This window comes from Mesorhizobium sp. M0040, assembly GCF_040323505.1.
GTDB lineage: Bacteria > Pseudomonadota > Alphaproteobacteria > Rhizobiales > Rhizobiaceae > Mesorhizobium.
Window position 1 is genome coordinate 1 of the sequence record NZ_JAMYVA010000051.1, and the last position, 40,533, is coordinate 40,533.

Consider the following 40,533-nt stretch of genomic DNA (forward strand, 5'->3'; position numbering starts at 1 on the left):
CGGCAAACGCGATTGCCGGTGAAAAGCCCGATTGCCTTATCACCATCGACAGTCCGGATTTCTCGCTGCGCGTCGCCAAGAAGGTGCGTGCCGCCGATCCGACTATCCCGATTATCCATTATGTCTGCCCGAGCGTGTGGGCTTGGCGGCCGGGCAGGGCGGCGGCGATGAAGCCATATGTCGATCACATTCTTTGCATCCTGCCGTTCGAGGTGAAGGAACTCGCTCGCCTGGGCGGGCCGCCCGGCACCTATGTCGGGCATCGTCTTGCACACGATCCGGGCATAATCAGTGCCGCCAGGGCGCAGGCGCAGCCGCGTGACCTGTCCGCAGATCACGTCAAAACGTTGCTTGTACTGCCTGGTTCGCGTCGTGGTGAGGTGCGGCGCATGGTCGGGCCGTTCGGCGAGACGGTGTCGATCCTGCGGGCGCGCGGGCACCGCTTGCGCCTGCTGTTGCCGACGGTGCCGCACGTCGCCGATCTGGTCAGAACCTCGGTCGCGAGCTGGGACGAGAAGCCGGAGATCATACTCGATGCCGAACGCAAATGGCAGGCCTTCGGCAAGGCCGATGCGGCGCTGATCGCATCGGGGACAGTATCGCTGGAACTGGCACTGGCGAGTGTGCCGATGATCTCCTGCTACCGGCTCGATCCGGTCATGCGCATGGCGCAGCCGCTGATCAAAGTATGGAGCGCAGCCTTGCCCAATCTCATTGCCGACCGGCCGGTCGTGCCGGAACACTACAATCAATATGTGCGGCCGCATTATCTGGCGCGGCAGTTGGAAGCGCTGTTCTCCGATACCGCCTACCGCACCTGGCAGAAGCACGGTTTTGCCGACATTGCCGGGCGTATGGCAACCGCCAAGCCGTCAGGCGAGATTGCCGCGGGGGTGGTGATGGGGATGGTGAGGAAGTGAGTGAATTGTGAATAGTGAATTGTGAATAGTGGTTTCTATGGACAGGGAGCGACGCTTCGCTACTCCCATTCACCATTCACCATTCACCATTCACCATTCACCACCTTCACCGCTTCGCGATTGGCACGTAGTCCCGTTCCGGCGCGCCGGTATAGAGCTGGCGCGGGCGACCGATCTTCTGGTGCGGGTCCTCGATCATCTCCTTCCACTGCGCGATCCAGCCGACGGTGCGGGCGACCGCGAACAGCACGGTGAACATGGTGGTGGGAAAGCCCAGCGCCTTCAGCGTGATGCCGGAATAGAAATCGACGTTCGGATAGAGCTTCTTCTCGATGAAATAGGAATCGGTCAGTGCGATCCTTTCCAGCTCCATGGCGATGTCGAGCAGTGGATCGTCCTTGATGCCGAGCTCGCCCAGGACCTCGTGCGCGGTCTTCTGCATGATCTTGGCGCGCGGATCGTAATTCTTGTAAACGCGGTGGCCAAATCCCATCAATCGGAACGGATCGTTCTTATCCTTGGCTCGCGCAATGAATTCCGGGATGTGATCGACATGACCGATCTCGCCCAGCATGTTCAGGGCTGCCTCGTTGGCGCCGCCATGTGCGGGACCCCACAGGCAGGCGATGCCGGCAGCGATACAGGCAAAAGGATTGGCGCCCGACGAGCCGGCCAGGCGGACGGTCGAAGTCGAGGCGTTCTGTTCGTGATCGGCGTGCAGGATGAAGATGCGCTCCATCGCGCGGGCCAGCACCGGATTGATCTTGTATTCCTCGCAAGGCACGGCGAAGCACATATGCAGGAAATTGGCTGCGAAATTCAGCTCGTTCTTCGGGTAAATGAATGGCTGGCCGATGTGGTATTTGTAGGCCATCGCCGCGATCGTCGGCATCTTGGCGATCAGCCGCATTGACGCGACCATGCGTTGGTAGGGGTCCGAGATATCGGTGGAATCGTGATAGAAGGCCGACAGCGCGCCGACCACGCCGCACATCACCGCCATCGGATGCGCATCACGGCGGAAGCCGGTGAAAAAGCGCGACATCTGCTCATGCACCATGGTGTGGCGCGTCACCCGGTAGTCGAAATCGTCCTTCTGCGCCTTGGTCGGGAGTTCACCATAAAGCAAGAGATAGCAGACTTCGAGGAAGTCGCCGTGCTCGGCCAATTGGTCGATCGGGTAGCCGCGGTGCAAAAGAATGCCGGCATCGCCATCGATGAAGGTGATTTCCGATTCGCAGCTCGCCGTCGACGTAAAACCGGGATCGTAGGTAAAGACGCCGGCGGTGTTGTAGAGCGAACCGATGTCGATGACGTCAGGTCCTACCGAACCACTTCGTATCTTGAATTCATGGGTTTTGCCGCCGAGTTCCAGCTTGGCCGTCGATGCCTGGGTTTTGCCGCCAAATTCCATTTTTGTCGCAGGTTCGGTCATAGCAAACTCCTTTTTGTTTCCTCAGGCCGGCAAAGGCAAAATATCTGAACCCAACACGTCAAAAGCATCGGAAAACGCACATTTGCGCCCGCAATTGAATCTGCGCGGCAGATTAGGCCAAGACCCAATGTTGCACTGCGAAACACACCTTTCAATGCCAATCTTCTTGGGCCAGTTTGCTAATCGATTTGATCAGCGATCCGCGCCAGGCTTTCCTCGCGGCCAAGCACGGCCAGCACATCGAAGACACCTGGCGAGGTACTTTTGCCGGTGAGCGCGGCGCGCAAAGGTTGGGCCACGGCGCCGAGTTTATGGCCGGCGGCCTGCGCATAGTCGCGGATCGCGGCTTCGGCTGAGGCGGCAGACCACTCCGAAACCGTGGCTAGTGCCGCATGAGCGCCCCGCAGGATCGCGCGCGCCTCACCGCTGAGCAGCGCCGCCGCCTTCTCGTCGACCGGCAGCGGCCGCTCGACGAAAAGGAATGCAGCCCCTTCAACAAGTTCGACCAGCGTCTTGGCGCGCTCCTTCAGGCCCGGCAATGCGGCAAGCAGTTGCGCCCTGCGTCTGTCGTCGAGGCGCGCCGCGATTGCCGGGCCGCCTTCAAGATAGGGCAGAGTGGCGATGAAGATGTCGAGCAGCGCCGCGTCGTTCATCCGGCGCATATGCACGCCGTTAAGCGCCTCGAGCTTGGCGAAATCGAAACGGGCGGCGCCCTTGTTGACGTCGCCAATGTCGAACCATGCAATCATGTCGGCGATCGACATGATCTCATCGTCGCCGTGGCTCCAGCCAAGCCTCGCCAGATAGTTGAGCAGCGCCACCGGCAGGTAGCCCATGGCGCGATAGGCTTCGACGCCAAGCGCGCCGTGCCGCTTCGACAGCTTGGCGCCGTCGGCACCGTGGATCAGCGGGATATGCGACATCGACGGCACCTCCCAGCCCATGGCCTGATAGATTACGGTCTGGCGTGCGGCGTTGGTCAAATGATCGTCGCCGCGGATGATGTGGGTGATGCCCATGTCGTGATCGTCGACGACGACGGCATGCATGTAGGTGGGATTGCCGTCCGAGCGCAGAATAATGAAATCGTCGAGATCCTTGTTGGGAAAGCGCACGTCGCCCTGGACGCGGTCATGCACCACCGTCTCGCCGTCTGTCGGCGCCTTGATGCGGATCGCCCCCTTGGCGCCGGGCGGCGCCTCCGACGGGTCGCGGTCGCGCCAGCGTCCATCATAGCGGGGAGGCAGCCCCTTGGCCCGTGCGCTCTCGCGCATTGCCTCTAGCTCGGCAGGCGTCGCATGACAATAATAGGCCTTGCCCATACGAACGAGCTCCTCGGCCACCTCGCGATGGCGCGGCGCGCGCTCGAACTGCGAGACAGGCGCGCCGTCCCAGGTGAGTCCGAGCCAGGAAAGTCCGTCGAGAATGGCTGCCGTCGCCGCATCCGTCGACCGCTCACGGTCGGTATCCTCTATACGCAGCAGCATCGTGCCGCCCGTATGCTTGGCGTACAGCCAGTTGAACAGCGCCGTGCGCGCGCCGCCAATGTGCAGATAGCCGGTGGGCGAGGGGGCAAAACGGGTGACGACCTTATCGGGCATGGAACTCTCAGGCGGGCGAAGGAAGTGGGTTTGCGGACTTTCGCGCGTTGCGCGTTCATGTAGCATAGGAGGTCGAGGGCGCAAGGGGCAGACCCGATGGCTGTGCGAGGCCGAGGTGCGGGCGAGGGCGAGGACGCGGTCAACGGCGTCAGCGAACGCTTGCTGTTTGCTGCTCCCCCGCCTGTCCTGCCGGCACCGGCATTGCTACCCGCTCCGCGCTTCGATGCTCCGTCGCTGCCGGCCAGCGACCCAGCAACGGTTCTCGTGCCCGCGGGCGAGCCCATCGTACGCCTGCCCAGGCGTTTCCGCCTCCCGTCACCGTCCCGTATCCGCAACAGCGTAACCTCGGCAGCCGGCCTGGAACTCGACCGCGGCATCGCCTTCCTGCTGGTGCCGGTGTTCCTCGCATGCGGGGTGGTCGTATATTTCGGGCTGTCGGTGGAGCCGGCCTTTCCACAGCCGATCGCAATCGCGCTCCTCGCGGCCCTTTGTGCCGTCGTCTCGCGGTCATGGCCCAGGACGCGCCTGTGCTTCATGGTGGCGCTGCTCTGCGCGCTTGGCGTACTTGCCGCCAAGTTCGAGACATGGCGTGTCGGAACGCATATGCTCGGTTCCGAAATCTCGACGCGGCTGACGGGTCGCGTCGTATCGTACGAGCCCATGGCGAGCGGCCGCATCAGGCTGACAATCGATGTGATCTCAACCGCCAGGCCGACACTGCGCTACATGCCGGAACGGGTCCGCGTTTCGGCGATGAAGATACCGGCTGCGCTGACCGCCGGTTCCGAGATCACCGGCTATGTGCGGCTGCTGCCGCCGACCGGCCCGGTGCGGCCCGACAGCTATGATTTCTCCTTCGACAGCTATTTCGCCGGTATCGGCGGCAGCGGCTTTTTTCTCGGCAATCCGAAAGTCGTGTCGTCGGGCAGCATGCCGCTTGCCGCGCAGCTTTCTTCCGCGATCGAAGACGCGCGCGAATCCATCGCCGACCATATCCGCAGCCGCATCGGCGGCGCCGAGGGCGAGATTGCTGCTGCGCTGATCGTTGGCGTGCGCGCCGGCATTCCCGAGGAGATCAACGAAGCGATGCGGCGCACCGGCATCTACCACATCATCTCCATCTCGGGGCTGCATATGGCGTTGGTCGCCGGCACCATCATGGCGCTGCTACGGGGTGCCTTTGCGCTGTTTCCCGATTTCTCATCGCGACGGCCGGTCAAGAAATATGCCGCGGCCGCCGCGCTTTTTTCGATTGCGGCCTACCTCGTCTTTTCCGGCATTGTCGTGGCGGCCGAACGCAGCTTCATCATGCTGGCGGTGATGCTTATCGCCGTGCTGTTCGACCGGGCCGCGCTCACCATGCGCAACCTGGCGATCTCGGCCATCGCGGTCATCCTGGTGTCGCCGCACGAGGTGGTCGGTCCGAGTTTCCAGATGTCCTTCGCCGCGACGGCGGCCCTTGTCGGCGCCTATGCAGGCTGGTCCGATTACCGCGCCGGCAGGGCCACCACGCCGCCGCCGCGGCGGTCGCCGCTACGCTTTGCCACTCGAAAGGTCCTGCTGGGCATGTGCGGTCTGGCGATGACCTCGATCATTGCAGGGAGCGCCACGGCGCTTTTCGCCATATGGCATTTCCAGCGCGTGGCGCCGCTCAGCCTGTTCGCCAATCTGGCCATCATGCCCATCGTCTCACTGGTCGTCATGCCTTTCGCCGTGCTCAGTGCGCTGGCGATGCCGTTCGGCGCGGATGGCCCTTTCCTCTATGTCATGGGCAAGGGGCTGACGGCGATGATCGCCCTGTCCGGGTGGATCTCGGAGCGCTCGCCGATCGATGCGGTCGGGCTGATTTCGCTGAGATCCGTCCTTCTGGTGACGATCGCCCTCGTCATTGCCAGCATGGCGACGACCCGGTTGCGGCTGGCGGCACTTCCTTTTGCGCTCGCCGGCTTGCTGACGACAACGCAGACACGCATACCCGACGTATTGGTCTCGGAGGACGCACGGCTGGTCGCGCTGCCGATCGGCAGCGGTGAACTCGCGGTCAACCGGGCACGCCCGAATGAGTTCACCATCGACAACTGGAAACGCGCGCTCACATCAGAGGCTATCGTCGCGCCGGAAACACCTGGAAAGAACGACCCGCAATTCGACATTGCCGATCCGGCCGACCTACCGCCGGGCATGCCGTTCATTTGCACGGACGGCCTCTGCCTTGCCAGGCATCCATCCGGCGCGATCATCGCGCAAGCCAAGGACCGCGATACTGCGCGGCCAGCCTGCGCCTTTGCCAGCTTGATCGTCATCGACGACGCCACCGCCCATAACCCCTGCTACTACGACCGGCTGGTCCTCGTCGTCACCAAACGGCAACTGGCGCGCGCGGGAAGTGCCGCCGTCTACTTCGATCCACAAGCGGCAACGCGCGCCGAAATCCGTTTCGCGGTCGAAAAATCATACCGGCCCTGGCACGTGCAGCGGAAATTTTCACGCGCGACGCGCGGCCTGCCCCCATACCGCAGGGCCGACAATCCAAAAGCCGGCGCCAAGGGCGCAACTCAGTAGCGGCGGATCAGCCCAACGAGCTTGCCCTGCACCTTGACCCTGTCTGGTCCGAAGATGCGCGTCTCGTAGGCTGGATTGGCGGCTTCCAGGGCGATCGAGGCGCCCTTGCGGCGGAACCGCTTCAGCGTCGCTTCCTCCTCGTCGACCAGTGCCACCACGATCTCACCGGGGCTCGCCGTATCGGCATTGCGGATGATCACCGTGTCGCCGTCGAAAATGCCGGCCTCGATCATCGAGTCGCCTTTGACCTCGAGCGCATAATGCTCGCCGCCCATGATCATATCCGGCGGCACCGAAATCGAATGCGTCTGGTGCTGGATGGCGTCGATCGGCACACCGGCGGCGATGCGGCCCATCACCGGGATCGAAACGGCGGCGACGACATCGTCGTCATTTCCGGCTGCGGGCACGCGCGACGATGTCGGCTTGCCTTGCCGAGGACCGCCTTGCCCAAGACTGCCCTGGATGACACTCGGCGAGAACTTGCGTGCCGCATTGAGGCCGGGGGCGATCGAGTCAGGCAGGCGCAGCACCTCCAGCGCACGGGCCCGGTTGGGCAAACGGCGAATGAAGCCGCGCTCCTCCAGCGCCGTAATCAGCCGGTGGATTCCGGATTTGGAAGCCAGGTCGAGCGCTTCCTTCATCTCGTCGAAGGAAGGCGGGATACCGCTTTCCTTCAACCTTTCGTGGATGAACATAAGCAGTTCGTGTTGTTTGCGTGTCAGCATAGCGACCCCCAACAGAATCAGAAAAACAAACCCAGAACAAACACTATCTGTTCCAGTTGTGTTCCGCAACTGTTTAAAGTTTAATGAATGCGTTAAGGCTCGGGAAACAAACGACGTGCCCTACCGGCGTACCGCATTTTCATCGCCGCGAGCCTCATCGCCTTGATTCTGCTTTCGTTTGCGCCCTTCTGGCCTCCTAGAAGGCGGCACTGGCATCGGCCGTCGGTTGGTAAAAGGCACGGAATTGAACCGTATCGACTGTGCGGTTTGGTCAATGCACCGTGAACGAAACGAACTCAAAACGCCAACCTCGGGTTAAGTCCCGGTTTCCATCGCCTGGTCAGGCTGCTTCTCGCCGCTGGAGCCTTGCTGCGCGCAACCAGGTAATGGAAGAACAGTCGACGCGTGTCCGGCCTTGCGTTGGATCTTGGGGGAGCAGACAAATCATGACAGGAATTCCCGATCTCGTGGCCATAAAGGCGATGGATGCCGCGGATCCGCTGCGCGCGATGCGCGACCGCTTTGTGTTGCCGCAAGGAGTGATCTATCTCGACGGCAATTCGCTAGGAGCTGCTTCACGTGCCGCTTTCGATGAACTGCACAAGGCCGCGACCGAAGAATGGTCGCATGATCTCATCCGCGCATGGAACACGGCCGGCTGGTTCAACATGCCGCTTGAACTTGGCGACCAGCTCGGGCGCCTGATCGGTGCCGCGGCCGGCCAGACGGTGGTCTGCGACACGACATCGGTCAACATCTACAAGCTGCTGCACGCCGCCATGGCCATGCGACCGGAGCGGCAGGTCATCGTCGCCGAGGGCGATAGTTTTCCGACGGACCTCTACATGGCTGAGGGTGTGGTTTCGACGCGAAAAGATACGCTGCTGCGCCTCTCGGGGGTCGACGCGCCGACCATCGAAGAGCTGATCGACGAACGCACCGCCGTGGTGCTGGTCAACCACGTCAACTACAAGTCGGGCGAACTGCGCGACATGCCGGCGCTGACGCGCAGGGCTCAGGAAGCCGGGGCGATGATCGTCTGGGATCTCTGCCACACCGCCGGCGCGATGCCAGTCGAGCTCGACAAGGCAAACGCCGATTTTGCCGTTGGCTGCACCTACAAATATCTGAATGGCGGCCCGGGCGCGCCTGCCTTCATCTATGCGGCTGAGCGGCATCTTTCCGACATCCAGCAGCCGCTCACCGGCTGGTGGGGCCATGCACGGCCCTTCGCCTTCGAGCCAGGCTATGCGGCCGGCACCGGCATCCGCCGGTTTCTGTGCGGCACGCAGCCGGTCCTGTCGATGCGCACGCTGAAGGGCGCGCTCGACATCTGGAACGATGTCGACATGACGGCGGTGCGCAAGAAGAGCATCGCGCTGGCGGATCTGTTCATCGAGCTTGTCGAGGCAAAGTGCGGCACTTACGGGCTCACGCTCGAAAGCACGCGCGATGGGGAAAAACGCGGCAGCCAGATTTCATTCATGCATGAGCATGGCTACCAGGTCATGCGCGCGCTGATCGAACGTGGCGTGATCGGCGATTTTCGCGCGCCATCGACCATGCGCTTCGGCTTCACCCCGCTCTATGTCGGCTATGCCGATGTCTGGCAGGCCGTCAAAGTGCTTGAGGACATCCTGCGCACCCGTGCGTGGAAGGATGCGCGCTTCGCCATCAAAGCAGCTGTCACTTGAGATTGATGCGAGAGCTGGAATCGTGAGGCTGGCGACGATGCGCCGCGCGATGCTCACGGCTACGTTGCAAGGCCATATGCCAGGGAGGGCGCAGGGTGTTCGAACGTCACATTGCCGATTGGGACAACGCCTATGCCAACGGCGCCAACATAGCCGGCAGCGATCGCTGGCCGGCGGCCTGGATCGAGCCCGCGCGGGTTTTCCGCGACGTGCTTTCGACCGAGGGCAGGGCGCGGCTCGACATGGCCTATGGCGACAACCCACGCAACCGGCTCGATCTTTTCCTGCCGGCCATCAAGCCCAAGGGACTCGTGGTGTTCGTTCATGGCGGCTACTGGATGGAATTCGACAAAAATTTCTGGTCGCATCTTGCCACTGGCCCTGTTGATCGCGGCTATGCGGTGGCGATGCCGTCCTACACGCTCTGTCCGCAGATACGCATTGGCGGCATCGTCAAGGAAGTCGGCGCGGCGATCGGCAAGGCGGCGGCGATGGTCCCAGGGCCGCTGATGCTGACCGGACACTCGGCCGGCGGCCATCTTGTTAGCCGGATGGTTACGGCGACGACGCCGCTGGCGCCCGAAGTGGTCCGGCGCGTTCGTCACGTGGTGTCGATCTCGGGGGTGCATGATTTGCGCCCCATCATGCGCACCGGCATGAACGAGACGATCGCGATCGATGAGGCCGAGGCGCAGGCCGAAAGCCCGGTGCTGCTGCGCCCGATGGACAAGGCCCGCCTGACCTGCTGGGCCGGCGGCGGCGAGCGCGCCGAATTCCTGCGTCAGAGCGCGTTGCTGGCCAACATCTGGATCGGCCTGGGTACCGCGACCAGCTCGGTGGTCGAGCCTGACCGGCATCATTTCAACATCATCGACGGTTTGGCCGATCCAGACCATCCGCTGACCCGGACCTTGATCTCGGAGTGAGGCAGGTTCAGCGTAACATCAGCACGTCGCAGGGGGAGCCCGCCGCTGCAGCAGGTGCGAACGGCGCGCGAACGATCAGCCCGTTGGCATCGGCCAGCATTTTCAGCATCGAGGAGTCCTGGATGCCGAACGGCGTCGCCACGAGCGTACCGGCGTCATCTATGACAACAGCCCGCACATAATCTTGCCTGAGATCGTTGGCCGGCATGGCAGCACCGAGCCGTGCCCGACGTATATCCTGCTGAAAGGCGCGGCCGCCGAGCCGCGCCAGCAGCGGCTTCAGGAAGAGCTGAGTGCAGACCAGGCTTGCCACCGGATTGCCGGGCAGGCCGATGCAGCGAATGTCTCCCAGCCGCCCGAACATCAGTGGCTTGCCCGGCCGCATGGCGATCTTCCAGAAATCGAGCGTCATGCCTTGCCCGGTCAGCACGTCATGGACGAAGTCGTGGTCACCGACCGAGGCACCGCCCAGCGTGACGATGACGTTCGCGCCAGCCTTCACGGCCTTTTCAACCAGCGCAGCGATCGCCTCCCTGCGGTCCGGCGCGATGCCAAGGTCGAGCGCGCGCGCACCGACCGACTGTGCGGCAGCGGCGACACCATAGGCGTTGGAGGAGATGATCTGGTCGGGGCCAAGATCGCTGCCCGGCGGCAGCAATTCGTCGCCGGTGGCGATGATGGCGACCAGCGGCCGTTTGACCACGCGCACCTCGGGGTGATTGGCCGATGCCGCCAGCGACAAGGCTGCCGGGTCGAGCAGGCGGCCTTTGGGCAGCAGGACATCGCCCTTGGCGAAATCGAGCCCGAGGCGGCGGATGTTGCGCCCCTGCACCGTCGGTTCCGTCACTTCGACGCTGCCGCCACCGAGATCGCGGACGTTCTCCTGGATGACGATAGTGTCGGCGCCTTCGGGAAGCGGCGCGCCGGTAAAGATGCGCACGGCCTGCCGCTGCTGCACCGTTCCGGCAAAGCCGCGTCCGGCCGGCGCCATGCCGACCACCGAAAGCCTTGCCGGTACGGACGCGATATCGGCCGCCCGCACGGCATAGCCGTCCATGGCGGAGGCGTTGAACGGCGGCTGGGTGCGGAGCGCCACAACCGGCTCCGCCAGCACGCGGTCGGCGGCATCCAGCAGTGCGACGCGTTCGCCCGGCAGCGCTGCTGCGCCGTCCAGCAGGCGCTCGAGCGCCTCGGCAACTGGGACCAGCGCCATTAGCGGCCTGCCTCGGTGGCCCCGTCTCCGGTGATCTTGTAGTCGCCGGATTTGCCGCCGGTCTTTTCAACCAGCCTGATGCCGGAGATGACCATGGCGCGGTCGACCGCCTTGGCCATGTCGTAGATGGTCAGGCAAGCGACCGAGACGGCACTCAGAGCCTCCATCTCAACGCCGGTCTTGCCGGTGACGCGGGTCAATGCTGTCACCTTCAGGCCGGGCAGCGCGGCGTCCGCCTCGATATCGACAGATATCCTGGTCAGCAGCAGCGGATGGCAAAGCGGGATCAGTTCATGCGTCTTCTTGGCCGCCATGATGCCGGCAATGCGCGCGGTGCCCAGCACGTCACCCTTCTTGGCGTCGCCGGCGAGGATCATGTCCAGCGTCTCGGGCCGCATCGCGACAAAACCTTCTGCGACTGCAGTGCGCACCGTCTCAGCCTTGTCGCCGACATCGACCATGTTGGCTTCGCCCTGCGCTCCAAGATGGGTGAGGGCGGCCGCCATCCTCAAACGGCCTCTGCCGGCGCCTTGCCCGTCAACAGCAGGCGCGTTGCCGCGGCCACGTCCTGCTGGCGCATCAGGCTCTCGCCGACCAGGAAAGTCGCAATGCCGCTCTGCTCCAGCCGGCGGCAATCGTCGTGCGAAAAGATACCGCTCTCGCTGACCAGATGGCGGTCGGCCGGCACCATCGCTACCAGCCGCTCCGAGGTCTGTAGGCTGGTTTCGAAGGTCCGGAGATTGCGGTTGTTGATTCCGATCAGCCGCGACGACAGCTGCAGCGCGCGTTCCATTTCAGCCTCGTCATGCACTTCGACCAGCGCGTCCATGCCGAGCCCGAACGCTGTCGCTTCGAGTTCTCTTGCCAACGCGTCGTCGACGCTGGCCATGATGATCAGGATGGCATCGGCGCCCCATGCCCTGGCCTCGTAGACCTGATAGGGGTCGAACAGGAAATCCTTGCGCAGTGCAGGCAGCTCGACGGCAGCGCGCGCAGTGGTGAGGAATTCGGGCGCGCCTTGGAAGGAGGGTGCGTCGGTCAGCACCGAAAGGCAGGCGGCACCGCCCTTCGCATAGGCCCTGGCCAGCGTCGGCGGATCGAAATCGGCGCGGATCAGGCCTTTGGATGGGCTAGCCTTCTTGATTTCGGCAATCAGCGCGAACCTGCCGGATTTGCGCTTTGCTTCAAGAACGGAAAGAAAGCCGCGCGGCGCGTCGCCATCCGTCGCCCGTGCCTTGATCTCGGCCAATGACACGCGTGCCTTGGCCGCCGCGATCTCGTCGCGCTTGTAAGCCTCGATCTTGCGCAGGATGTCGGACATGGTGTTAACCGTTCGAAATCTCGATCAGCCTATCGAGCACTTTCAGCGAGCGGCCGCTGTCGATGGCCTGCGCCGCCGTTACCATGCCGTCGGCAAGCGTCGTCGCTTTGCTGGCCACTACCAGCCCGGCGCCGGCATTCATCAGCACCGTATCGCGAAAGGCGCCGGCTGCGCCGCCCAGCATGTCGCGCAGTGCCTGGGCGTTGTGGGGGGCGTCGCCGCCGCGCAACTCGTCCTTGGTGTGCCGCTTCAGTCCGACGGCTTCCGGGGTCAGCGTAAAGCTGCGGATCTCGCCGCCGGCCAGTTCGGCGACAAGTGTCTCGCCGGTGGTGGTGATCTCGTCATAGCCGTCGCCATGGACGATCCAGGCATGGTCGGCGCCAAGCTCCTTCAACGTTTCTGCCACCGGCATGATCCATTCGGGCAGGAACACGCCGACCATCTGCCGTCTGACACTCGCCGGATTGGAAAGCGGGCCCAGCAGGTTGAAGATGGTGCGGGTGCCGAGCTCGACCCGGGTCGGGCCGACATGCTTCATCGCCGGGTGATGCGCCGGCGCGAACATGAAGCCAACGCCGGCCTCGTGGATGCAGCGGCCGATCGTCTCCGGAGGGATGTCGATCTTGACGCCCAATGCGATCAGCACATCGGCGGCGCCGGTCAGCGAGGACAGTCCGCGATTGCCGTGCTTGGCGACGGGCACGCCGCTGCCGGCGATGACGAAAGCGGATGCGGTCGAAATGTTGACGCTGTGCGAATTGTCGCCGCCGGTGCCGACAATGTCGATGGCGCCCTCGGGGGCTTCGACACGCAGCATCTTGGCGCGCATGGTGGCGACGGCGCCGGCGATCTCGCTGACGGTCTCACCGCGCACGCGCAATGCCATCAAGAAGCCGCCGATCTGGCCGGGGGTAGCATCGCCGGACATGATGATATCGAAGGCCTCGCGCGCCTCCTCGAAGGAAAGAGCGCTGCCGGCGGCGACCTTGGCGATGTGGATCTTCAGCGCGCTCATCTGGCCAGGGCTTGGGTTACGGCCGTCTGATCGATGCGGACGTCATATTGCGTCTGCAACTGCGCTACCAACTGGTCGAGCAGGTCGTCGGACATGCCGGATGTGAAGGACTTCTGTGCGTCCTCGGGTACTGAACTGGCGTCGGCCCCGGCGGGCTCGAATACCTCGGCAACCTTGAACAGGATCTGTCCGTCGCCCGTAGGTGAGGGGATCAGCCCGGTGCCGCCTTCGCCGACGCCGAACATCGCGGCGGCCCCTTCCTTGCCGAAATCGACGTCGTCAGCATCGCGCTTGACGCCGCGCTTGGTCTGCTTTTCGAGCTTGAGCTCACCGGCGATCACCTCGAGCGTGGCGCCGGCCTTGAGACGCTTCTCGAGCTCTTGTGCTTTTGCGGTGAGCCGTTTGGTGGTCTCCGCCGCGGTCCAGTCGGCCACGACCTTCTGGCGGACTTCGTCCAATGTGCGGTCGCGGGCAGGCGTGATCGCGCTCACGTCGTAGAAGACGAAGCCGTTATCGGCGGTGGTGAGGCCTTCATTGTCGGTTCCGGGTTCGGATTCGAACACCGCCTTGATGAGTGCCGGCGATTCCGGCAGGTCTTTGACGATGCTTCCATCCGGCCGTTGGCCGGTGCGATCGATGGCATCGATGGTGACGACCTTCAGCTTCAATTTGGCGGCTGCCTCGGCGAGCGAACTGCCCGAGGCGCGCGTATCCTCGTAATTGTCGTGCACGTCCAGCAAGATGCGGCTTGCCTCGCCCAGTGCCAGGTCCTTGCGGATCTGCTCGGATACTTCGGCCAGCGGCTTCACCACTTCCGGCTTGATTTCGGTGACGCGCAGCAGAACGGGACCAAATGCGCCTTGTACGACCGGGCTGACCTCATTGACGTTGAGCTTGAAGGCAGCGTCGGCGACCGCCTTGTCGGCGATCTTGTCCTTGGCCAGCGTGCCGAGCAGCGTGTCGGCCGGCGTCTTGCCTTCGGCAGCGACGATCTTGTCGAAGGTCGCGCCGGTCCTGAGCGAATCGAGCGCCGCCTTTGCGGCATCAGGTGTCTTGAACACAAGCTGCTCGATGGTGCGCATCTCCGGCGTGGTGTAGCGCGCCTTGTTCTTATTGTAGTCGTCGCTGACCTGTTGGTCGGTCACCGCGCTCAAATCCATGATGTCTTCCGGTTCGAGCCTGACATAGGAGAACTTACGGTATTCGGGCGCGGCGTAGGTTTTCTTGTTTTCCTCGAAATAGGCCGAAAGCGCGCTGTCGGACGGCGCTTCTATCGGCTCGACAAGCGATTTCGGCAAGGTCAGGTAGTCGATGGTGCGATCTTCGCCGCGATAGAGCGCGACCGCCTTGAAGAATGTATCCGGGGCCTTGAGGCCGTCCGAAACCGCCTCGACGATCTGCTGGCGGACCGCGACCTGGGCGCGGTTCTTCAAATAGTCTTCCGGCCGCATGCCGATCTGCCGAAGCAGGTACTCGAAGGTTCTCCTGTCGAAGGTTCCGGCAGGCCCTTTGAACGCCGGGTCTTCACGCGTCAGTTCGGCGAGCCGGTCCTTGGACAGGCCGAGGCCGAGCTTGCGGGCCTGCTCGTCGAGGACGGCACCCGACACGAGTTGCGCCAGCACCTGGTTGTCGATGCCGAGCGCCGTCGCTTGCTCACGGCTGATGCGCTGGCCGAATTGCTGCGACATGACGCTGAGCTGGCGATCATAAGCGAGGCGGTATTCGTTGATCGAGACCTTGGTGCCTCCGGCCGTAATCACGGCGTCATGGCCGGCAAGACCGCCCATCAGGCGGCCCGAGATGCCCCAGACGGCGAAGCTCAACACCAACAATGACAGCAGCAGTTTAGCGACCCAGGTCCCCGCCGCGCTTCTCAACATACCAAGCATGAGTACTTCCGATTTTTGCGCATTTCGCATGCGCCGACTCTGAAACAAGCGCAATAGCGCCCTTCCTGCCCACTGTCGATTGCTTTGTGGCCTGATTTTGATAGTGAGGGCCAGCTGGAAATTGCCCGGAGAAACAAATCCCATGACGCCTGGAATCCGCCCGCTCGTCGCCGGCAACTGGAAAATGAACGGCACTAGCGCCTCGCTCAACGAGCTCAGGATGATCGGCAACGGCTTCATGAGTGGGCTCGACGCCGAGACCGAAGCGGTGGTCTGCGTGCCGGCGACCTTGCTTGCGCACGCCGCCGAGATTCTGTCGCGCACGCCGGTGCGGGCCGGCGGAGAGGATTGCCACACCGAGGAAAGCGGCGCCTATACCGGCTGCATTTCGGCCGAGATGCTGAAGGATGCAGGTGCCAGCCATGTCATCGTCGGCCATTCCGAATGCCGCGCCGATCGCAAGGAGGACGATGCCTTGGTCCAGGCCAAGGCCTCCGCCGCATGGCGCGCCGGGCTGGTGGCCATCATCTGCATTGGTGAGACAAGAGCCGAACGAGAAGCAGGAGCCACGCTCGACGTGCTGTCGCGCCAGGTCGCTGGCTCGGTCCCGCCAAACGCCACGGGTTCCAACACCGTCATTGCCTATGAGCCAATATGGGCGATTGGGACCGGCTTGACCCCGACCGCCGCCGACGTCGCCGAGGCACATGCGCATATCCGCGAAGAACTGGCACGGAAGCTCGGCAATACGGCGGCCAAGATGCGCATTCTCTACGGCGGCTCGGTCAAGCCGTCCAACGCCGTCGAGTTGCTCGGCGTCAGGAATGTCGATGGCGCGCTGGTCGGCGGCGCCAGCCTAAAGGCGGCGGACTTCCTCGGCATCGCGGAAGCCTATCGAAACATTGCTTGATACAAGGGCTGCTTGCTGCATTTGAGCGGACGGCCGGCGCCGAAATCGTTGCAAAGGACGCATTGCTTCCCATATTCCGGCCACGGGCTTGGAAATGCCGTCAAAGCATTGTATTGAGCCGCCTCCAAATCAGCGGCCGCACAAGGCCTTGCCAGGGTAAATTATGGAAACCGTACTGATCGTCGTCCACCTCATGGTCGTGCTCGCGCTTGTCGGCGTGGTGCTGCTGCAGCGCTCCGAAGGCGGCGGCCTCGGCATCGGCGGCGGATCGGGCTTCATGACCGCGCGTGGCGCCGCCAATGCGCTGACGCGGGCGACGGCGATCCTGGCTGCCGCTTTCTTCGTCACTTCGCTGACACTGTCAATCGTTGCGCGCTATGGCGAGAAGCCGATCGACATTCTCGATCGCGTGCCGGCGACCTCGGACGGAGCAGGCAAGGGCGTACTCAACCAATTGCCTGGAACCACGACGCCGACGCCGCCTTCGGGCACCACGGCGCCGACCCCGCCGTCCGGCAATGGCGCGGCAACGACGCCGCCGGCAACCGCTCCGGCGACGCCGCCAGCGACAAACGGCGCCACCGCGCCGGCCACGCCGCAGGTCCCCAACCAGTAATAGGGCAACTTATGCCGCGATCTGTTGTCGTTTGAACACAGTCGCGGCAAATGCCGCACGATCACGAAGATTCGACTGCGCCTCACGCTTGAGGCGCTTCCGGCTAATCGATTATACGTTGCACGCGGCATTCTCGGCGTCCTTGGGGGGCGCCGGGCGACGCCGTGGGCAACAAGCATTGAACGATCGGATCTTCCCCATGCAGCTTCGCAGCTTCATTTTTGCCGGCCTTTGTGCCGTGCTCAGCGTAGGTGCGCCCGCTTACGCGGCCATGCCGACGGCAAACTCGGCCCACAAAGCCGCAACAACAACCGACGTCGTCAAGGTCGCTGCCAAAAGCGATGCAGCGCAATTGAAGCTTCTCAAGAAGAAGAAAGATCCGACGCCGGACGACCTTGCGCAGATCCGCAAGATCGAAGCCAAGATCGCAGCCGACAAGGAAGCCGCTCGCGCCAAGGCACTCGAAGCCAGGAAGCTGGCGATGCGTGAGGCGGCGAAAGCCAAAGCCGATGTGGAACGGCAGGCGTTCCTTGCCAAGAAGAGCCAGCCGCTCGCAACGGCCAAGGTGGCTGACGCCACGCCGGCCAAGAAGAAGACCGTCAACATCATCGAACCGATTACGCCCATTGCGCCGATCCAGTCGGCCGAGCCGATCCCGGCCGAGGCCATGAACGTTGCGCTGACCGGCAACAATGGCGAGTTGCGCAGCGAACCGGTCGGGCAGAAGCCGCAGAGCGTCGGGCTGTTCGCGGGACTGTTCGGCGGCACATCCTCTTCGTCGATGTCGCTGCTTCCGGAAACACGCGCGCTCGACGCCGCGCTCGAAAGGAAGCAGGCCAAGCGGCAGTTCAAGGTCAAGGCGGAATTCGTGCCGCAGGAGGTCGAATTCACCGGCTACAACCCCGGTACCATCGTCATCGATACCAGCGCCCGTCGTCTCTACCTCGTCGAATCATCGTCAACCGCCCGCCGTTATGCCATCGCGGTCGGCCGGGAAGGCCTGCAGTTCAAGGGTACGGTTGCCGTCGGGGACAAGCAGGAATGGCCGCGCTGGATTCCGACGCTGGATATGCAAAAGCGCGAACCCAAGCACTATGGCCAGTACAAGGACGGCATGCCCGGCGGCGGCGACAATCCGCTCGGTGCGCGCGCCATCTATCTTTACGACGGCAAGAAAGATACCCACCTGCGCATTCACGGCACCATCGCGCCGCAGTCGATCGGAACCAGCGCCTCCAATGGCTGCTTCCGCATGATCAACGAGCACGTCATGGACCTTTACCGCCGGGTGAAAGTAGGCACCAAAGTCGTCATCATCTGACGCTTTTACAGATCGTGCCAAAAGGGCCGGCCTCGCCGGCCCTTTTGTTTTGATACGCCAACGACCAGAGCGCCTTCTTGGGAAAAAGCCTTCGCGGCGGTTTTTTCTCTGGCGGAATCAATTCGGCCGCGTTAAGCGATGACTCCCATGGCGCGATATGTATTCATCACAGGCGGCGTGGTTTCCTCACTTGGAAAAGGCATTGCTGCAGCGGCCCTTGGGGCTCTCTTGCAGGCGCGGGGCTATCGCGCACGCATCAAAAAGCTCGATCCCTATCTCAATGTCGATCCCGGCACGATGTCGCCCTATCAGCACGGCGAAGTCTTCGTGACCGATGACGGGGCCGAGACCGATCTCGATCTTGGCCATTATGAGCGCTTCACCGGCCGCTCGGCCAACCAGCAAGACAACATCACCACCGGCCGGATCTATAAGAACATCATCGAGCGCGAGCGGCGCGGCGACTATCTCGGCGCTACCGTGCAGGTCATTCCGCACGTCACCGACGAGATCAAGAATTTCGTCCTCAACGGCAATGACGACTACGATTTCGTGCTGTGCGAGATCGGCGGCACCGTCGGCGACATCGAAGCGATGCCGTTCCTGGAGGCGATCCGCCAGCTCGGCAACGACCTGCCGCGCAACAACGCCGTCTACGTCCACCTGACCTTGATGCCTTACATTCCGACGGCAGGCGAACTGAAGACCAAGCCGACGCAGCATTCGGTCAAGGAGTTGCGCGGCATCGGCATTGCACCCGACATACTGCTGGTCCGCGCCGACCGGCCGATCCCCAAGGAAGAGCGCAGAAAGCTGTCGCTGTTCTGCAATGTCCGCGAAAGCGCCGTCATCCAGGCGCTCGACGTCCCGCATATCTACGACGTGCCGATGGCCTATCACAATGAAGGGCTGGATTCGGAAGTGCTGGCCGCCTTCGGCATCGATCCGGCGCCGAAGCCCCGCATGGAACGGTGGCAAGCGGTGTCCAACCGCATCCACAATCCGGAAGGCGAAGTGACCATTGCCGTCGTCGGCAAATATACCGGCCTCAAGGACGCCTACAAATCGCTGATCGAGGCGCTGTCGCATGGCGGCCTCGCCAACCGGGTCAAGGTCAAGCTCGACTGGATCGAAAGCGAGATATTCGAGAAGGAAGACCCGGCGCCGTGGCTGGAGAAGGTCCATGGCATTCTCGTCCCCGGCGGTTTTGGCGAGCGCGGCTCTGAGGGCAAGATCCTGGCGGCGAAGTTCGCGCGCGAACGCAAGGTGCCGTATTTCGGCATCTGCTTCGGCATGCAGATGGCCTGCATCGAGGCGGCGCGTTCGCTGGCCGGCGTCGAGCGCGCATCATCGACCGAGTTCGGTCCAACCGAGGAGCCGGTCGTCGGCTTGATGACCGAATGGCTGAAGGGCAACATGCTGGAAAAGCGCAGGGAAACCGGCGACCTTGGTGGTACCATGCGGCTCGGTGCCTACCAGGCCGACCTCGCCAAGGGATCGAAGATCGCCGAGATCTATGGCGATACCCAGATTTCCGAACGCCATCGCCACCGCTACGAGGTCAATGTCGACTACAAGGAGCGGCTCGAGGATTGCGGCCTGGTGTTTGCCGGCATGTCGCCGGACGGCGTGCTACCGGAAACGGTCGAATATCCCGGCCACCCCTGGTTCATCGGCGTGCAGTACCATCCCGAGTTGAAAAGCCGGCCGCTCGATCCGCACCCGCTGTTTGCCAGCTTCATCGAGGCGGCGGTAGAGCAGTCGCGGCTGGTCTAGACTAACCGCCCATGCAAACTTACGTCGCGCTGCTCTACAGCATTGTCCTGGGCGAGGGGCGGCGGGTCGTCATGTCCGATCTGAAGGCGATGGCCGAAGGCCTGGGTCTGAATAAGCCGCGCACGCTGGTAGCGACCGGCAATCTGGTCTTCGAGGCGCAAGAAACAGAACTTGCGGCGTTGGAGCAGCGGCTGGAGGCGGCGTTCGCAAAGATTTTCGGCCGCCACGTCGACATCATCGTGCGCCGCGCCGACGGCTGGCTAAGGCTGGCGGCCGGCAATCCGTTCCCAGCTGAATCGGCCGAGGCCGCGGACCAGGTGGCGGTGCGCGTGATGCGAGCGCCCGTTCCCGCCGAGACCGCCGCGGCGCTTGAGGCATATGCCGGCAAGGACGAGAAGCTGCGGATTGTCGGCGGCGACATCTGGATCGTCTTTTCCCGCGAGATGCCGAGTTCGCGGCTGCTTGCGGCGGTGAGCCACAAACGCCTCGGCATCGGCACGTCGCGCAACTGGAACACCGTGCGCCGCCTGGCCGAAATGATCGCAGAATGAACGGGGCGGCTCGCGCCGCCCCGAGTCTGTTCAGGCCTTGGCTATCCTGGCTCCGGCACCGAGTGCCATCGTGCGCAGCACGTAGTAGATGACGCCGGCAATTGCCACGCCGAAGAACCAGCCAAAGACGCCCCACCATGACGGCAGCAGGCTGGTGAAGTTGGGCAGGATCGAGGAGAAGACCGCGCCGATACCGGCGGCGATGAAGGCATTGACATGCCAGCCGCCCTGAAAGCGGAATTCGCCATTCTCCCTGTAGAGTGCCTCGACGTCGACCTCGCCCTTCCGGATCAGGTAATAGTCGACCATCATCACGCCGAAGATAGGCCCCATCGTCGCGCCAATGATGTTGACGAAGGAGGCGGCACTGCCTTCCCAGGGCGCGAATGGATAGAGCACCAGCGCGATCAGCGCCGCGATGTAGCCGCCCTTCTTGAAGTCGATCTGGCGTGGAAAGACATTGGAGAAATCGAAGGCCGGCGACACGAAGTTCGCCACCACATTGATGCCGAGCGTCGCCACCGCAAAGGTCAGGGCTGCGAGCGCCGCCAGGAACCAGCTGTCGAATTTCGCCGAAATCTGGTCGGGATGCAGCAGCACCTCGCCATAGACGTCGAAGGCGGCGATCGTGGTGACGCCGGCGACCAGCGAGAACAGGATAAGATTGACCGGCAGGCCCCAGATGTTGCCCTTGCGCAGCGATGCCTTGTCCGGGGCGTAGCGCGCGAAATCGCAGAAGTTGAGATAGAGCGCGGAGAAATAGGTCACCCAGATCGCGGCCACCGCAAACAGCGAGGTCCAGGAGCCCGGCGTGCCCGGCACGCCCGCGTCCTTTGTCTTTTCCAGCAGCACATCCATCGGGATGTCGCTGGTGAAAGCGAAGGTGCCTGCCTTGATGCAAAGATAGATCGCCAGGATCAGCATCATCACCCACACCGCCGGTCCGGCCCAGTCCTGGAAGCGGCGCACCGTTTCCATGCCTTTCTGGATGATCAGGAGCTGCAGCGCCCAGATGACGGCGAAACAGATCACCTCGAGCCCGGAGTGGCCGAGGAAATGGGTGCCCTGGTTGAAGTCGGCGAACCATTGCGAGCGGATCAGCAGGGCTACGATCGCCCCGGAGGCCGCCGCCGTCTGCGCGCCGTACCAGAAGCAGGCGACGATGGCGCGCACCAGCGCCGGTATGTTGGCGCCCCAGATGCCGAAGGAGGCACGCGCCAGGACAGGGTAGGGCACCCCGGTCTTCACGCCGGCATAGCCGACCATGTTCATCAACGCATAGATGATCAGCGAACCGATACCGATGGCGATGATGAAGTTGACGAAGCCGCCGCAGAACAGGAACAGGCTGGCAGCGAGATAGTAGCCCCACAGGCTGTGGACGTCCGACGTCCAGACGTTGAAGATCGAGAACGGTCCCCAGTTTCGAACCTTCGCCGGTGCGAGATCCTCATTGTACAGGTCCGGTGATGCGCCTTGTATGGTCATTGCTATGTCCTCCCCTTGTTACCGCACGCGCCTCCACGCATGGCACGCAGGTTAAGCCTGACGCAGGGGAACCGGCAAGCAGACGATTTGCCGGCTTTGGCCTTAAAGTCATTCAATGAGAAACGCGCTTATCGGCATGGCGTCGTTGAGCTTCTAGCGCCGGCGGTTCGGTGGGGTGACACCGATCGCTCGACCTAAGCTCCAGAGTCCACCTTGTGCGTGATCAGGGCGGCAAGCTTTTTGGGCGCTTGTGCGCGATAACTCTCATCGAGCCATGACTTCAGTTGTCCCATCGGTGGCAGTTCGTCCGGTGCTGGTTCGAACGTCACCCATCCGCTCTTGCCAAGGCCGTACTCCGTCGGCGACGCATAGTGGAGCTTTCTCGCCTCGTCGCCGCTGTAGGGGAGTTTGAGGGAGATGCTGAACGGTTCGCCTTCCAGGCTCAAATAAGCAAAGGTCTTGCCTTTCACCGCGAGATCGTCGTGACCAGGCCACGGACTCTTTGTCTCTGCGCCTGGATAGGTGAGGCCGAAGGCGCGCAGTTCCTTGAGAACGGTATCGGTCGAAGCGCGCGATTTCCTACTCATCAACTCTCCTCCATCGCTGTCAGCGGCTTACGGTCCGGCTTCGAGAAAAGCCCGGGCAAAACCGGGCTGCACGGCTTCTATCGTTCCATCGGGCAACTTCAAAAGCCGGTCGATTGCGATGCCGTAGAGCCGCAATCGGCCCTCGAGCAGCCGCGCTGCTTCGTCGATATTACCCTGTTCGGCCTGTAGCAGGGCGCGGTGCATCACGTCCCGAAAGGTCAGCCGGAGTTGCAGGAACATCTCGGCAAAAGCTTGCGGGTCGGGCACGTCGAGAATGCCTTCCTCGCTTCCCTTCCTGAGCAGATTTGTGATTATCGGCTCGGCCAGTTCCCTGGCCGCCTGGTCGACCCGATGGAAGAGGGCAAGGTTCTCGGGCCGGAACACGACGAAGAACGTTTTTCGCAATTGCGGGGCAAGCTCGATGTTCAGCCGTCGCGAGCCGGCAAAGAGTGCATTGAGCCGGCCAATCCCATCGAGTGACGGGTCGTCGAGGACGGGTTGCAGCTCGGCAAGGCTGTCACGTGCGAGACGTCTGGCGAGCGCCTCCAGCAGGGCCTCCTTCGACGCGAAATAGTGATAGAACGCACCCTTCGACAAGCCGGCCTCGCGGATGATGTCGTTCACCGTCGTGTTGTCGTAGCCATGCTCGAAGAAAAGCCGCTGGGCACAGTCGAGGAGCTCGGCGGATCGTATCTCCGGCGGCTTTATCACTCGGGGCAAAATCGACCTCATAAAGTACAGGGGGCAAGAGGAGCACGAACCGTTTCTTTATGCAACTTTTATAGACCGACGGTCGGTCTAATGCTATGTCTGCCACCGCTCCGACGTTCGCATTCGATGGTGGAAGGAGAGCTTCTTGCGACGGATACGCTGGACTGTCGGCATCGTTCTTGTCGCGGCGACTGCTGCTTTCGGCGCTTGGTATGTGTGGCAGCCGGCCAAGGTTTCGATCGTGACGCCACAACGCGGCGACGCGGCGGAGATCGTTTACGCGAGTGGCTCGGTCGAGCCGCGAACCTGGGCCAAGGTGACTCCCGTTGTCCGCGAGAGGATCGTCGAGCAGTGTAATTGCGAGGGGTCGAGGGTTGCACAAGGCGATGTGCTCGCCAAGCTCGACGACAGCGAGGCCCGGGCTGTGCTTGGCGAGATCGAAGCGCGTCAAGCACTCGCCCAAGAAGAGCTCCGGCGGCTGACCGTGCTTGCCGAAAGGCGTGCGGCAAGCCAGCAGGCGCTCGATCGCGCGCAAAGCGAGCTTGGCCAGATCGAAGCGCTGGTTGCCGGACAGAAAGCGCGGCTCGACACCTACGTCTTACAAGCGCCGAGCGCCGGCGTCGTGCTCAGGCAGGACGGCGAGGTCGGTGAGGTCGCCGAACTCGGCACGGTGTTGTTCTGGGTCGGCGAGCCGAAGCCGCTCCTGGTGGTCGCCGAGGTGAACGAGGAGGACATTCCACGGGTCGAGATCGGCCAGCGCGCGCTGCTTAAATCCGATGCGTTCCCTCGGCAGAATCTGGAAGCGGTGGTCGACAGCATCACGCCCAAGGGAGATCCGGTGACGAAGACCTATCGCGTCCGCTTCCGCCTGCCGGACAATACGCCGCTTCGTATAGGCATGTCGACCGACGTGAACATCGTCATCCGCGTTTCGAAAAATGCGCTGTTGATCCCGTCGGTTGCGGTGGATGGGAACAAGGTGTTCGTAGTCGAAGGCGACAAGGCCTGGCGGCGTGAAATCCGCACGGGCATTCGTGGCACCAATGGCGTCGAGGTACGGTCAGGCATCGACGAGAAGGCCAGCATCGTCTCGCCCTATCCCGCTGACCTCGGCGACGGTGCGCGCGTGAGCATCGCCGCCGCGCAGGAGAGATAGGCAACGATGGCGCTGATCGTCGACATTGCCGTAACGCATATCGCCGGCCGCGGCCGCCAGACGCTGGTCGCCATAGTCGGCGTCGCGGTGGGTGTCGGCTTCTCAATTGCGATGGCAGCGCTGATGCAAGGCGGGCAGGACGATTTCGTCAAGCAGCTCGTCGACACGATGCCGCATGTCGACATCACCGACGAGCAGCGCACCGCCCGCCGGCAGCCGGCCGAGGACTACTTCGAGACCGTCGCCATCTCCGGGCTCCGGCCACGCGACGATCGGCGCGGCATCATCAATCCGACCGCCGCGACCTCCCGGCTGGAGAGCTGGATTCCCGGCCGGTTCGCAGCAAGCCTCAAGACTCAGGGCGTGATCCGCTATTCCAGCCGCGAAGTGGGCGCAGCTATCATCGGGGTCGATCCGCAGCGCGAGACCGGCGTTTCACCGATCGTCGGAGAGTTCGTCGAAGGCAGCTTTTCGGCACTTGCCGCGGGCGGCAACAACGTGCTGATCGGCAACACGATGGCGAGCCGGCTCGGTGCCGGATTCGGCGATACGATAACGGCGGTCTCCTCGGAAGGGCTGACGCGCAATTTCAAGATCGCCGGCCTTTTCCACACCGGCACCACCGCGCGCGACGAAGGCGAAGCTTATGTGCTTTTGAAGAACGCGCAGATTCTCTCAGCGCGGCCAAACGCCATCAACGAGATCCGCATCAAGCTCGACGACCCCAACCGCGCTCCCGCGGTGGCGCATCGTGCAGAGGCCGAACTGGGCTACAAGGCCGTGGCGTGGCAGGAGGCCAATGAATCGATCCTCGAAGCACTCGTCGTGCGCAACGTCATCATGTACACCGTCGTCGGCGCGATCATGCTGGTTGCTGGCTTCGGCATCTACAACATCATCTCCACCATCACGCACGAGAAGGCGCGCGACATCGCCATCATGAAGTCGCTTGGCTTCCCGGAGTCCGACATGCGCCGGCTCTTTCTGCTGGAAGGCGTGGCGATCGGCGCTGCCGGCTCTGTGCTCGGCGGGGTGCTTGGCTTCTCCATGACCTATGCACTGTCGCTGGTGCGTTTCGAGATCGCCGCGACTGGCCAGGAGATGACCCGGCTGCCGATCGCTTGGAGCTTGATGCACTACGTGATCGCGTCGGCTTTCGCGCTGGGCTCGGCGGCAGTGGCCGGCTACCTGCCGGCGCGCCGTGCGGCGCGCCTGAACCCCGTCGAGATTATCCGAGGCGCGTCATGAGCGCACTCATCGAGACCGAAAAACTGACGCGCGTGTTGCCCGAGACGGTTCCCGTCACGCTGGTCAAGGACATCACGCTCGCGATTAACGAGAGAGAATTCGTCGCCATCACCGGACCCTCCGGCTCCGGCAAGTCCTCGTTGCTCTATTTGCTCGGGCTGCTCGACCGGCCGACCGCTGGGACGTTGAGAATAGGCGGCCGCGACACCGAGCCGATGAATGAAAGGGAGCGCGCGCAGACACGGCTTTCGACGCTGGGCTTCGTCTTCCAGTTTCATTTCCTTCTGCCGGAATTCACGGCGCGCGAAAATGTAGAAATTCCAATGCGCAAGCTTGGTCGGCTGGCCCGACCCGTGATGCGCGAACGGGCTGGCGAGTTGCTGTCATCGCTGGGGCTCGGCGAACATCTCGACAAGCGGCCGGACCAGCTTTCGGGAGGCCAGCGTCAGCGCGTCGCGGTGGCACGCTCGCTCGCCAACGACCCGCCGCTTATCCTGGCAGACGAGCCGACGGGGAGCCTCGACAGCAAGAGCTCGGAGCAGGTGTTCACAATCCTGCAGAATCTGGTGCGCGAACGCGGCAAGACGGTCGTGGCAGTCACGCATGACCTGGACATGGCCGCACGCATGGATCGCCGCATTCACATGGTGGACGGGAAGATCAGCTGAACCGGGCCACGGCGCGATCAGGCCACCGCCGACGTCTCGAAACTGGCCTCGAGCCAGGCTATTGCGCCGGTCACGTCGTCGAGGGCATAGTTTGCGGCCGTCGGTCCGTTCGGCTTCACGCGGATGGAGATGCCGCCAATTTTATTGATCGCCTCGAAACCGTGTTCGTCCGATGTATCGTCTCCGAGGAATATCGGCCGCCGGCCGACAAAGGGCGGAATGTCCATGAAACGCCGGATGGCAGCACCTTTGACGGCTTCCAAAGGCATGAGCTCGACGCCGGCGTTTCCCGGAAGCACCCGATAACCCTTCGGAAGCCGGGCCAATGCCTGTTCGACGAGCTGGATTGCGGGTGCAAGCAGTTGCGGTGCTGCTCTTGTATGAACGGCAAGGACCGGCCCCTTGCGCTCGACATAGACCTTGCCGCTGCCGAGTTCGGCCTCGATCTCGTCCGCAAGGGCGGCGATGTCGGCCGGCGCGTCGGCGGCATCGATCGGACCGCTCGGCGTCAGCCGGTGCTCCAGCCCATACAGTCCGGCGATCCGCAGCTTCAGCGGATGGAATAGCTTGTCCACGGCGGGAATCGATCGGCCGGTGATGAAGGCGACCGCACCATCCAGCCGCCGCTCGATGCGTTCCAGCAGATTGCGCAATTCCTCGCCGACGAACACCGCGTCGGGATGGGCAGCGTGTTCCAGCAGGGTTCCGTCGATGTCGAGGAAGAGCGCCCATTGCCCTTCCGACAGGTTCAACGCCAGCGGTTGTTCAAAGCTTTTCACGACGCTGCCTTCCGAGCCCGCTCGAACATCGAGATGACGTTGTTGGTGTTCGATGGCGGGCGCTCGCCGGTTCCGGTCACCCTGTCGAGATCGCCGCGTTTGCGCAGGCGCGCGGCGTCCAGCAGCATACTGCCGGCCCAGCGGTAGACATTGTTGTCGCGGACCATCTCGCGCATCGGCCGCAAACGTTCGCGCTGCTCTTCCGGCGTCATCGTCAGCGCCTGCAACAGCGCCTCGCTCATCATGGCCGCATCGTAGGGGTTGACGATCAGCGCTTCCAGCAGTTCGCGCGAGGCACCGGCGAAGGTGCTGAGCAAAAGCACGCCCTGTTCGTCGTCGCGCGCTGCGACGAATTCCTTGGCGACAAGGTTCATGCCGTCATGCAGACTGGTGACCATACAGATGTCGGCGGCGCGATAGACCTCGTAGACCTGCTCCTGCCGATGATGTTCGGCGACCATCAGGATAGGGCTGTATGTCTCGCTGCCATAGCGCCGGTTGAGCTCCTCGGCACAGCGGCGGCATTCGTCGTGGAGTTGCTGGTAGGCGGGCAATGTCCCCCGGCTCGGCGCGGCGATCTGCAGGAAAACCACCTTGCCTATCCATTCGGGATATCTCGTGAACAATTCGTCCAAGGCATGGAAGCGATCGAGAATGCCTTTCGTGTAGTCGAGGCGCTCGACGCCAACGCATAGTTTGGTATCCGCAGACAGGCCGAATCTGTCGCGCACGCTGGCGCGGCACTCCTCCACAGACGGCAGTTTTGCCAGCAATTGGGCCGGCCATTCTATGGAAATGGGATAGGCGTGGACCAATGTGGTCTGCCCACCATAGGAGATTGCCGCGTCTGCCCGTTCGATCCGGCTCTCCAGAAAGCGGTCGACACTTTCGGTGAAGTTGTTGGCATGGAATTGGGTATGAAAGCCGATGATCGAACTGCCGAGCAGTCCTTCCAGGATCCGCTCACGCCACGGACAGATGCTGAACACTTCCGAATTGGGCCAAGGGATGTGCCAGAAGGTGATGACTATCGCGTCCGGCAGGCGCTGGCGAATCATGCGTGGCAGCAGCGCAAAATGGTAGTCCTGCACCAGCACGATCGGCCGTTCGTTGCGGGCTTCGGCAACCACCGTATCGGCGAATTTCCGGTTGACGGCCTCGTAGGCGTCCCAGTCCGAGGCGCGAAACACGGGGCGGGTGAAGGCGATATGGCAAAGCGGCCATAGGCCCTCATTAGCGAAGCCCAGATAATAGCCCTGATATTCCTCCTCCGTCAGCCAGACCCTGCGCAGCGTGTAGGACGGATTGCCCGGCGGCACCTGCACCCGGTCGTCCTTGTCGACGGTGAGGCGGTCTGCCGTGCCGCCGCCATAGGCGATCCAGGTGCCGGCACAGGCGCGGGTGATGGGCTCGAGTGCCGAAACCAGCCCGCTGGCCGGCACCAAAAGTTGGACCCCGTCATCCTTGATGTTGTGGATGTAGGGTTCGCGGTTGGACACCACGATGACCTGTGCGTCCGGCAGGTCGTCGGCCAGGATCTTGCGCAAAGTGTCGGGCGACCATGTGACCAGTGCCGCATCGGCCGACTGGCCGTTCTTTTCGAACTCGCGCAGCACCTTGCGTGCCGCTTCCGACGCGACATCCTCGCTCGGCGTGTATGCGGCCGCCGTTGCGCGGCCGCGACGCTGGCGGGATATCGACAGGAGAATGGCAAAAGCGGAAAAGCCAAAACTTGCAATCAGCAAAACCCAGAGCAGGTTTACAGTATAATCTGACATGGAATGTGATCTCGCCTCCGGCCGGTCGATAGCCGTTTTTTTATTTGTTTTCTGGTTCGCCGCCGTATGACAACGACAACGTCCCCGCGCCATTTTTGCAACGCACAAACAGGCTATCGGTTCCGGACGATTGCAATGCCGCGCGTCATTTTCGATGCGCCGCAGCGCGGCGGCATCAAGTACGCACGATGAGCGGCACCATCCCCTCATACCGATCGGCGAGAAAGGCGACGACCCGGTCGCCGACACGCTGGAATGTGAGGTCGACCACTGTCGAGCCGACGCCTAGATGCCGCAATGTCAGCGTGTCGATGCCGATCGGCAGCCTTGGGCGGGTGACCCGGATTTCGCTGTTCCAGCCGTCGATTTCGAGCCCAAGGCAGGCCTGCATCAGCATGAAGGCCGATCCCGCCGACCAGGCCTGCGGCAGGCACGCGACGGGATAGGCGATGGGCGCTTCGCCCGGCGACCGGGTAAAGCCGCAGAACAGTTCCGGCAGCCGCATGTTGAAATGGACAGCCGATTCGAACGTGCCGCTCATCAGCCTGACTACGCTGTCGCGCACGCCATAACGTGCCAGGCCGGCACCGCACATGGCGGTGTCGTGCGGCCAGATCGAACCATTGTGGTAGGACATCGGATTGAAGAATATCGCATCGTCGGCCAGCGTCCTCACTCCCCACCCAGAGTGGAACGACGCAGAGAGCAGCTGATCGGCGACCATCTGCGCCCGTTCCGGCTCGGGCAGCCCGACAAAGAGAAGATGGCCGGCATTCGACGTCCGTACCTTGCAGAGCTCGCCTGCACCATCGATCGCCAGTGCATAGAAATTGAGATCGTCCATCCAGAAATGGCGTTCCACCGCGGCGCGCATGGTTTCGGCCCGTTCCTCCCAATGATCGGCCTTGTCGTCCTCGCCGCGGCGGCGGGCGAGGGCCGCCAGCCCACGGAACGCGGCAAAGACGTAGCCTTGCACCTCGACCAGGGCGATCGGCCCCTTGGGCATGCGGCCATCGGCATGGAAGACGGAATCGAAACTGTCCTTCCAGCCCTGGTTGGCAAGGCCGGTCTCGGCGCCGCGCTGGTAGGTAACGAAGCCGGTCGCGCGGCTTGTCTCCTCCGTCCATTCGGCCGCTGCACAGAGCGATGGCCACAGGCCGTCGACGAACGCCATGTCGCCGGTACGATCCGCATAGGCGCAAGCGAGATGAATGTAGAGCGGCGTGGTATCGACGCCGCCGTAATAGCGGCCGAACGGGAGCTCCCGCAGTGCCGCCATCTCGCCCTTGCGGGTCTCGTGCATGATCTTGCCCGGCTGCGAATCGCTGAACGGCGACGTTTCGGTCGCCTGATGCTGGGCGAGAAAGGCGAGTACGCCGCGCGCCAGCCCAGGATTCAACCACAGCATCTGCAGTGCGGAAATCACCCCGTCACGGCCAAATGCCGTCGAGAACCAGGGTATGCCGGCATAGGGGTAAGGTCCGGTTGAAAGCTCGGTGGTCAGCAACGCCACGTCCGCGCGCGCGCGTTCGATCCAGTCGTTGAAGACGCGGCCGGAGCTGTGCACCGTCGCGCCGTGGCGGCGTTTGGCGCGCATGCCGAAGCGAGCGCGGGCGGCGGCAGCCCGAAAACGGTCGCGGTCGGGTGTCTCCGCCACTTCCGGGCCGACCTCGATATAGAGGACCTCGCTGCTGCGCTTCGTCACCGCAACCAGGAAATCCGCGCGGCTGGCGGTCAAATTGTCCGGCGCCTGCGAGAACGAGATCGCCGACAGGCGCACGAGCTGGTCCAGCCCGTCATATCGAAGCACCACGGATGTCGGACTGGTCTCGGCGGCGTGGGCTATTCCGCGCTTGAGCCGGGTCGAACCGCGCACCTCGAACATGTCGCGGAAATCTGCTGCGAAATGCAAGGAAACCCGAATGGCCGACGATTCCTGGCTGTAGTTGGAAAGGGTGATGCGCTCGAACAGCCGGTCCTGCCAAAGCAGCCTGACGCGTTCTATGTGGATCGCGCCCTGCGGAATGTCGCGACCACCGACACTCTGGATCGGCAGATTGGTCAGGTTCGAGGTGAAAAGCACATTGTCCTGGCTGAGCGAGGCGCCGAGCAACGACATTTGCCGGCCACCGACCGTCAGCCGGAATTCCGAAAGCACACGCGTGTCGTCTCGGAAAAAGCCATCGCCGGCGCCGCGGATGTCGCCATAGGCGTCGGCCACCGCGAAGCAGTCGGCTTGCTTGAGGGCGAACAGCCGGTGCGGCTCCCGGGGCGCAACCTCGTCGAGGGAGGCAAGGGCTACGGCGGGATCAAGCTTACGCTCGTCGAGTTGATTCATACGTCACAAGCTCTGTCGTTTCGTTCCAACGTCCACAATGACGCCGATCAGGACGCTCTGGCTTCACCGGGAGTACCGATCAGGCGCGCATAGGCAGCCACATAGTCGTGGGCCATTCTCGTGGCAGAAAAACGGTTTTCGAACACGGATCTCACCTGTCGCCTGTCGAGGCGCAGCAATTCCGGTATCGAGGTGACTGCGGCATCGACCGTATCGACAAGGAAACCGGTCACGCCGTGGTCGATGATCTCCGGCAGGGCACCGCATTTCCAGGCGATTACCGGCGTGCCACAGGCCATAGCCTCTATCGCGGCAAGACCGAACGGCTCCGGCCAATCGATCGGAAACAGCAGGCCGGCCGCCTTGCCGAGGAATTCCGCTTTTCTGTCCTCTTCGATCTCGCCGATATAGTCGACACGGTCGCCGTCGATCAGCGGCTCGACCGTGTCGTGGAAAAAAGGGCGGTCGTCGTCGCCGATCTTTGCCGCAAGCTTCAGTTTCAGCCCGGAGCGCAAGGCGATCTCAATGGCACGGTCCGGGCGCTTGTCGCGCGACAGCCGGCCGAGAAAGGCCAGATACGGCTCGTCCGCATTCGTCTCGAAAGTCGGCTCGTAGATATTGATCGGCAGCCCGTGATGGATGGTCGCCAGCCAATTGGCCCTGGGTAGCCCGGTTCTCTGGCTGCGGGAAATGGAGATCATCGGAAAGCGCGGAAAATGTTCGTAGGCCGGGGCCAGGTCGACATAGTCGAGCCTGCCATGCGGTGTCGTCACCGTCCGGTCAGGCATGTGTTCGAAGAAAGGAAAATGCAGGAAGTGGCTGAGATGGAAATGGATGATGTCGAACTGTTGCGCGCGGCTCCTCACCTCGGCGAGCATCGAGAGATGCGCCGCCGTTTCGGATTTGTGCGGGCGAGAATCGAGACGGAGCGCGCGCTCGCGACACGCCACCAATTTCGCCGACGTCTTGGTATCGCCGCTGGCGAACAGGGTCACGTCATGGCCAAGCTCGACCAATCCTTCGGTCAGATAGGAGACGATGCGCTCCGTCCCTCCATAGAACCGGGGTGGCACGGATTCATGGAGCGGCGCCACATGGGCTATTCTCATGTTTTGGCATTTCCCTCAAAAAGACTGCTCGTGGCATCGAAATGCATCAGCCGCGCTAACGTTCCCGTACAATGGCAAGATGTCACCCAATTGGGGCAAGATGTCACCCAATTGGAGCTGCCGGGCGCGTCCACCGCTGCTCGTCTCGTGCAGCCAACATTTTTCAGGCCAAGCCCTCTTTTGCCGGGAACCAAAGTCGGGTTCGCGAGTTTAGTGGGGTTCGATCGCACGCATCCGGTCGACGGGGAGGAAATGATGGACCGCTTGCAATTCTTTTCGCCCGTGCGGGTTTTGCGCGGACAGGGACAGCCTGTGGAGGAGATCGACAGCGTTGCCGAAGCAATGGCATTCTTGCGAAAATGGCCGGCGGGGCGGCGCGGGCCGGTTTACCAGTGCGCCGTGAATTGCTGCGCTGCGGCCATCGCCGGCCGGATGTCGGCCGAGGAAGCGAGAAAGGCTTTTGCCGGCTTCGCCCGGATCACCCGCCTGCTCGAGGGCGATCGGCCGTTGCCGATGAGCGGCGAGGATCGGCATCGCGATCACGCCTTGAGGCGATAGCGCCGACTGCCGCAGATGGTCCGAGCAAGGGTGGCATTCAGCCGGAGCGCCCGATCGGCGACCGACGAGCAGCGCCGGCAAGGTGTCGTAGAGCGTTGCCCAGTAGGGGCGTAAAACTCACGCCGGTATTCCGGCACTATCCAGTAGACTGCGGCAATGGTCGTGAGCGTAACGATGAAGCCGATGAGCTTGCGCACGACACGCTCGACTTCAAGCGCTCGCATCGGCTTCGCCTGCAATCCCGTTGAACGCCTTCGAAACGTCTGGAAATAAGCCGTGTCGACCGCGATCATTGCTGCAGTAGTAGCTGCAATGACAGTCATGGCCTGCAAATGCACAGGCCAGCTTCTGTCGGCGAGCATCGCGACGGTGAGCGCAAGACCAAGCAATCCTGCAAGGTCGGTGAGGGGCGCGGTCGCCGATTTCGGTCGGAGCGTCATACTACTACTCCCGTTGTCGTGAGGATCGATCGTCGTTGCCGGCCGCGTGGTCGCCGCCACGGTTCAACTCGAGTGGCGCCGCCACCGGAGCCGCTTGAGCAGCCGCTACACTCCGCCGCTGCCGTTAGACCCGCCGCTGCTTGTTCCGTCGTTGCCGCCACTGGATCCGCTGCTGCCGCTCGAACCGCTGCTGCCGCTTGAGCTGCTGGCGCCGCTCGATCCGCTGCTGCTTGAGCCGCCGATAGGCCCCTTGCTCGCCTTCTACAGACCGACCTATGGCAAATCAAAGTCGCTTCGGTTGTCTCGGGGTAAGGCCCGTGATGACCATTGCGGTTGCCGTGGCCGCCATGGTCATCATTGTGAACCGGAGTAAATTCCGAAATTGTACATAGATACCTCGCTTTCTGACGCCTCGCTTCTCGGGCTCGCGCCCAAGCGTCCTGATTGTCGAGTGGGCGTTTGCGACAGCCCGCATACGGATCGCTTACGCCTCAGCGGTCGGGGCTCAGGGTCGGCATAAAAGTTGGACGAAGCGCAGACAATGGTGCCGCATTGCGGTATTTCGACCGGAAAAGGCCAAAGATGCACTTTTGGGGGAATGGATAATGTCGAAACGGCTTAGACTGGTGCTGGGAACGGTCGGCGCAATTGCCGTCGCCATTGTCTGGGGGATCGTCGCCACGTCGATGGGTGTGCCATCGATTCTGATCACTGTAGGAGCGGTCGCGATCGGCGCGGGCATCTACAGCTATGTCGATCGAAGCCGAAGCTGATCCGGTTATCAGGCTACGGGCATAGCGCAAAAATCCCACGGTCGCAGACTGTCTGCGGCAATGCTCAGTGTACGAAAATTACCAACGACAGCGTTCTGTGGAACGAGTGGCCTGCCGAAGCTATTGTGGTGGCGGTCCGAGACGCCCCCGCCTCGGGTCATTGGCTCACCCAGCCGAGTGGTCCGCTGCTACCCAATGGCAGCGGACCTTCATCCGGAGGACAGACCCGGAAGACGGACATTGTGCCGAATCGAGGGAGGACGATGGTCGTTGACGAGATTGCCGCGCGGCGCCTGAAAATTCTGCTCAAGCAATACATGGAGACCAGGAAGAGGCGCCACGATGCGGTTTCCACCGCAGCGGCTGAGATCGCGATCAGGGCTGTCATGCCGAATTGCCCGGTCTCCGGAAAAGCCCCGGACAACATGATTGCGGCATGTGCGTTCGAACACGGGCTGGGGGTGCTGTTCGATCGACCTGACGCATGAAGGCCTAAACGCCATGAATCCCAACGCCAAAATCGCACGGTGCTGTCGTGCACAAATCCGACGCTGTTCCTGAGGCGCTCGCGACTAAAGCGCATCGCGCCGATCAGCCTCATGCGACGCGCTTTAAGTGCTTGTTTTTGTACATGTCGTTGTCGCAAAACCGCTGCACACTTTTGCGCGACATGCATTAGAGAAACCGACCCACCGGAGGAGCCATGCCGAGATATTTTTTCCATTTCCGAAACAATGAGGGCCGCTTGACGGAAGATTTCGAGGGTCAGGAGTTGGACGGTTTGTCCGCGGCTCAGGATAACGCAATGGCTTCGGCCAAGGAAATCCTGGCCGAGGGCCTGCTCAGCGGCAGCCCGGTCCTGACAGGTCTTTCCTTCGAAATCTGCGACGAGAACCGGAAGCTGCTTTTCCGATTTCCATTCTCGGAAGCTGCCGAAAAGGCCGGCGCTCGACCGTGATTGGCCAAAAGCCCCACGATGCGGGCGAGCTTTGATCGAGCCTGGCTGAAAACCGCATGTCGCGGCAAGACGGTCGTTGGTGCAAATCAGCACCATTCGACGCGCATCTGCTTTAGGGCGTTGCCTTGCTGCGCGCAAATATGTGATGAAGAGGCGCGGCGCCGTCGTTTGCGGCGCGCAGCGCAAACGGGGCGGGTATTAACTCCCGGCTGGGAATCGACTAACTTCCGAACTGGCCAGGGCACGTGACCGTGATCTTGAGTCGCAGTGCATGGCGTCCATTCCCGATGTTGGCTTATTACGAGCGACGGAAGGCGCTTCCTTGCGGCAATAAGGCCACGTCCTTCAGCCGGAACTCGACGTCATTCGCGTCTGATGCCGGCAGAGCTTCTCTTCTGTCCGTGTTATGAACATACCGAATGATGGAGGATACGGATGAAATTGAGAGACGCGGCACTTGCTGTTATTTCGAAAAAACGCAGAGGCGCGGTTTGGTACAAGGTCTCTCAGAAGAAAGCCGACAAATACGGCTTCTATGTCTATTCCAGCCACATGGTCTGGAAGGATCAGTCATTTTTCCGCAAGGCGCTGCAGCGAGTCAAAAACATCCGCGGGATTCCAGATCCGCGAGCTTTCGTTCTGCAAAGCTGCTTGCGATCGATCGAGCGTGTCGACGGCGATGTGGCCGAATGCGGCGTAAGGCAAGGCCGGTCGACGATATTCATGCTGATGAGCGATCTTCGAGCACGGCACTACCATCTTTTCGATTCGTTCGCAGGCTTGTCGGAACCGACCGCGGAGGATCGCAAGCAAAACGGCCGAACGTCATGGAAGTCCGACGATCTCAGCACCGACGAGACAATAGCCAGAGAGAATATTTCAGGCGTCAGCAACACCACGTTTCATGTCGGATGGATACCGGAAACTCTTTCAGGCGTAGCCGACCGACGTTTCGCCCTGGTCCATATCGACGTCGATCTATACGAGCCGACACGTGATGCGCTTGCCTTCTTCTACGATCGAGTGTGCGCGCATGGCCTGATCATATGCGATGACTACGGCTCTGCGCTCTGTCCTGGAGCCCGAAAGGCCTTTGACCAATTCTTCGAAAGTCGCCCGGAAGGCATCATCGAACTTCCGACGGGACAGGCAATTGTCGTAAAGGCAAGCTAGCGCTGGATGGCCGCGGCTGCGTCACGGCAATTGCTGACGGTGGCTGTGGGCCGCGGATCGCGTTTATTGGAGGCTCCAACTGAGGCAGGACGGTTCAGCCGACAACCCTCAGTGCGCTTACCGCGAACTCGCATCGCAGTCTTACCGCCCCGGCCCGGACGGACTTAGAACCAGCGCTTCGAATTCATCGTAGCGATCGGGGCAAAGCAGCCTGACATAGTCGAGCGCCTGCAGCGAATTGTCGCTCGAGTGCAGAGCGTTCAGACGCTTCTTGTCTGCGAGTTGCGCGGTCCGTTTTCTTAATTTTTTCTTCAGCAAAAGACGTTTGTTATCGACAAAGGCGCGTCCGATTTCCACCTGCTCGGGCATCGGCAATGGGTTGGGGTCAAACGTGACGATGAAATGGGCTGGCACGCCAGCCGGTTCGCTGTCTTGCGACGATGCCCAGTTGCCGCCACGAAAGAGCGAAGCAATTTCCATCCTCCGTTCCACGGGTATCATTTCGGACAGCTTGATGTCGAAGCCTTCCGCGGCAAGTATCGTTTCGATCGGACCAACCAGCTCGTATTTCAGCGCGGCTTCGCGGACGATGAACACGGCCAGGCCTGGCAAGTAGGATGACCTGACCGCATATCTCGACCGGACGAATTCGTTCGATCTTGCCACGAAATTGATCGTTTCGCTTTCGGGGAACCATTTCTCGCGCCGCAATAGCGCTTCCATGTCGCTCAACGTCCGAACCCGAGCGACGCCTGCCTTGTCGCAAAGCCGCATGAGCTCGGCAAACCGTGCTTCGTCGTCCCAGGTTTTCGGCAGTAGGGTTTCATCCTTGCCCAGCACTCCTGGCTGCCTGTGAAAAAGCAAATGATAGCAATAGCTCAACAGCGCGTCGGCTGGACACGGATGCCATTCGCCCCATTCGCCCCGCTCGCGCCGCGCAAGCAAGTCCAGGGCGCGGGCAGGGGGCAGATAAGCGACATTGCCATCCGAATGGCCCGGCACGCTAAACGGCGTATAGACGTCGAGGGGGATCGTGCCAAAACGCTCTGTCATTCGCCGCACCAGTTCGCCGGCATCGTCATTGTGGACCAGCAGATCGATATCGCCTGAAGTCGACGGATCCCTGATCTTTTGCGCCGACCGCAGCGTGCTGTAGCGAAGGTCCGCGACGGAACTGAACATGTCCACGATACCGCGGCCAAGCGCGGCATAGTATTTGGCGCTACGCTGCTTGCGCGCGACGTTCTCGAAGACAAGCCAGCGCGACCTGTGGCAGCTAGCGGCAGCCGGCATCATTACCTGCCCGCGCCAGGCGAGCCGCCCACGCCGCAAGTGATTTAGCAACAGAAGCCCGGCGAGAAACGAACGTGCGCTGGCCCTTACGAGCAAGAGCCTTGCCCCCCCTATATGCTTTAGATCCTTCGAGCGCAGCGCCATGGCGGACCGGCCCTCGAGCAGCACGACATCCGCATTGTTGCGACCGACATCTTTGGCGCTTCGATACGTCAGACGAAGTTGGTCAGGTGATGCCGGACCGTTGCCATAGATTGCGACATCGCGCGCACCAGCACCCCGGATCGCTTCGGCAAGCCCAGCGTCCCGCGGCAGAAAGATGGCGACCTTCTTCTTGTCGAAGACGTCGGAAGGCAACAAGTGGTTTCTAGGCGGGCTTGAGATCGTCGATGTCGCCATAATTTGCCGCGTGAATCCGTTGCCAATCCGCACTGTCGAAAAATTCGTAGTTTCCGTCGTTTCGAGCGAGCCGATGTCGATTGTGGTCCAGGGTGGCGCAGAACCGGAACCATTTGTCGTACCAGCTTGCCAGGAAGTCAGGGGAATCATACCGGACGTAAAGGCCTTCGTAGCGCACCTTGGCGTCCGGTTTCATCCGTTTCTTGTTCAACTCATTGGCGGCCAGTTGCGAACGGATACGCGCCTTGGGCGTCATCATCGTGAATATCGAGAGGTGTTCGGCGCAGCGAATGAATTCCGCCGCCGGATCGCGCTCATAGGTTCCAAGCGCGCGCTCATAAGGCCGAAAGAAATCATAGTGCAAAACGACATGATCGAGCGGGCCATCTGGCAGCCGCCTTATCTCGTTCGCGTCGGCTTGCGCGGTTACTCCCTCGGGCAAACCCAAGGACACACGAAACGCTTGATCGTTGATGAGCCGATTCTTGAACGTACTTTTTCCGGAACTGGTCGGTCCGGCCACAACGGTCAGATGCTTGATACGTCTTTTGGTAGCAACCACCAGAAAACTGTTTCGCGGCTTCGACGGGACAATTTGGACAGGTTCGAATGTCGCCATGTGCTGATTGAAGATCCCTTCCATCGCGGCGACGTTCGGTAGAAAGGTGCGCCCGGCGACTTCGTGCATCCTCCTGGCCCAGGGAACGTCGATAGCGGGACCGGGCGTCCGAAAGCGCGAAAACAACTTGCTGGGCTGGTTCGGCAATTCGAGAACCAGACGTTCGCGCGCCATCGCCGCCATTCGTCGCAAGGCATGGATCGGGTCGAACAGTTGTGGCAAGACGTTCAGGCAGGCGACGACATCGAAGCTTCCAAGATCTCCGATCCGCTCGAAATCCGCTTCCAGGTATTCAGGCGAGAGTCCCGTCTGCTCTGCTTTTTGCCGAGCAATCAGTACATTCTCACGAATGAGTTCAACTCCGACAGCCCGCGTCGCGCCGCGGCGAAGCGCCTCGAGACACAGTTCGCCATGGTGACTGCCAATATCAATAAAGGTCTTACCCGCTATCTTGTCGTTGAAGACGCTATCGTTGCGGAAGCCGGCATAGTCGGCGGCATCCTGCCGTGCAGCACCCAACACGGTAAGCATCTCGATCAGAAACTGCGTGACATGCATTTGCCCCACTGGCCGCCGCGAACTTGAAAAACGGGTTCGACCCCCCAATTGCCAATTGCCCGAAGTGTTCCACTAAAATAGCAATTTCGCAACAGGCCGGCTAACGAACTCGTGCAGAACCGACACAGGAAGCGGTTTTTAGCAATACGGGCGACATTGGTCCTGAGTATCTGGGTTAGGATGCGAGAAACTTCGCGACCGGGGCCGTTGGACCATCTGCCTTCAGGCTTTGGAACGAGCGCGAGTGAAGTTGCGGTCCATGGGAGTTCCTTTCTGTTCCTTTCTCGCGATTGCGTTTTCAGGGTTTTCTGGGAAGTGTCAATTTTGGGCGGATATCTGCTCGGCCCAAGGCCAGCGCCCGCTCCCCGTCAAGGAAGCCAGTCCCGCGCGGCTAGTGAAAAAAAGTTGTGGTTCATGTTCTCAGACAATCGCCTGCCATCGACGTAACTCTGATATGCGGCAGAAGCCCGAATTGCTTTCACAAACGCTGCAATCGTTTCAACAGATGTTATTTCGGCACTTTCGCATCGATGGGGGTCTCCGTCACATCGATCCGTTTGGCGGAAGCGAACTCGATCATGAAAGGTGCCGTAGCCTTGTTCTGGCGTATTTTCCCAATGCAGTCATTCATCGAATCGCCGAATCGGCATAGGGGCGTGGAGGTTATCTCCACGTCCCCTGCCACACCACCCCATCTCAGAACCAGAAACTGCAAGCTTTGGACATGCAGTGAAGGACGTTTGGTCTCGAGTGATTTCACCATTTGTCTTGCATCTCGAAGATGACTGGCTTGCACTTGAGCCTATCACCCAGACCGGGTGTTTCCCCGTCGCACTCGAGCAGAGAAACTTGTAACAAAAGAGCTCGGGTGGAACGGGCGTGACGAGTTTCGCAGGCGAACGGAGAAAGTAAGATTTCTAAGCGTTAGAATTTGGAAGAGAAAGTATCCTAACTTTGGAACAAGCCCGGCTTTCTTCTCGGGAGATTTTATACAGGAGTGCAGTGCACTACTGGTTCCGGATCTTGACCCAGAAAAGCAGCAGCGCGCCCACTATAATCGTCCGTTTACAGATTTTACTTCGCGTTACCAATGCCGTCTTTTGTCAGGGATTAAACAACCAGAAATGATCGTAGATATTGGCAGGAAGTGGCGCGAAAACCAAGGTGTATCAAAAAAATCAAAGAACGGCAGAAGTGTTTGGGACAACGCCATGCAAAATCGTTGAGATCGTCAGGCTGTCATTCGGTATCAGGCTAAATGCTCAGAATTCCTGGACGTCGCATCCGGAGTCAAATGCAGGGTTCAGAACTTGCCTATTAGTGTCCGTTCCAAAAAGAGTTGAGTGATTTCAGCAGGTTGTGATTCTGTCGGATTTGCGAGATTCGATGGAGATCACGATGGCCTGGACTGAAATCACCCGT

General features: G+C 61.8%; 36 protein-coding genes. 18 read left to right on the top strand and 18 right to left on the bottom strand.

Annotated elements, in window-relative coordinates; translation table 11 throughout:
- On the top strand, positions 1-920 hold a 920-nt coding region (locus tag NKJ91_RS27975), incomplete at its 5' end, for a lipid-A-disaccharide synthase (RefSeq protein ID WP_352458107.1).
- Between the two features lie 106 nt (positions 921-1,026).
- Here the strand turns inward: NKJ91_RS27975 and gltA are convergent.
- Both gltA and gltX read right to left on the bottom strand, forming a co-directional pair.
- Positions 1,027-2,355 (bottom strand): citrate synthase, encoded by a 1,329-nt coding sequence (gene gltA, locus NKJ91_RS27980; protein ID WP_023674946.1) that lies wholly within the window; start codon positions 2,353-2,355, stop codon positions 1,027-1,029.
- A 179-nt stretch (positions 2,356-2,534) separates the two neighbouring features.
- Entirely contained in the window at positions 2,535-3,956 is a 1,422-nt protein-coding gene (gene gltX / locus NKJ91_RS27985) for a glutamate--tRNA ligase (RefSeq protein ID WP_352458109.1), read from the bottom strand.
- Between the two features lie 96 nt (positions 3,957-4,052).
- Here gltX and NKJ91_RS27990 point away from each other — a divergent pair, with 96 nt between their 5' ends.
- Positions 4,053-6,518, top strand: coding sequence for a ComEC/Rec2 family competence protein (locus NKJ91_RS27990; RefSeq protein WP_352458110.1), 2,466 nt, complete (start codon positions 4,053-4,055; stop codon positions 6,516-6,518).
- Here the strand turns inward: NKJ91_RS27990 and lexA are convergent.
- Positions 6,512-7,246, bottom strand: a complete 735-nt coding sequence (gene lexA / locus NKJ91_RS27995) for a transcriptional repressor LexA (RefSeq protein ID WP_352448829.1) — start codon at positions 7,244-7,246, stop codon at positions 6,512-6,514. The two genes, NKJ91_RS27990 and lexA, sit on opposite strands and share 7 nt — an antisense overlap.
- A 446-nt stretch (positions 7,247-7,692) precedes the next feature.
- On the opposite strand from lexA, the gene kynU reads away from it, so the two are divergent.
- Positions 7,693-8,940, top strand: a complete 1,248-nt coding sequence (gene kynU, locus NKJ91_RS28000; protein WP_352458111.1) for a kynureninase — start codon at positions 7,693-7,695, stop codon at positions 8,938-8,940.
- 95 nt (positions 8,941-9,035) lie between these two features.
- Positions 9,036-9,866, top strand: a complete 831-nt coding sequence (locus NKJ91_RS28005; protein ID WP_352458112.1) for a hormone-sensitive lipase — start codon at positions 9,036-9,038, stop codon at positions 9,864-9,866.
- 7 nt (positions 9,867-9,873) lie between these two features.
- Here NKJ91_RS28005 and NKJ91_RS28010 read toward each other — a convergent pair whose 3' ends face one another.
- Genes NKJ91_RS28010 through NKJ91_RS28030 form a run of 5 tightly spaced genes read right to left on the bottom strand, consistent with a single transcriptional unit; the run spans position 9,874 to position 15,304 of the window.
- On the bottom strand, positions 9,874-11,079 hold the full coding sequence (locus NKJ91_RS28010; RefSeq protein ID WP_352458113.1) for a molybdopterin molybdotransferase MoeA: 1,206 nt from the start codon (positions 11,077-11,079) through the stop codon (positions 9,874-9,876).
- Complete coding sequence (gene moaC / locus NKJ91_RS28015) at positions 11,079-11,585, bottom strand: cyclic pyranopterin monophosphate synthase MoaC (RefSeq protein ID WP_352448833.1); 507 nt, start codon at positions 11,583-11,585, stop codon at positions 11,079-11,081. The genes NKJ91_RS28010 and moaC overlap by 1 nt, the downstream gene beginning before the upstream one ends.
- A 2-nt stretch (positions 11,586-11,587) precedes the next feature.
- Complete coding sequence (gene trpC / locus NKJ91_RS28020) at positions 11,588-12,400, bottom strand: indole-3-glycerol phosphate synthase TrpC (protein ID WP_352458114.1); 813 nt, start codon at positions 12,398-12,400, stop codon at positions 11,588-11,590.
- A 4-nt stretch (positions 12,401-12,404) separates the two neighbouring features.
- The gene (trpD, locus tag NKJ91_RS28025; RefSeq protein ID WP_352458115.1) at positions 12,405-13,415 is read right to left on the bottom strand and encodes an anthranilate phosphoribosyltransferase; all 1,011 of its coding nucleotides are present in this window, start codon (positions 13,413-13,415) and stop codon (positions 12,405-12,407) included.
- Positions 13,412-15,304, bottom strand: coding sequence for a SurA N-terminal domain-containing protein (locus tag NKJ91_RS28030; protein WP_352458116.1), 1,893 nt, complete (start codon positions 15,302-15,304; stop codon positions 13,412-13,414). Before NKJ91_RS28030 ends, trpD begins: the two co-directional genes overlap by 4 nt.
- Positions 15,305-15,446: 142 nt before the next feature.
- Between NKJ91_RS28030 and tpiA the strand changes: the two genes are divergently transcribed.
- The 5 genes from tpiA to NKJ91_RS28055 all read left to right on the top strand — a co-directional run bounded on the left by tpiA (position 15,447) and on the right by NKJ91_RS28055 (position 20,478).
- Positions 15,447-16,214, top strand: a complete 768-nt coding sequence (gene tpiA, locus NKJ91_RS28035) for a triose-phosphate isomerase (RefSeq protein ID WP_352448837.1) — start codon at positions 15,447-15,449, stop codon at positions 16,212-16,214.
- Between the two features lie 163 nt (positions 16,215-16,377).
- Positions 16,378-16,830 (top strand): preprotein translocase subunit SecG, encoded by a 453-nt coding sequence (gene secG, locus NKJ91_RS28040; RefSeq protein ID WP_254817294.1) that lies wholly within the window; start codon positions 16,378-16,380, stop codon positions 16,828-16,830.
- 199 nt (positions 16,831-17,029) lie between these two features.
- Positions 17,030-18,151, top strand: coding sequence for a L,D-transpeptidase family protein (locus NKJ91_RS28045; protein WP_352458117.1), 1,122 nt, complete (start codon positions 17,030-17,032; stop codon positions 18,149-18,151).
- 147 nt (positions 18,152-18,298) lie between these two features.
- Complete coding sequence (pyrG, locus tag NKJ91_RS28050) at positions 18,299-19,927, top strand: CTP synthase (RefSeq protein WP_352458118.1); 1,629 nt, start codon at positions 18,299-18,301, stop codon at positions 19,925-19,927.
- A gap of 11 nt (positions 19,928-19,938) precedes the next feature.
- Positions 19,939-20,478 (top strand): DUF1697 domain-containing protein, encoded by a 540-nt coding sequence (locus tag NKJ91_RS28055; protein WP_352458119.1) that lies wholly within the window; start codon positions 19,939-19,941, stop codon positions 20,476-20,478.
- A 30-nt stretch (positions 20,479-20,508) separates the two neighbouring features.
- Here NKJ91_RS28055 and NKJ91_RS28060 read toward each other — a convergent pair whose 3' ends face one another.
- The 3 genes from NKJ91_RS28060 to NKJ91_RS28070 all read right to left on the bottom strand — a co-directional run bounded on the left by NKJ91_RS28060 (position 20,509) and on the right by NKJ91_RS28070 (position 23,273).
- The gene (locus NKJ91_RS28060) at positions 20,509-21,966 is read right to left on the bottom strand and encodes an NCS1 family nucleobase:cation symporter-1 (protein ID WP_352458120.1); all 1,458 of its coding nucleotides are present in this window, start codon (positions 21,964-21,966) and stop codon (positions 20,509-20,511) included.
- 194 nt (positions 21,967-22,160) lie between these two features.
- Positions 22,161-22,553, bottom strand: a complete 393-nt coding sequence (locus tag NKJ91_RS28065; protein WP_352458121.1) for an MmcQ/YjbR family DNA-binding protein — start codon at positions 22,551-22,553, stop codon at positions 22,161-22,163.
- Between the two features lie 27 nt (positions 22,554-22,580).
- Positions 22,581-23,273 carry a TetR/AcrR family transcriptional regulator gene (locus tag NKJ91_RS28070; protein ID WP_352458122.1) on the bottom strand — a complete coding sequence of 231 codons (693 nt, stop codon included), beginning with the start codon at positions 23,271-23,273 and terminating at the stop codon, positions 22,581-22,583.
- Between the two features lie 136 nt (positions 23,274-23,409).
- Here NKJ91_RS28070 and NKJ91_RS28075 point away from each other — a divergent pair, with 136 nt between their 5' ends.
- From NKJ91_RS28075 to NKJ91_RS28085, 3 genes are read left to right on the top strand one after another with little or no spacing between them, the layout of a single operon-like run.
- Complete coding sequence (locus tag NKJ91_RS28075; RefSeq protein ID WP_502903642.1) at positions 23,410-24,420, top strand: efflux RND transporter periplasmic adaptor subunit; 1,011 nt, start codon at positions 23,410-23,412, stop codon at positions 24,418-24,420.
- Between the two features lie 6 nt (positions 24,421-24,426).
- Positions 24,427-25,668 carry an ABC transporter permease gene (locus tag NKJ91_RS28080; protein WP_352458123.1) on the top strand — a complete coding sequence of 414 codons (1,242 nt, stop codon included), beginning with the start codon at positions 24,427-24,429 and terminating at the stop codon, positions 25,666-25,668.
- On the top strand, positions 25,665-26,336 hold the full coding sequence (locus NKJ91_RS28085) for an ABC transporter ATP-binding protein (protein ID WP_352458124.1): 672 nt from the start codon (positions 25,665-25,667) through the stop codon (positions 26,334-26,336). The genes NKJ91_RS28080 and NKJ91_RS28085 overlap by 4 nt, the downstream gene beginning before the upstream one ends.
- A gap of 17 nt (positions 26,337-26,353) precedes the next feature.
- Here NKJ91_RS28085 and otsB read toward each other — a convergent pair whose 3' ends face one another.
- The 4 genes from otsB to NKJ91_RS28105 all read right to left on the bottom strand — a co-directional run bounded on the left by otsB (position 26,354) and on the right by NKJ91_RS28105 (position 32,340).
- A complete protein-coding gene (gene otsB / locus NKJ91_RS28090; RefSeq protein ID WP_352458125.1) occupies positions 26,354-27,115 on the bottom strand; it encodes a trehalose-phosphatase in 762 nt (253 codons plus the stop codon).
- Positions 27,112-28,893 carry an alpha,alpha-trehalose-phosphate synthase (UDP-forming) gene (locus tag NKJ91_RS28095; RefSeq protein ID WP_023674969.1) on the bottom strand — a complete coding sequence of 594 codons (1,782 nt, stop codon included), beginning with the start codon at positions 28,891-28,893 and terminating at the stop codon, positions 27,112-27,114. Before NKJ91_RS28095 ends, otsB begins: the two co-directional genes overlap by 4 nt.
- A 175-nt stretch (positions 28,894-29,068) precedes the next feature.
- Positions 29,069-31,231 carry an amylo-alpha-1,6-glucosidase gene (locus tag NKJ91_RS28100; protein WP_352458126.1) on the bottom strand — a complete coding sequence of 721 codons (2,163 nt, stop codon included), beginning with the start codon at positions 31,229-31,231 and terminating at the stop codon, positions 29,069-29,071.
- Between the two features lie 47 nt (positions 31,232-31,278).
- Positions 31,279-32,340 (bottom strand): glycosyltransferase family 4 protein, encoded by a 1,062-nt coding sequence (locus NKJ91_RS28105; protein ID WP_352458127.1) that lies wholly within the window; start codon positions 32,338-32,340, stop codon positions 31,279-31,281.
- On the opposite strand from NKJ91_RS28105, the gene NKJ91_RS33900 reads away from it, so the two are divergent.
- Entirely contained in the window at positions 32,326-32,898 is a 573-nt protein-coding gene (locus NKJ91_RS33900; protein ID WP_502903643.1) for a DUF982 domain-containing protein, read from the top strand. The genes NKJ91_RS28105 and NKJ91_RS33900 overlap by 15 nt on opposite strands.
- On the opposite strand, the gene NKJ91_RS28115 is transcribed toward NKJ91_RS33900, so the two are convergent.
- On the bottom strand, positions 32,880-33,338 hold the full coding sequence (locus tag NKJ91_RS28115; RefSeq protein WP_352458128.1) for a hypothetical protein: 459 nt from the start codon (positions 33,336-33,338) through the stop codon (positions 32,880-32,882). The two genes, NKJ91_RS33900 and NKJ91_RS28115, sit on opposite strands and share 19 nt — an antisense overlap.
- Positions 33,339-33,432: 94 nt before the next feature.
- Between NKJ91_RS28115 and NKJ91_RS28120 the strand changes: the two genes are divergently transcribed.
- The 5 genes from NKJ91_RS28120 to NKJ91_RS28140 all read left to right on the top strand — a co-directional run bounded on the left by NKJ91_RS28120 (position 33,433) and on the right by NKJ91_RS28140 (position 36,242).
- Positions 33,433-33,711 carry a hypothetical protein gene (locus NKJ91_RS28120; RefSeq protein WP_352458129.1) on the top strand — a complete coding sequence of 93 codons (279 nt, stop codon included), beginning with the start codon at positions 33,433-33,435 and terminating at the stop codon, positions 33,709-33,711.
- 232 nt (positions 33,712-33,943) lie between these two features.
- Complete coding sequence (locus tag NKJ91_RS28125) at positions 33,944-34,111, top strand: hypothetical protein (RefSeq protein ID WP_352458130.1); 168 nt, start codon at positions 33,944-33,946, stop codon at positions 34,109-34,111.
- Positions 34,112-34,374: 263 nt separating this feature from the next.
- Positions 34,375-34,599: a hypothetical protein gene (locus NKJ91_RS28130; RefSeq protein ID WP_352458131.1), complete on the top strand. Its 225-nt coding sequence runs from the start codon at positions 34,375-34,377 to the stop codon at positions 34,597-34,599.
- A 215-nt stretch (positions 34,600-34,814) separates the two neighbouring features.
- Entirely contained in the window at positions 34,815-35,069 is a 255-nt protein-coding gene (locus tag NKJ91_RS33905; protein WP_502896501.1) for a DUF6894 family protein, read from the top strand.
- 441 nt (positions 35,070-35,510) lie between these two features.
- Complete coding sequence (locus NKJ91_RS28140) at positions 35,511-36,242, top strand: TylF/MycF/NovP-related O-methyltransferase (RefSeq protein ID WP_352458133.1); 732 nt, start codon at positions 35,511-35,513, stop codon at positions 36,240-36,242.
- 141 nt (positions 36,243-36,383) lie between these two features.
- On the opposite strand, the gene NKJ91_RS28145 is transcribed toward NKJ91_RS28140, so the two are convergent.
- Both NKJ91_RS28145 and NKJ91_RS28150 read right to left on the bottom strand, forming a co-directional pair.
- On the bottom strand, positions 36,384-37,892 hold the full coding sequence (locus NKJ91_RS28145) for a hypothetical protein (protein WP_352458134.1): 1,509 nt from the start codon (positions 37,890-37,892) through the stop codon (positions 36,384-36,386).
- Between the two features lie 10 nt (positions 37,893-37,902).
- Positions 37,903-39,111 (bottom strand): class I SAM-dependent methyltransferase, encoded by a 1,209-nt coding sequence (locus tag NKJ91_RS28150; RefSeq protein WP_352458135.1) that lies wholly within the window; start codon positions 39,109-39,111, stop codon positions 37,903-37,905.
- Positions 39,112-40,533 lie beyond the last annotated feature (1,422 nt).

Coding starts and splice junctions, on each gene's coding strand:
- NKJ91_RS28055 (WP_352458119.1), top strand. CDS start 19,939: ATGCAAACTTACGTCGCGCTGCTCTACAGCATTGTCCTGGGCGAGGGG.
- gltA (WP_023674946.1), bottom strand. CDS start 2,355: ATGACCGAACCTGCGACAAAAATGGAATTTGGCGGCAAAACCCAGGCA.
- NKJ91_RS33905 (WP_502896501.1), top strand. CDS start 34,815: ATGCCGAGATATTTTTTCCATTTCCGAAACAATGAGGGCCGCTTGACG.
- pyrG (WP_352458118.1), top strand. CDS start 18,299: ATGGCGCGATATGTATTCATCACAGGCGGCGTGGTTTCCTCACTTGGA.
- NKJ91_RS28105 (WP_352458127.1), bottom strand. CDS start 32,340: ATGAGAATAGCCCATGTGGCGCCGCTCCATGAATCCGTGCCACCCCGG.
- secG (WP_254817294.1), top strand. CDS start 16,378: ATGGAAACCGTACTGATCGTCGTCCACCTCATGGTCGTGCTCGCGCTT.
- lexA (WP_352448829.1), bottom strand. CDS start 7,246: ATGCTGACACGCAAACAACACGAACTGCTTATGTTCATCCACGAAAGG.
- NKJ91_RS28150 (WP_352458135.1), bottom strand. CDS start 39,111: ATGCATGTCACGCAGTTTCTGATCGAGATGCTTACCGTGTTGGGTGCT.
- NKJ91_RS28125 (WP_352458130.1), top strand. CDS start 33,944: ATGTCGAAACGGCTTAGACTGGTGCTGGGAACGGTCGGCGCAATTGCC.
- tpiA (WP_352448837.1), top strand. CDS start 15,447: ATGACGCCTGGAATCCGCCCGCTCGTCGCCGGCAACTGGAAAATGAAC.
- NKJ91_RS28115 (WP_352458128.1), bottom strand. CDS start 33,338: ATGACGCTCCGACCGAAATCGGCGACCGCGCCCCTCACCGACCTTGCA.
- NKJ91_RS28045 (WP_352458117.1), top strand. CDS start 17,030: ATGCAGCTTCGCAGCTTCATTTTTGCCGGCCTTTGTGCCGTGCTCAGC.
- trpC (WP_352458114.1), bottom strand. CDS start 12,400: ATGTCCGACATCCTGCGCAAGATCGAGGCTTACAAGCGCGACGAGATC.
- gltX (WP_352458109.1), bottom strand. CDS start 3,956: ATGCCCGATAAGGTCGTCACCCGTTTTGCCCCCTCGCCCACCGGCTAT.
- NKJ91_RS28085 (WP_352458124.1), top strand. CDS start 25,665: ATGAGCGCACTCATCGAGACCGAAAAACTGACGCGCGTGTTGCCCGAG.
- NKJ91_RS28080 (WP_352458123.1), top strand. CDS start 24,427: ATGGCGCTGATCGTCGACATTGCCGTAACGCATATCGCCGGCCGCGGC.
- trpD (WP_352458115.1), bottom strand. CDS start 13,415: ATGAGCGCGCTGAAGATCCACATCGCCAAGGTCGCCGCCGGCAGCGCT.
- moaC (WP_352448833.1), bottom strand. CDS start 11,585: ATGGCGGCCGCCCTCACCCATCTTGGAGCGCAGGGCGAAGCCAACATG.
- kynU (WP_352458111.1), top strand. CDS start 7,693: ATGACAGGAATTCCCGATCTCGTGGCCATAAAGGCGATGGATGCCGCG.
- NKJ91_RS28100 (WP_352458126.1), bottom strand. CDS start 31,231: ATGAATCAACTCGACGAGCGTAAGCTTGATCCCGCCGTAGCCCTTGCC.
- NKJ91_RS28060 (WP_352458120.1), bottom strand. CDS start 21,966: ATGACCATACAAGGCGCATCACCGGACCTGTACAATGAGGATCTCGCA.
- NKJ91_RS28065 (WP_352458121.1), bottom strand. CDS start 22,553: ATGAGTAGGAAATCGCGCGCTTCGACCGATACCGTTCTCAAGGAACTG.
- NKJ91_RS28095 (WP_023674969.1), bottom strand. CDS start 28,893: ATGTCAGATTATACTGTAAACCTGCTCTGGGTTTTGCTGATTGCAAGT.
- NKJ91_RS28130 (WP_352458131.1), top strand. CDS start 34,375: ATGGTCGTTGACGAGATTGCCGCGCGGCGCCTGAAAATTCTGCTCAAG.
- NKJ91_RS28030 (WP_352458116.1), bottom strand. CDS start 15,304: ATGCTTGGTATGTTGAGAAGCGCGGCGGGGACCTGGGTCGCTAAACTG.
- NKJ91_RS27990 (WP_352458110.1), top strand. CDS start 4,053: ATGGCTGTGCGAGGCCGAGGTGCGGGCGAGGGCGAGGACGCGGTCAAC.
- NKJ91_RS28010 (WP_352458113.1), bottom strand. CDS start 11,079: ATGGCGCTGGTCCCAGTTGCCGAGGCGCTCGAGCGCCTGCTGGACGGC.
- NKJ91_RS33900 (WP_502903643.1), top strand. CDS start 32,326: ATGGGCTATTCTCATGTTTTGGCATTTCCCTCAAAAAGACTGCTCGTG.